The 57,671-nt window shown below is 72.2% G+C and carries 46 protein-coding genes and 1 pseudogene (1 of these 47 running past the window's edge); 28 read left to right on the top strand and 19 right to left on the bottom strand.

Annotation, left to right across the window (positions count from 1 at the left end):
• Window positions 1-359, bottom strand: partial view of a hypothetical protein gene (locus ACWDR3_RS18860; RefSeq protein ID WP_450353620.1) — the 5' portion only. The gene continues 655 nt to the left of window position 1, outside the view; the window shows 359 of its 1,014 coding nt (coding positions 1-359); it begins with the start codon at window positions 357-359; its stop codon lies off the left edge, out of view.
• A gap of 190 nt (window positions 360-549) precedes the next feature.
• Between ACWDR3_RS18860 and ACWDR3_RS18855 the strand changes: the two genes are divergently transcribed.
• Together ACWDR3_RS18855 and ACWDR3_RS18850 are read left to right on the top strand one after the other, a co-directional pair.
• Window positions 550-987, top strand: coding sequence for a DUF4442 domain-containing protein (locus ACWDR3_RS18855; RefSeq protein WP_124001482.1), 438 nt, complete (start codon window positions 550-552; stop codon window positions 985-987).
• 34 nt (window positions 988-1,021) lie between these two features.
• Window positions 1,022-1,597: a hypothetical protein gene (locus ACWDR3_RS18850; RefSeq protein ID WP_450353619.1), complete on the top strand. Its 576-nt coding sequence runs from the start codon at window positions 1,022-1,024 to the stop codon at window positions 1,595-1,597.
• A 57-nt stretch (window positions 1,598-1,654) separates the two neighbouring features.
• Here the strand turns inward: ACWDR3_RS18850 and galU are convergent, their stop codons facing one another.
• The gene (galU, locus tag ACWDR3_RS18845) at window positions 1,655-2,641 is read right to left on the bottom strand and encodes a UTP--glucose-1-phosphate uridylyltransferase GalU (RefSeq protein ID WP_450353618.1); all 987 of its coding nucleotides are present in this window, start codon (window positions 2,639-2,641) and stop codon (window positions 1,655-1,657) included.
• A gap of 363 nt (window positions 2,642-3,004) precedes the next feature.
• On the opposite strand from galU, the gene ACWDR3_RS18840 reads away from it, so the two are divergent.
• From ACWDR3_RS18840 to ACWDR3_RS18825, 4 genes are all read left to right on the top strand, one after another.
• Entirely contained in the window at window positions 3,005-4,903 is a 1,899-nt protein-coding gene (locus ACWDR3_RS18840) for an RICIN domain-containing protein (RefSeq protein WP_450353617.1), read from the top strand.
• Between the two features lie 341 nt (window positions 4,904-5,244).
• Complete coding sequence (locus tag ACWDR3_RS18835) at window positions 5,245-7,710, top strand: beta-glucosidase (RefSeq protein WP_450353616.1); 2,466 nt, start codon at window positions 5,245-5,247, stop codon at window positions 7,708-7,710.
• Between the two features lie 5 nt (window positions 7,711-7,715).
• The gene (locus tag ACWDR3_RS18830; protein WP_450353645.1) at window positions 7,716-9,284 is read left to right on the top strand and encodes a carboxylesterase/lipase family protein; all 1,569 of its coding nucleotides are present in this window, start codon (window positions 7,716-7,718) and stop codon (window positions 9,282-9,284) included.
• Window positions 9,285-9,390: 106 nt separating this feature from the next.
• Entirely contained in the window at window positions 9,391-10,041 is a 651-nt protein-coding gene (locus ACWDR3_RS18825; protein WP_450353615.1) for a DedA family protein, read from the top strand.
• Window positions 10,042-10,084: 43 nt separating this feature from the next.
• Here ACWDR3_RS18825 and ACWDR3_RS18820 read toward each other — a convergent pair whose 3' ends face one another.
• Window positions 10,085-10,618 (bottom strand): gamma carbonic anhydrase family protein, encoded by a 534-nt coding sequence (locus tag ACWDR3_RS18820; RefSeq protein ID WP_450353614.1) that lies wholly within the window; start codon window positions 10,616-10,618, stop codon window positions 10,085-10,087.
• Between the two features lie 75 nt (window positions 10,619-10,693).
• Between ACWDR3_RS18820 and ACWDR3_RS18815 the strand changes: the two genes are divergently transcribed.
• Entirely contained in the window at window positions 10,694-11,491 is a 798-nt protein-coding gene (locus ACWDR3_RS18815) for an acyltransferase (RefSeq protein ID WP_450353613.1), read from the top strand.
• Between the two features lie 84 nt (window positions 11,492-11,575).
• Here ACWDR3_RS18815 and ACWDR3_RS18810 read toward each other — a convergent pair whose 3' ends face one another.
• The gene (locus ACWDR3_RS18810; protein ID WP_450353612.1) at window positions 11,576-12,433 is read right to left on the bottom strand and encodes an EamA family transporter; all 858 of its coding nucleotides are present in this window, start codon (window positions 12,431-12,433) and stop codon (window positions 11,576-11,578) included.
• Between the two features lie 92 nt (window positions 12,434-12,525).
• Between ACWDR3_RS18810 and ACWDR3_RS18805 the strand changes: the two genes are divergently transcribed.
• Together ACWDR3_RS18805 and ACWDR3_RS18800 are read left to right on the top strand one after the other, a co-directional pair.
• On the top strand, window positions 12,526-13,101 hold the full coding sequence (locus ACWDR3_RS18805) for a helix-turn-helix domain-containing protein (RefSeq protein WP_450353611.1): 576 nt from the start codon (window positions 12,526-12,528) through the stop codon (window positions 13,099-13,101).
• 29 nt (window positions 13,102-13,130) lie between these two features.
• The gene (locus ACWDR3_RS18800; protein ID WP_450353610.1) at window positions 13,131-13,691 is read left to right on the top strand and encodes a YbaK/EbsC family protein; all 561 of its coding nucleotides are present in this window, start codon (window positions 13,131-13,133) and stop codon (window positions 13,689-13,691) included.
• 75 nt (window positions 13,692-13,766) lie between these two features.
• On the opposite strand, the gene ACWDR3_RS18795 is transcribed toward ACWDR3_RS18800, so the two are convergent.
• The 3 genes from ACWDR3_RS18795 to ACWDR3_RS18785 all read right to left on the bottom strand — a co-directional run bounded on the left by ACWDR3_RS18795 (window position 13,767) and on the right by ACWDR3_RS18785 (window position 17,205).
• Window positions 13,767-14,957 carry a 4-hydroxybenzoate 3-monooxygenase gene (locus ACWDR3_RS18795; RefSeq protein ID WP_450353609.1) on the bottom strand — a complete coding sequence of 397 codons (1,191 nt, stop codon included), beginning with the start codon at window positions 14,955-14,957 and terminating at the stop codon, window positions 13,767-13,769.
• Between the two features lie 68 nt (window positions 14,958-15,025).
• Window positions 15,026-16,663 carry an APC family permease gene (locus tag ACWDR3_RS18790; RefSeq protein WP_450353608.1) on the bottom strand — a complete coding sequence of 546 codons (1,638 nt, stop codon included), beginning with the start codon at window positions 16,661-16,663 and terminating at the stop codon, window positions 15,026-15,028.
• Window positions 16,664-16,797: 134 nt separating this feature from the next.
• Complete coding sequence (locus ACWDR3_RS18785) at window positions 16,798-17,205, bottom strand: CoA-binding protein (RefSeq protein WP_450353607.1); 408 nt, start codon at window positions 17,203-17,205, stop codon at window positions 16,798-16,800.
• Window positions 17,206-17,360: 155 nt separating this feature from the next.
• Between ACWDR3_RS18785 and ACWDR3_RS18780 the strand changes: the two genes are divergently transcribed.
• From ACWDR3_RS18780 to ACWDR3_RS18740, 9 genes are all read left to right on the top strand, one after another.
• Window positions 17,361-18,089, top strand: coding sequence for a cupin domain-containing protein (locus ACWDR3_RS18780; protein ID WP_450353606.1), 729 nt, complete (start codon window positions 17,361-17,363; stop codon window positions 18,087-18,089).
• Window positions 18,086-19,120 carry a hypothetical protein gene (locus ACWDR3_RS18775; RefSeq protein ID WP_450353605.1) on the top strand — a complete coding sequence of 345 codons (1,035 nt, stop codon included), beginning with the start codon at window positions 18,086-18,088 and terminating at the stop codon, window positions 19,118-19,120. The genes ACWDR3_RS18780 and ACWDR3_RS18775 overlap by 4 nt, the downstream gene beginning before the upstream one ends.
• Complete coding sequence (locus ACWDR3_RS18770; protein ID WP_450353604.1) at window positions 19,117-20,241, top strand: hypothetical protein; 1,125 nt, start codon at window positions 19,117-19,119, stop codon at window positions 20,239-20,241. The genes ACWDR3_RS18775 and ACWDR3_RS18770 overlap by 4 nt, the downstream gene beginning before the upstream one ends.
• A gap of 122 nt (window positions 20,242-20,363) precedes the next feature.
• Entirely contained in the window at window positions 20,364-21,428 is a 1,065-nt protein-coding gene (locus ACWDR3_RS18765) for a hypothetical protein (RefSeq protein ID WP_450353603.1), read from the top strand.
• Between the two features lie 58 nt (window positions 21,429-21,486).
• On the top strand, window positions 21,487-22,020 hold the full coding sequence (locus tag ACWDR3_RS18760; RefSeq protein ID WP_450353602.1) for a hypothetical protein: 534 nt from the start codon (window positions 21,487-21,489) through the stop codon (window positions 22,018-22,020).
• Window positions 22,021-22,116: 96 nt separating this feature from the next.
• Window positions 22,117-23,889: an asparagine synthetase B family protein gene (locus ACWDR3_RS18755; protein ID WP_450353601.1), complete on the top strand. Its 1,773-nt coding sequence runs from the start codon at window positions 22,117-22,119 to the stop codon at window positions 23,887-23,889.
• A gap of 258 nt (window positions 23,890-24,147) precedes the next feature.
• Complete coding sequence (locus ACWDR3_RS18750; RefSeq protein WP_450353600.1) at window positions 24,148-25,500, top strand: aldehyde dehydrogenase family protein; 1,353 nt, start codon at window positions 24,148-24,150, stop codon at window positions 25,498-25,500.
• Window positions 25,501-25,608: 108 nt separating this feature from the next.
• Window positions 25,609-26,412: a hypothetical protein gene (locus tag ACWDR3_RS18745; RefSeq protein ID WP_450353599.1), complete on the top strand. Its 804-nt coding sequence runs from the start codon at window positions 25,609-25,611 to the stop codon at window positions 26,410-26,412.
• Window positions 26,409-26,957, top strand: a complete 549-nt coding sequence (locus tag ACWDR3_RS18740) for a SixA phosphatase family protein (RefSeq protein WP_450353598.1) — start codon at window positions 26,409-26,411, stop codon at window positions 26,955-26,957. Before ACWDR3_RS18745 ends, ACWDR3_RS18740 begins: the two co-directional genes overlap by 4 nt.
• An 80-nt stretch (window positions 26,958-27,037) precedes the next feature.
• On the opposite strand, the gene ACWDR3_RS18735 is transcribed toward ACWDR3_RS18740, so the two are convergent.
• Window positions 27,038-29,047 carry an amino acid transporter gene (locus tag ACWDR3_RS18735; protein ID WP_450353597.1) on the bottom strand — a complete coding sequence of 670 codons (2,010 nt, stop codon included), beginning with the start codon at window positions 29,045-29,047 and terminating at the stop codon, window positions 27,038-27,040.
• 106 nt (window positions 29,048-29,153) lie between these two features.
• Here ACWDR3_RS18735 and ACWDR3_RS18730 point away from each other — a divergent pair, with 106 nt between their 5' ends.
• The gene (locus ACWDR3_RS18730; RefSeq protein ID WP_450353596.1) at window positions 29,154-29,780 is read left to right on the top strand and encodes a YigZ family protein; all 627 of its coding nucleotides are present in this window, start codon (window positions 29,154-29,156) and stop codon (window positions 29,778-29,780) included.
• A 23-nt stretch (window positions 29,781-29,803) separates the two neighbouring features.
• Here the strand turns inward: ACWDR3_RS18730 and ACWDR3_RS18725 are convergent, their stop codons facing one another.
• Both ACWDR3_RS18725 and ACWDR3_RS18720 read right to left on the bottom strand, forming a co-directional pair.
• The gene (locus ACWDR3_RS18725; RefSeq protein WP_450353595.1) at window positions 29,804-32,569 is read right to left on the bottom strand and encodes a molybdopterin-dependent oxidoreductase; all 2,766 of its coding nucleotides are present in this window, start codon (window positions 32,567-32,569) and stop codon (window positions 29,804-29,806) included.
• Window positions 32,566-33,408, bottom strand: coding sequence for an FAD binding domain-containing protein (locus tag ACWDR3_RS18720; RefSeq protein WP_450353594.1), 843 nt, complete (start codon window positions 33,406-33,408; stop codon window positions 32,566-32,568). Before ACWDR3_RS18720 ends, ACWDR3_RS18725 begins: the two co-directional genes overlap by 4 nt.
• A gap of 185 nt (window positions 33,409-33,593) precedes the next feature.
• On the opposite strand from ACWDR3_RS18720, the gene ACWDR3_RS18715 reads away from it, so the two are divergent.
• The 3 genes from ACWDR3_RS18715 (at window position 33,594) to ACWDR3_RS18705 (ending at window position 39,415) form a co-directional block, all read left to right on the top strand.
• Window positions 33,594-35,111 carry a PucR family transcriptional regulator gene (locus ACWDR3_RS18715; RefSeq protein WP_450353593.1) on the top strand — a complete coding sequence of 506 codons (1,518 nt, stop codon included), beginning with the start codon at window positions 33,594-33,596 and terminating at the stop codon, window positions 35,109-35,111.
• Between the two features lie 135 nt (window positions 35,112-35,246).
• Window positions 35,247-36,410 (top strand): exonuclease SbcCD subunit D, encoded by a 1,164-nt coding sequence (locus ACWDR3_RS18710; protein WP_450353592.1) that lies wholly within the window; start codon window positions 35,247-35,249, stop codon window positions 36,408-36,410.
• Window positions 36,407-39,415 carry an AAA family ATPase gene (locus ACWDR3_RS18705; protein ID WP_450353591.1) on the top strand — a complete coding sequence of 1,003 codons (3,009 nt, stop codon included), beginning with the start codon at window positions 36,407-36,409 and terminating at the stop codon, window positions 39,413-39,415. The genes ACWDR3_RS18710 and ACWDR3_RS18705 overlap by 4 nt, the downstream gene beginning before the upstream one ends.
• A 19-nt stretch (window positions 39,416-39,434) precedes the next feature.
• Here ACWDR3_RS18705 and ACWDR3_RS18700 read toward each other — a convergent pair whose 3' ends face one another.
• Complete coding sequence (locus ACWDR3_RS18700; RefSeq protein WP_450353590.1) at window positions 39,435-39,881, bottom strand: Lrp/AsnC family transcriptional regulator; 447 nt, start codon at window positions 39,879-39,881, stop codon at window positions 39,435-39,437.
• 94 nt (window positions 39,882-39,975) lie between these two features.
• Between ACWDR3_RS18700 and ACWDR3_RS18695 the strand changes: the two genes are divergently transcribed.
• The 3 genes from ACWDR3_RS18695 to ACWDR3_RS18685 all read left to right on the top strand — a co-directional run bounded on the left by ACWDR3_RS18695 (window position 39,976) and on the right by ACWDR3_RS18685 (window position 41,977).
• Window positions 39,976-40,458 carry a rhodanese-like domain-containing protein gene (locus ACWDR3_RS18695; RefSeq protein WP_450353589.1) on the top strand — a complete coding sequence of 161 codons (483 nt, stop codon included), beginning with the start codon at window positions 39,976-39,978 and terminating at the stop codon, window positions 40,456-40,458.
• Window positions 40,459-40,544: 86 nt separating this feature from the next.
• On the top strand, window positions 40,545-41,060 hold the full coding sequence (locus ACWDR3_RS18690) for an immunity 21 family protein (RefSeq protein ID WP_450353588.1): 516 nt from the start codon (window positions 40,545-40,547) through the stop codon (window positions 41,058-41,060).
• 71 nt (window positions 41,061-41,131) lie between these two features.
• Window positions 41,132-41,977: an SDR family oxidoreductase gene (locus tag ACWDR3_RS18685; RefSeq protein ID WP_450353587.1), complete on the top strand. Its 846-nt coding sequence runs from the start codon at window positions 41,132-41,134 to the stop codon at window positions 41,975-41,977.
• A gap of 45 nt (window positions 41,978-42,022) precedes the next feature.
• Here ACWDR3_RS18685 and ACWDR3_RS18680 read toward each other — a convergent pair whose 3' ends face one another.
• The 6 genes from ACWDR3_RS18680 to pdxR all read right to left on the bottom strand — a co-directional run bounded on the left by ACWDR3_RS18680 (window position 42,023) and on the right by pdxR (window position 52,821).
• Window positions 42,023-43,714 (bottom strand): DUF885 domain-containing protein, encoded by a 1,692-nt coding sequence (locus tag ACWDR3_RS18680; protein ID WP_450353586.1) that lies wholly within the window; start codon window positions 43,712-43,714, stop codon window positions 42,023-42,025.
• Between the two features lie 85 nt (window positions 43,715-43,799).
• Window positions 43,800-45,185: a GNAT family N-acetyltransferase gene (locus ACWDR3_RS18675; protein ID WP_450353644.1), complete on the bottom strand. Its 1,386-nt coding sequence runs from the start codon at window positions 45,183-45,185 to the stop codon at window positions 43,800-43,802.
• A 201-nt stretch (window positions 45,186-45,386) separates the two neighbouring features.
• Window positions 45,387-48,077: a DUF6493 family protein gene (locus ACWDR3_RS18670; protein ID WP_450353585.1), complete on the bottom strand. Its 2,691-nt coding sequence runs from the start codon at window positions 48,075-48,077 to the stop codon at window positions 45,387-45,389.
• The gene (locus tag ACWDR3_RS18665; RefSeq protein ID WP_450353584.1) at window positions 48,074-49,537 is read right to left on the bottom strand and encodes an SWIM zinc finger family protein; all 1,464 of its coding nucleotides are present in this window, start codon (window positions 49,535-49,537) and stop codon (window positions 48,074-48,076) included. The genes ACWDR3_RS18670 and ACWDR3_RS18665 overlap by 4 nt, the downstream gene beginning before the upstream one ends.
• A gap of 156 nt (window positions 49,538-49,693) precedes the next feature.
• Window positions 49,694-51,277: an alkaline phosphatase D family protein gene (locus tag ACWDR3_RS18660; RefSeq protein WP_450353583.1), complete on the bottom strand. Its 1,584-nt coding sequence runs from the start codon at window positions 51,275-51,277 to the stop codon at window positions 49,694-49,696.
• A 143-nt stretch (window positions 51,278-51,420) separates the two neighbouring features.
• Complete coding sequence (pdxR, locus tag ACWDR3_RS18655; protein ID WP_450353582.1) at window positions 51,421-52,821, bottom strand: MocR-like pyridoxine biosynthesis transcription factor PdxR; 1,401 nt, start codon at window positions 52,819-52,821, stop codon at window positions 51,421-51,423.
• A gap of 197 nt (window positions 52,822-53,018) precedes the next feature.
• Between pdxR and ACWDR3_RS18650 the strand changes: the two are divergent.
• Window positions 53,019-53,864: pseudogene (locus ACWDR3_RS18650) on the top strand (DMT family transporter); the annotation flags it as partial.
• 63 nt (window positions 53,865-53,927) lie between these two features.
• On the opposite strand, the gene ACWDR3_RS18645 reads toward ACWDR3_RS18650, so the two are convergent.
• A complete protein-coding gene (locus ACWDR3_RS18645; RefSeq protein WP_450353581.1) occupies window positions 53,928-54,803 on the bottom strand; it encodes an alpha/beta fold hydrolase in 876 nt (291 codons plus the stop codon).
• Window positions 54,804-54,944: 141 nt separating this feature from the next.
• The gene (locus ACWDR3_RS18640) at window positions 54,945-55,598 is read right to left on the bottom strand and encodes an NADPH-dependent F420 reductase (RefSeq protein WP_450353580.1); all 654 of its coding nucleotides are present in this window, start codon (window positions 55,596-55,598) and stop codon (window positions 54,945-54,947) included.
• A gap of 112 nt (window positions 55,599-55,710) precedes the next feature.
• On the opposite strand from ACWDR3_RS18640, the gene ACWDR3_RS18635 reads away from it, so the two are divergent.
• Together ACWDR3_RS18635 and ACWDR3_RS18630 are read left to right on the top strand one after the other, a co-directional pair.
• Entirely contained in the window at window positions 55,711-56,595 is an 885-nt protein-coding gene (locus tag ACWDR3_RS18635) for an RNA polymerase sigma-70 factor (protein ID WP_450353579.1), read from the top strand.
• Between the two features lie 261 nt (window positions 56,596-56,856).
• Window positions 56,857-57,618, top strand: a complete 762-nt coding sequence (locus tag ACWDR3_RS18630) for a GntR family transcriptional regulator (protein ID WP_450353578.1) — start codon at window positions 56,857-56,859, stop codon at window positions 57,616-57,618.
• The last annotated feature ends 53 nt before the right edge of the window (window positions 57,619-57,671 follow it).

Below are 57,671 nucleotides of genomic sequence, written 5' to 3'. Positions count from 1 at the left end.
GCGCTCGGCTCGGCGGGCGCGCTCGTCGAGGGCTTGGTGTCCTTGTCCTTGGCGTCGTCCGCCGTGTCGTCCTTGTCGCCGCCCAGGACCAGGAACCCGGTGACGCCCGCCGCCACGACGACGGCGGTGGCGGCCAGGATCGCGACCAGTTTCGTACGGTTGCCGCCGCCTCCGTTCGGCTGCTGGGGCGGGCCCGCCGGAGCCGGGGTGCCCCACTGCGGCTGCTGCGCATAGGGGTTGGGCTGCTGGAAGCCCGGCTGCTGGTACGGATTCGGCTGCTGATACCCCGGCTGCTGGTACGGGTTGTTCTGCGCTTGCGGGTTCTGCTCGCCCCCGGGCGGCTGCTGTCCTGGCCACATGGGGAGCCACGATAGTGCCGCCGAGGACACGATTCGGTCACTGCGGCTTGTCAGGGCCGTAGCAAAACGAGGGCGCTCGGGCGGGGCGGCGGGCGAGGCGTCGCGCAACTCATCGAGACAGGAGTCACCGCACAGATCTGGCCACCCATCGCTACTCGTGGGTAACATGCCCGTCATGAGCGCAGATCAGATGTCCATCGGCGAGTTGCTCGCCGCCACGGTGCCGATGGTTCGCACGCTGAACCTGGAGTACCTGGAGACCACTCCGGAGCGTGCCGTCCTGGCGCTGCCGGACCAGAGCGAGTACCGCAACCACGTGGGCGGGCCGCACGCCGGGGCCATGTTCACGCTGGGCGAGTCGGCCAGCGGCGCGATCGTGCTGGCCGCGTTCGGCGACCAGCTCTCGCGCGCCGTGCCGCTGCCGGTCAACGCCGAGATCGCGTTCAAGAAGATCGCCCTCGGCCCGGTCAGGGCCACCGCCACCCTCGGCCGCCCCATCGCCGACGTCATCGCCGAACTGGACGAGGGCAAGCGCCCGGAGTTCCCCGTGACGGTCGCCATCCAGCGCGAGGACGGAGCGGTCACCGGCGAGATGACGGTGCTCTGGACGCTGCGCCCCAACGGCTGAGCTCGTCCTTGGCCCCTGCTGTTGAATGAGTGGAATGAACGAGGCTGCCGTTTCCCGACTTCGTCACGCCGTCGGGCGTATCCAGCAGGCGACCCGTGAACGTGCTGCCACGGGGCGTGGCCCGGAGGAGGCCGATGACGTCGCCGGCACGTTCGCCACGGACGGCGCGCTCGGCTTCGACCCGTTTCCTCTCCTCCGGGCGCTGCACGCGGCAGGTTCGCACGCGGTGGTCATAGGTCAGGTCGCCGGCATCATGCACGGCTCGACGGAGCTGACCGGCGACCTCGACCTGCTGTGGGACGGTACGCCCGAACAGGCGCGCGCCCTGCGTGACGCCCTGACCACCGCGGGCTGCACCGAACTGCCCGACCTCGGTCGTCCTCAGGAGGCGTACCAGGTGACCTGCGTCAGCGGCGACCTGTGCACCCCCGCCCTCCCCTGGGGCGACATGGACGTCGCGCCCTGTCTGGACCGGGCGTTGAGCGCCCACGATCCGTCTGGCTTCACCATCCGTTACACCGCGGTGGACGACCTGATCCGGATGCGGCGCTCGCTCGGCCGCCCCAAGGACCACCGTCGCGCGGACGAACTCGTTCGTCTGCGCCGCTGAGTCCGTCGCCAGCCACCTGTCGGCGGGTGGCCGCACTGTCCGTGGCGGAACCCGTGATCACGCCACCAACCGCCGCCCCGCCCCACCCCTCCCGTCCCCACTCTCCAGTCCCGCCACGAACTCCTTGAGCCAAGCGGTGAATTCAGGGCCCAGGTCGTCCCGGTCGCACGCGAGTCTGACCACCGTGCGCAGATAGTCCGCCTTGTCGCCGGTGTCGTAGCGCAGGCCCTCGAAGACGACCCCGTGGACCGTGCCCTCGGCGGCCAACTGCTGGAGGGCGTCGGTGAGTTGGATCTCGCCGCCGCGGCCCGGCGGGGTGTGTTCCAGCGTGGCGAAGACGGACGGGTCGAGGACGTAGCGGCCGATGACCGCGTACCTGCTGGGGGCGTTCTCGGGGGACGGCTTCTCCACCAGGCCGGTGACGCGGACCACCCCGTCCTCGTCGGTGGGCTCGACGGCCGCGCAGCCGTAGAGGTGGACCTGCTCCGGCGGTACCTCCATCAGCGCGACCACGCTTCCGGCGTGCCGGTCGCGGATGTCCAGCATCCGGCTGAGCAGGGTCTCGCGAGGGTCGATCAGGTCGTCGCCGAGCAGGACGGCGAAGGGCTCGTCGCCGACATGCCGGCGGGCGCAGAGCACGGCGTGGCCGAGGCCGAGCGGCTCGCCCTGGCGGATGTGGTGGATGTTGGCCAGCCGGGCCGGGTCGCGTACGGCGTCCAGGCGTACGGCGTCGCCCTTGGCCGCGAGGGCCTGCTCCAACTCGAAGGCGTTGTCGAAGTGGTCCTCGATGGCCCGCTTGTGGCGACCGGTCACCATCAGCACATCGTCGAGCCCGGCCGCGGCGGCCTCCTCGACGACGTACTGGATGGCCGGCTTGTCGACCACCGGCAGCATCTCCTTGGGCGTGGCCTTGGTCGCGGGCAGGAAGCGGGTGCCCAGGCCGGCCGCCGGGACGACGGCCTTGCGGACCGAGCGGGTCGTGCCGGTAGTGCGGGGCGCAGCGGGGGTTGGTGTCGGGGCGTTCGAAGCGTGGGGGGCGATCATGCGGCCCATGCTTGCGCGGGTGGATGAGAGCGGGCCGAGAGGGACCTCGGAGGTCGCTGTGGAGCCGTCCGGGAACTTGGAGATTTGGTGTGCCAACCGTCTTTGAGTGCACACATACGGAGGGCCGACCGGCGGGTAACTCGAATACGGGTGCGGATACCGTCGGTAACTTATCTGAAGTTTCAGCGTTTTGAACTTTGGTCACTCGAACTTCTTGTTTCCTGTGAACCAATTGTGCGAAGGTGAGCGGCCTTATAGCACACCGCGTCAGGCGTGTCGTAGGTATGCACCAATCAGGCAACCTGCTTTCCGGTGGACAGGCATTCGCCTTGCCGGTCCTGCGGCTTGGAAGGAATTGGTTCAGTGCAATCCCCTTACCCCCCACTCCCTCCGTACGCGCCCCGCCCCGGGTCGGACCCCGGCGAGTCCGACCGCGAGCTCCTCGCGCAGTCGGCTCAGGGCGCGGCCAGTGCCGTCGGCGCCCGCGCGAGCGCGTTGCTGCTGGCCCGACACTGGAGGGCGACTTACGAGTACGCCGTCATATGCCTGGCCACGGTCGAGCACCCGTCGTCCATGGCCGCCACCGCCGCCTTCCACCGCGTGCTCGGCAAGACCGCGGGCGGCGCCCTGCGCCCCCAACTCCTGGTGGCCGTGCGGGACACGGTCAAGGAGTGGGTCGCGGACGACCGTATTTCCGCCGCCCTGCCGGAACTCCGCAAGCCCACCGGCGGTCGCGGGCTGCGGGCCGCGCGGTCCGAGACGTCCGAAAGGAGGCGCCTCGCCGAGCGCGCTTTCCGCAAACTTCCGGGCGCTTCCCAATGCCTCCTGTGGCATGTGGAGGTCGAGGCCGAACCCATAACCGTACCGGCCGGTCTGTTGGGCGTGGACCCCGGTACCGCCTTGACCGCGCTGGACCAGGCGCGCGAGCAATTCCGCATCGGCTGTGTCCGTGCCCACCACGATCTCGCGCCCTCCAAGGAATGCCGTTTCTACAACCGCCTCCTCGACGTCCCGTTGCGCCGGGGCGGGGCTCTGCTGCCGGACGTCCGTCAGCATCTGGTGCACTGCCGTTACTGCCGATTCGCCGCCGAGCAACTCAGCTATTTCGAGAGCGGGTTGGGGGCGTTGCTCGCGGAGACCGTGCTCGGCTGGGGAGCCCTGCGCTATCTCGAATCGCGTCCGGGCCGGAGCGTCGAGCGGGTGGCGCCAGGGCGGCCGGCCCCGACCGCGGTCATCGGCCGGCACCGTCCCGTCGTACCGCGCAGGCACACCAAGGCCGCCGCGGTGGGCATCGGTCTGACCTCCCTCGCATTGCTCGCGACGGTCCTCGTCGCCAAGGGCTGGTCCGATGACAACGGTGTCCCGGACCCGACCGCCACCTGGGGCGCCCCCAGCGGCAATACGGCCCTCCCGCCGCGCTCGGCGGAAGGGGCCTCGGCCGACGGGTCGTCACCCTCGGCCGCCTCGGTGGGCCAGCCCGTTGAGGTCGGCCGCGGCCGACTCCGCAACCCCGCCGACGGGCTCTGCCTGGACATCAAGGGCGGCCGGGCGCTGCCGGGCGTCGCCGCCGTGCTGGCGGACTGCTCCACCGCCGCCTCCCAGCAGTGGTCCTACCAGGACGACGGGCTGCTGCGCAGCGGCGCCGACCCGACGCTGTGCCTCGACGCCGACACGGGTTCCGGCGGCGGCTCGGTCGTCGTGGCCGGGTGCCTCGTGCACGCGGGCGAGGTGCGCTACGACCTCACCGTCCGCGGCGAGTTGCTGCTGCGCGGCGGCAAGGGACTCCTCGTCGCGGCCGGCCGGGGGAAGAAGGCGGAGGACGTCGTCGTCGCCGAACGGAACGGGTCGGCCCGGCAGCGATGGGTGCTGGAGGCGGGCGTCGGCGGCGACGGAGGTGCCCCCGACGGGAACTCTGGGGGCGCGAAGACCGAGAACGGGGCGCCGGGGGAGAACGGCCGGCCCGAGGGGGATTCCGGCGCGGGCGGTGCCGAGGGGTCGCCCGGACTCCAGCCGCAGCCCTCCCAGAGTGGGTTGCCCGGCGACGGACAGTCCGAGGGCGGGTCGTACGAGACGCGGATCGCCCAGGTCGGCGACGAGTCCGGGTCCGGGGGAGCGGTCGATCCGGCCCCCGCTCCGGCGCCCGCGGTCCTGTCCGACACCGCGGACGGACTCCGCAACCTCCCGGGCGAACTGCTGGACACCGTCGCCGCGATCACGACCCCGCTGACGACAGGACTCGGCTCGGCCCTCCACCTTCACTGAGCCCGTCACCTTCGCTCAGCCCTTCACCGAGCCGAGCCGAGCCACGGCAGGGCACGGCCACCCCGGGACGCTCTCCGCAGCGCCTCCCGGGGTGGCCTCTTTTCCGGTCTCCTCTCCTGTTCACCTTCGGTTGTTGTCGGCATCCCGCCCTTTCTCGTTCAGGTCATTGACACGAGTCACCACCGGTCATAGTTTTCCCGCCGCGCCAGTGGTGTCTAACGGGGTGTCAAGTCGGTCCTGACGCATAGTGCGTTCAGTTGCCGAACACGGACACGGACCGGGGGCGCCGGGCGCACTGCGGTTCACATCGTCGTGCCCGCACACCGAAGGAGTGACGGCTCATGTCCGACACCGTCTCCCGGCGGTCCGCCCTGCGTCTGCTGGGCGGATCGATCGCCGTCGCCGCGGCGGCCACCGGCGCTCTCACGCCTCCCGCCCGCGCGCTGGACAGACCCGACGCGGGGGCCGGTCCCCGCGTCGAGGGCCTCATCGCCAAGCTCACCCTCGACGAGAAGATCTCCCTGCTGCACGGCGCCACCGACCCGGCCTCGCTCGGCCAGGCGGGCTACGTCCCCGGAGTGAAACGCCTCGGCATCCCCCCGCTCCGCCTCGCCGACGGCCCCGCCGGAGTCCGCGTCACCCGGCACGCCACCGCCCTGCCCGCCCCCGTCCTGCTGGCCGCCGCCTTCGATCCCCAACTGGCCCGCCGCTACGGCCAGGTGATCGGACGCGAGGGCCGCGCGCTCGGCCAGGACGTGCTGCTCTCCCCGATGGTCAACCTCATCCGCACCCCGTACGCGGGCCGCAACTTCGAGACCTTCAGCGAGGACCCGCTGCTCGCCTCAGGACTGGTCGCCGCCGAGATCCAGGGCATCCAGGGCGAGGGGCTCATCGCGACCGTCAAGCACTTCGCCCTCAACAACCAGGAGAAGGACCGCGACTCCATCGACGTGCGGGTCGACGAACAGACCCTGCACGAGATCGAGTTGCGCGGCTTCGAGGCGGCCGTCGACGCCGGCACCGGCGCGGTGATGGGCGCGTACAACAAGGTCAACGGCACCTTCTCCTGCGAGAACAGGACCCTGCTCACCGACATCCTGCGCGACCAATGGGGTTTCGAGGGCTGGGTGATGACCGACTGGTTCGCCGCCCACAGCACGGTCAAGGCGATCACCGCGGGCCTCGACATGGAGATGCCCGACGGAACCCATTTCGGTACGGCGCTCAGGACCGCCGTCCGCAACGGCAGCGTGCCCGAGCGCTACGTCGACCGTGCCGTCCGCCGGATCCTCGCCGTCATGGACCGCTTCGGGCTCCTCGACGGCAGCGCCCCGCCACGCCCCGACCGGAACGCGCAGGCGGGCGCGGCCGTCGCCCTGGAGATCGCCAAGGCGGGCGCGACCTTGCTGCGCAACAAGCGCCGCACGCTCCCGCTCTCCCCGGGCGGCAGCGTCGCCGTCGTCGGCCCCACTGGCACGCTCCCCTTCGTCAGCGGCGGCGGCAGCGCACACGTCGTCCCCGACCACGCCGACAGCCCCCTGGACGTCATCAAGTCCCGCGCGGGGAAGGCGACTTACGCCCTCGGCGAGGACCTGTTCGGCAAGCCGATCCCCGCCTCGGCCCTGAACCCGGCCTTCGACAGCGAGGGTCAACAGGTCGGCGCGGGCGCGAGTTGGACGTACGACGGCACGCTCACCGTCTCCGACGCCGACGAGTGGACCTTCGTCATCCACTACTCCGCCGCCCCCACCCTGCGCCCCAAGGTGCTCCTCGACGGCGCGGACCTCTTCCCGCTCGCCCCCGGCTACGGCGAGTACTTCTCCGGCGGCCTGGTGTCCGCCGCACCGGACGGACTGGCGGTACGCCGCAAGACCCTGGCCCTCACCAAGGGCGCCCACCGGCTCCAGATCACCGCGCAGGGCGGGGACGCCGGGCAGCTCTTCCGGCTGCGCCGCATCACCGGCGCGACCCGCGCGCAGGACGTCGCCGAGGCCGTCGAGGTCGCGCGGGCAGCGCGTGACGTCATCCTCTTCGCCTACGAGGACGCCACCGAGGGCCTCGACCGCACGACCGTCGCGCTCCCCGGCAATCAGGCGAAACTCATCGAGGCGGTCACGGCGGCCAACCCCCGCACGACCGTCGTCCTCAACACCTCGTCCTCCACCTCGATGCCATGGCTGAGCCGCACGGGCGCCGTGCTCCAGATGTACTACCCGGGCCAGGAAGGTGCCGCCGCCACGGCCGCCGTCCTGTACGGCGACTGCGACCCCGGCGGCCGGCTCACCCAGTCCTTCCCGGTCGACGACGAGCACCACTCGGTCGCCGGAAACCCCCGCCGCTATCCCGGAGTTGACGGCACCGAGGAGTACTCGGAGGGCATCCACGTCGGCTACCGCTGGTACGACGCGGAGGGCGTGCGGCCCCTGTTCCCCTTCGGCCACGGACTGTCGTACACCTCCTTCTCCTACGGGGACCTGTCCGCTCGCTGGAACCGGCACGGTCTCGACGTCGACTTCGTCGTGCACAACACCGGTCGTCGGGAAGGGATCGCCGTGCCGCAGGTCTATGTGGGGAAGTCGCCGGAGCTCCGACTCGACCAAGCCGTACGGGTGTTGGGCGGTTTCCGGCGGCTGGCGCTGCGGGCGGGGGAGCGGCGCCGAGTCACCGTGCGCGTAGATGCGCGGACGCTGTCGTCCTGGGATCCGAGGCGGCACGGCTGGGTGCTCGGGACCGGGCGTCGGGCGGTGTGGGTCGGGGCGTCGTCGGGGGATCTGCGGTTGCGGACGAACGTGGAGGTGGCGCGGTGACACGGATGATGCGGCGTTTCGGTATCGCACTCACGGCCCTCGCGGTCACGCTCGTCTCGCCCTTGCCCGCCGCGGAGGCAGGTGAGTCGAGCACCGCGCACGGCGGACCGGTCGTCCACACCGACTCCGGCGCCGTGCGCGGCCAAATCACCGCCGAGGGACGGCAGTTCCTCGGTATCCCGTACGCCGAACCGCCGGTCGGGAAGCTGCGCTGGCGGGACCCGCAGCCCGTCCGGCCCTGGCAAGGAGTGCGCTCCGCGCTGGACTTCGGCAACAAGTGCGTACAGACGTCGAGTTGGGACCCGGGATACGAGCAGCCCTCGTACACCGAGGACTGTCTCGACCTGAACGTGTACGTCCCGAAGGGGTCCGGGCGGCGCGCGGTGATGGTCTGGTTCCACGGTGGCGGGCTCACCGCGGGCGCCGGGCAGGACGTCGTGCCGGACGCCTTCGCGCGGCAGACCGGGACCGTCGTCGTGACCGTCAACTACCGCCTCGGGGCGATGGGGTTCCTCGCGGCGGCGGGCCTCGACGGCGAGGCGCGTGACGGCGTCTCCGGCAACTTCGGCATGCTCGACCAGCAGGCCGCCCTGCGCTGGGTGCGCGCCAACATCGGCCGTTTCGGCGGCGATTCGAGCCGCGTGACCATCGCCGGCGAGTCGGCGGGCGGCCGTTCGGTCTGCACCCAGCTCGCCTCGCCTTCCGCGAAGGGCCTGTTCCGGGCCGGCATCATCGAGAGCGGCGCCTACGACGACTGCAGCGCTCGTACGCATCGGACGGCCGTGTCCGAAGGTGCTGCCTTCGCGCAGAAGCTCGGCTGCACGACCGTGGCGTGTCTGCGCGGCAAGTCGGCCGCCGAGATCCTCGCCGCCCAGGGCGACTTCGACTGGGCGCCGGTGGTCGGCGGGACCTTCTTGCCGCGGCAGCCCGGGGAGGCACTGGCGAAGGGGGCCGCCGCCGGTGTGCCGGTGCTGAACGGGGCGAACCACGACGAGGGGCGGCTGTTCGCGTTCTCGCGGTTCGACCTGAACGGCACCCCACTCACCGCCGAGCAGTACCCGGACGCCGTGCGCGCCGACTTCGGCGAGGAGGCGCTGGCCCGCTACCCGGTCTCGGCCTACCCGTCGCCGACCATCGCGTACGCCACCGCCCAGGGCGACACCCTGTTCGCCTGCCCGGCGCTGCGGCTCGACGGTCTCCTCGCGAAGCGCGGTCCGGTCTACTCGTACGAGTTCGCCGACCTCACCTCGCCGCCCTTCGCCTCGCTGCGCAACCTGCACACCGACTTCGACTTCGGTGCGACGCACGTGAACGAAGTGCAGTACCTGTTCCGGCACTTCGGTCTGGAGTCGCCGCTCAACGCCGAACAGCGGGCGCTGGCGCGGCAGATGGTGGCGTACTGGGGGTCCTTCGTACGGGACGGTGTGCCGCGGGCCGCCGGACAGCCGCCGATGCCCGCCGGACCGGGCGTGGTGCTCTCGCTGCGCACGGCGTCCAAGGGCGGGAACGTCCTCAGCACGTCCGTCCACCGGGACCACCGGTGCGATCTGTGGGACGGTGCCGCCGCGCGGTGACCCGGTAGGCTTCCCGGCGTGCGCCTCGCGCGGCGCACGCCGGGAATGCCCGCGTACGCAGGGTACGAACAGGGCACGAACGGTCACGAATCGGGAGGAACCGGCGTTGCACGTCCAGGAATGGCTCGACACGGTACCCGCGGCAGCCGTCTATGCCGTGGTGGCGCTGGTCATCGGTCTGGAGAGCCTGGGCATCCCGCTGCCGGGCGAGATCGTCCTGGTCTCGGCGGCGCTGCTGTCCTCGCAGCACTCGGGCATCAACCCGGTCGTCCTCGGCGCCTGCGCGACCCTCGGTGCCGTGATCGGCGACTCCATCGGCTACGCGATCGGCCGCAAGGGCGGGCGGCCGCTGCTGGCCTGGCTCGGCAAGAAGTTCCCACGGCACTTCGGTGAGGGGCATATCGCCACCGCCGAGCGGTCCTTCGAGAAGTGGGGCATGTGGGCCGTCTTCTTCGGCCGCTTCGTCGCCCTGCTGCGGATCTTCGCCGGGCCGCTCGCGGGCGTCCTGCACATGCCGTACTGGAAGTTCCTGATCGCCAACGTCCTCGGCGGGATCTGCTGGGCGGGTGGCACGACCGCGGTCATCTACTACGTCGGTGTGGTCGCCGAGGACTGGCTGAAGCGGTTCTCCTACCTGGGCCTCGCGGCGGCCGTCCTCTTCGGGCTCGCGTCGATGCTGGTGATCAGGCGCAAGGCGAAGAAGGCGGCGGCACAGCGGGAGGCGGCCGAGACGGAGCCGGTCCCGGCGGTCGACTGAGCCCGGGACTGGAACTGGGGCCCGAACCAGGGGCCGCCGGGGGCTACGGCTTCTCGTACAACTCGTCGTGCGACTTGGCGAGCTCCGCGTACAGCGTTCCGTTGAGGGTGACGCCCTCGCGCTCCTCGGCGGTCAGTTCCCGCCGTACCTTCGCCGGGACGCCCGCGACCAGCGAGCCCGGCGGCACCTGCATCCCCTGCGGTACGAGGGCCTGGGCGGCGACGAGTGAACCGGCGCCGATCACCGCGCCGTTGAGGACCGTCGCGCCCATGCCGATCAGGCAGTCGTCCTCGACGGTCGCCCCGTGCACCACGGCGTTGTGCCCCACGGACACCCGCTCACCGATGCTGACCGGGAACCCCGGGTCGGCGTGGAGCGTGCAGTTGTCCTGGATGTTGGCCTGCGCGCCGACGGAGATCCGCTCGACGTCACCGCGCAGGACGGCGCCGTACCAGACGCTCGCCCCTGCCTCCAGCGTCACGTCCCCGATCACCGAGGCCGTGGGTGCCACGAACGCCTCCTCGCTGATCCTCGGCTCCCTGCCGCCGATCCCCGTGATCAGTGCCTTGTGCGTCATCGACCTCTCCTCGTCGTCGGTACTCAGCGCACCGTACGCCACCCGGTAGGGCGAAGATCACAGCCCCTCGACCTCATGGGCGCACCTCGCCGTCAGTACGGTGAGCGGGTGCCGAAGCGCAAGAACACGTTCTCATCCTGGCGTCACCGTCTCGTCCAGCGCGCCGTGCACGCGGGCTGGGCCTGGGTGCAGCGCACGGGCTCCGTGACCGCGGACTCCCCGGGACGGTTCCGCTTCGGCGCGATGGGAACCGGTACCAGACTCGCCTTCCCGCTCGGCACGGTCTTCGGCGAACCCTGGATCCATCTGGGCGCCCACTGCATCGTCGGCGAACAGGTCACCCTCACCGCGGGCCTGATGCCCGACCTCGACCTCGGCCCCGACCCGATCCTGCGCCTCGGCGACGGCGTGGTCCTCGGCCGCGGCAGCCACGTCATCGCCGACACGACGGTCACCATCGGCAGCGACTGCTACTTCGGCCCCTACGTCTACGTCACGTCCACGAACCACTCCTACGACGATCCCCACGAGCCCATCGGCAAGCAGTGGCCCCGGATGGAGCCGGTGGAGATCGGCCCGGGCTGCTGGATCGGCACCGGCGCGGTGATCCTGCCGGGCGCGCGGATCGGCCGAAACGTGGTGGTGGCCGCCGGCGCGGTCGTCCGCGGCGAGGTCCCCGACCACGCGGTGGTGGCGGGCGCACCGGCCCGGGTCGTACGCCGCTGGACCGCGACGGAGGGCTGGCAGCCGCCCCTCAGAACCCCCGCACCCGTCCCGATCCCCGACGGCGTCACCCCCGAACAGCTGCTGGCACTCTCGGAGTTGGACGAGGAGACGGTGGAACGGCTGGCGCAACTGGACGCGGAGTCCTGACGCACGCGCCGCTGGTTCGGCGGCGTGGCCGGCGCCTCGCCCAGGCCGGCGTGGATGTCGATCGCGCCCCTTGGAGATCCCCGTTCACCCTGCGGCCAGCAGCAACGTGCCGAGCAGAGCAAGGCCCGCGCCGGCTGTCTGCACCGCGCGGAGGCGTTCGTGGAGGAAGCCGCGGGCGGCCAGGGACGTCACCACCGGGTAGAGCGAGGCCAGGACCGCGGCCACGGTGATCGGGCCGTGCTGGGCGGCGATCGAGTACGTGCCGTTCGCCGCCACGTCCGCGAGGCCGACGAAGGCGAGGGTCGGCAGGGAGGCCCAGGGGAAGCCGGTCGGCGGGAGGGCCTCGGCGCCGCGTCGGACGGAGACGTACAGGGCGATGCCGCCCGCGGCCACGTTCGTCAGGCGCTGCACGAAGAGGGCCAGGAAGAGGCCGGTGACGGTCGTCGAGGCCTCCGCGATCAGGGCGAAGACCGCGCCGAAGCCGAGGGCCGCGACGAGGGTGAGCACGATGGCCTGACGCTGGACCGGCGCGCCGCGCAGTTGGGGGCCGCCCGCGAGGACGACCCCGGTGACGGCCACCGCGATGCCCGCGACCTGCGTCAGGCCGGGACGCTCGCCGAGGAAGAGGCCCACGCCGACCGGGACGGCCACGCTCAGGGTCGCGAGCGGGGAGACGACTCCCATCGGGCCCAGCGCGAGCGCCTTGTAGAAGGAGATCATCGCGACCGGCCCCGCCAGTCCGGCCGCGACCGCGAACCACAGGCGCGGTCCCGCCTCGGTCCAGCCGCCCGTCGCCACCACGACCGCGCCGAGCACGGCCGCCGCGATCACCTGCGAGACCACGACCACCGTCAGCGCCGACAGGCGCCGGGTGAGCAGGCCACCGCCGAAGTCGGCCATACCCCACAGGAGGCTGGTGGCCAGGGCGAAGAATGCTGTCACGGTCGCCTCGCAGTACAGTTCGGTGAACGATCCGGTGCATCACACCGTAGTTCACTGCATTGAACTCTGTCATTCAGAATATTGGACGTAAAGTGGCGGACCTCGACCTGCTGAACCAGTCCCTGGCGCGCAACGTCAAGCGCTGGCGCAACGAACGCGGCTTCACCCTCGACGCGCTCGCCGCCCGGGCCGGAGTCAGCCGCGGCATGCTCATCCAGATCGAGCAGGCCCGCACCAACCCCAGCATCGGCACGGTCGTGAAGATCGGGGACGCGCTGGGCATCAGCATCACCACGCTGCTCGACTACGAGCAGGGCCCCCGGGTCCGGATCGTCCCCGCCGACCAGGCGGTACGGCTCTGGCACACCGACGCCGGCAGCTACAACCGACTCCTCGCCGGCACCGAGGCCCCCGGCCCGCTGGAGATGTGGGACTGGCGCCTCATGCCCGGCGACCACAGCCCCTCCGACCCGCACCCCACCGGCACGGTCGAGCTGGTGCACGTCACGGCGGGCGAGCTGACCCTCACCGTCGACGGCGAGAAGTACCCCGTCCCGGCCGGTTCGAGCGTCTCCTTCGAGGCCAACAGCCCCCACACGTACGGCAACGAGGGCCGCGCGCCGGTCGAGATGATCATGTGCGTCTCGGTACCCGGCGTGCGCCCATGAGGCCCCGAGGGGTTTGTTAGCGTGCCGCCATGGACGCACCCATCGGACACTTCGACCACGCCATCCCCGCCCCCGAGGCCCTCGACGACCTGATCGGCCCGGTCGCCGAGGCCGTACGCCGGTGGCGCGGCAGCGTCCCCGCCGAGCAGATCGTGTACGTCGAGACGGACCCCCAGTGGGCCGACACCGCGGTCTTCGTGGAGCACTACGGCCGGGAACTGCTGGAGAAGTCGGCGAACTGCGTGGTCGTCGCCGGCAAGCGGGGTGGCGAGACCACCCTCGCTGCCTGTGTCGCCCTGTCCACCACCCGGGTCGACGTGAACGGCACGGTCCGCCGCCAACTCGGCGCCCGCAAGGCCTCGTTCGCGTCGATGGACACCGCGACGGGCGAGACCGGCATGGAGTACGGCGGCATCACCCCGATCGGACTGCCGGACGGCTGGCCCCTGTTGGTGGACTCGGCGGTCGTCGACCTGCCCTACGTCCTGGTCGGCAGCGGCCGGCGGCGCGGCAAACTCCTCGTGCCGGGCAAGGCGTTCGCCGAACTGCCGGGTGCCGTGGTCCTGGAGGGGCTGGGAGTGGCGGTCTGACGGGGTGTCCCGGCAGTACGTCTGAACGGGGTGCCCCTCAGCACAGCCGACCGGGGTGTTCCTCAGCGCGCCCGGTCAGCTGGCCGAGTCCTCGCCGAGGTACTGCTCCGCGAACGCGCCGGCCGCCGCGGGTGAGGTGAACAGGCGGCGCAGCCGGGCCAGTGTGGTGCCGGCGCGGAACGGGTCGCCCGAGGACGTGCCGTGGTAGACGTCCGACAGCCACTGCGAGAACTCCTGGTAGTCCCAGACCCGTTGCAGGCACGCGTCCGAGTAGCCGTGCAGGCCGCCCGCCTCGCCCTTCGTGAGGTAGGAGACCAGTCCGTCGCCGAGCAGGAAGGCGTCGTGCAGGGCGAGGTTCATGCCCTTGGCCGCGATGGGGGCCGTGAGGTGGGCCGCGTCCCCGGCGAGGAAGAGCCGGCCGAACACCATCGGCTCGACCACGTAGTTGTGCATGTCGAGGACGCGCTTCTCGATCAACCGCCCCTCCGTCAGCGGCGGTCGGTCGGACGCGCCGAGCCGCTCCTGCAACTCGCTCCAGACGCGGTCGTGCGACCAGTTCTCCGGGTCGTCGCCGGGCGGGCACTCCAGGTAGTAGCGGGTGACCTCGGGGCTGCGCGGCATGTGTCCGGCGAACCCGCGCGGATGGATGCCGAACAGCACGCAGTCCGACGAGGGCGGTGCCTCGGCGAGCAGCGCCAGCCAGCCGATGCCGTAGTCGTGCCGCGCTATTCGGGCCCGCTCCGGCAGCGCGGTCCGTGTCACCCCGCGCGCCCCGTCGCAGCCCGCGACGAAGTCGCAGTGCACGAGCTGCCGTTGACCGGTCTCCGGGTCGGTGTACGACACCGAGGGACGGTCCGAATCCATGTCGTGCAGCTGGACGTCCCGGACGCCGAACCGAATCGCCCCACCGCGCACGTCCGCGTACTCGCGCACGAGGTCCGTCACGAGCAACGGCTGCGGGTAGACGAAGTGGTGATGCCCCGTCAGCTCGTGGTACGAGAACCGGTGGCGCCGCGTCCCGAACCGGAACTCGCACTCGGTGTGCAGCTCGGCCCGCGCCAACAGGTTGTCCGCGAGGCCTCGTTGTTCAAGGCCCCGCACCGCCCACTCCTCGATCACCCCGGCCCGGGGCCGGCGTTCTATGAACTCGCGGGACTCCACCTCCAGGACCAGACAGTCGACGGAGGCGGCGCGCAGGATGTTGCCGATGGTGAGGCCGGCGGGTCCGGCGCCCACGATCACCACGGGGAAGGAAGCGGAAGTCACCCGAGCATTATGACGGTGGCCCGTCAGACGCGGCAGGGCTCCCCGCGGCCGACGGGCACCGCCGTCCGTCAGTGCGCGGGCGCGTCCGTCACCACGACCTCCTCGATGCTCCGCTCGATCTCATCGGCGGGGGAAGCGGTCGCCCGGGCCCAGTAGTAGATGCCGACCGAGAAGGCGGCGATGAGCAGCATGTCCCACCACAGGGCGATACGGCCGGTGCCGCCGAAGCCGCCCTGCCAGGAGATCACGCCCATGCCCAGCAGATAGACCGGCAGCCACTGGGCGGCCTTGAAGTCCAGCCGGGGCGCGTCCGGTTGACGGGTCGAGGTCGCGTACCAGGCGTAGCCGCCGAGCAGGACGTAACCGAGGACGATCGCGATGCCCAGCCGCCACAGGGTGTCCCAACCGGCCCAGTAGATGATGAGGTTGGCCACCACGAACGACAGCGGCGAGAGCACCTTGCCGGCCGGCAGCCGGTACGGGCGGTCGTGCTCCGGCAGCCGGTCGGCGAAGACGCCGTACGCCAGGGGCGCGCCCGCGTACATCAGCACGCTCGCCGAGGTGATGAAACTGACCAGCTCCTGCCAGCTCGGGAACGGCAGGAAGCAGACCACACCGGTCACGAAGGAGATGATCAGGCCGAACCACGGCACGCCCCGGGCGTCGGTGCGGGCGAAGAGCTTGGGCGCGTAGCCGTTCTTGGCCAGGCCGAAGGAGACCCGGGAGGTGGCGGTGGTGTAGATCAGTCCGGTGCCGCCGGGGGAGATGACGGCGTCGAGGTAGAGCACCACGCTCAGCCAGCCGAGGCCGACCAGGGTCGCGAGACCGGCCCAAGGGCCGCTGATCCCTTCGTACTTGAGGTGCGCCCAGCCGTGCGCGAAGGTGCTGTGCGGCAGCGCGGCGATGAACACGACCTGGAGCAGCAGGTAGATGACCGCGCCGATGGCGACCGAGCCCAGCGTCGCCCGGGGCAGGTCCCGCTTCGGATTGCGGCTCTCGCCCGCCAGTTGGATGGCCTGCTCGAAGCCGAGCAGCGCGAAGATGATGCCGCTGCCGCTGATGGCGCTGAGCACGCCCTTGGCGCCGAACGGGGCGAAGCTCTCCGAAGTGAAGTTGCCCGGATGGAAGTTGCCGGCCGCGATGATGAAGATGGCGCCCAGCGGGACGGCGATCTTCCACCAGGTGGCGGCGCTGTTGGTGTGCGCCAGGGCGCGCACGCCGAAGAAGTTGACGGCGACGAACACGGCCATCAGGACGACGGCCGTCGCCAGGCCGCTCGGGGTCAGTGTGCCGTCGGTGTGCTGGAGGCCCTGTGCCCAGTGCCAGTGACCGGCGTAGCCGATCATCGCCTCGACCTCGATCGGGGCGACGGTCGCGGCCTGCAGCCAGGAGAACCAGCCGAAGGACATGCCGGCCAGGCCGCCGAAGGCGTAGTGCGGATAGCGTGCGGTGCCGCCCGCGACCGGGAACATGCCGCCGAGTTCGGCGTGCACCAGGGCCAGCAGGACGATCGCGATCGCGCCGATCACCCACGAGATGATCGCCGCGGGTCCGGCTGCCACGACCGCCTTCTCGGCGCCGTACAGCCAGCCCGAACCGATGATGGAACCGACGGAAGCCCACATCAGACCGATGAGTCCGACGTCCCTCCGCAGACCGCTGGGGCCTCTTGTCTCCGCCGCGGGGGCGTGTTCGACGCTTACCATTTTCTCAGCGCCCTCTCATGAAATGTATATAAACTTTCATTGCCTGAGAGGTTGCATGTTAGAAATCAGAAATGGGCGCGCAGAAGACCCCTGGTCCAATCTTGACCAGGGTGAGGGTGGATCCTGGACCGCGCCTAACGCAGTCGGGGGATTTCGATCGCGGGGCACCGGTCCATGACCATCTCCAGGCCGGCCGCGCGGGTGCGGTCGTAGGCGCTCTCGTCGATCACGCCGAGCTGGAACCAGACGCCCTTCGCGCCGATGGCGAGCGCTTCGTCGGCGACGGCTCCGGCGAGGTCGCTGTTGACGAACACGTCGACGACGTCGACCTCGAACGGGATCTCCGCCAGCGAGGCGTACCCCTTCTCCCCGTGCACCGTCTCCGCCTTCGGGTGCACGGGCACGATCCGCTTCCCGAAGCGCTGCAGGACGGCTGCGACACCGTAGGCCGCGCGCTGCTTGTTCGACGACAGGCCCACGACCGCCCAGGTGTCGCCGAGCTCGGTGAGGATCTTGCGGACTGTCGCTGAGTCGCCGTACACGCTCGGTCTCCTCGGGATGCGGGGGTCTTGTCCAAGACCTGTTACCCAGACACAACAGGGGGCGGGGCGTGATGATTCCTCGTATCCATGTGCTGTTCTTGACCATCGGCATACCATGCGAACGCGTATGTGAACGGCTCTTGGGGGAGGCGCGTTTGTTCGGCAGTGCAGGTGAAGAGGGGTCCGGACTGCCGCGGGGGGTACGGCTGTACCGGCTGAGCGCCGACGGCTCCGTCGTCCTCGCGGATCGTGACGGCGCCCGGGAGCTGGGGCCCGAGCGGGACCTGCTGCGGTTCATCGACGACGGACAGTTCGCCCACTATCTGGTCGGGGACGCGGCCACGTCGCCCGAGCGGCCCTCCAACGCCACCGTCAAACTCGGCATCGTCGGCCCGCGCAGCGCCTTCACCCCGCACGCGCACGGCGGCGAGCACTTCGTCCTCAGCCTCGGCTACGCGGCCTGCGGACTGTACGACACCGAGCGCGGCCGCGTCACCGAAGTCCCGCTCACCCCGGGCGAGTTGATCCGCATCCCCGAGATGATGCCGCACTCCTTCGCCAACCGGGGCCCGGCCCCGCTGACCATCCTCGCCGCCAACACCGGCTACGGCATCGACCACGAGGACTACGCGATCACCGCGCCCGAGGCGGAACGCAGGGCCGGCGGCCCTGCGTACGACGACCTGGGTTCGGCGTACGACGACATCGGCTCGGCGGGCGCGCGCACCAGCACCCTCGCCGCCACCGACTACCTTCAACTCGCCGCCGCCCTGCGTGACATCGAGCGGGTCCAGCAGGTGCGCGGGCCGGGTGTCACCACCGCGCGGGAGCGGCTGGCCGCCCGGTTGCGCCGGCTCGCGCAAGGACTGGAGGGCCGTCGATGATCTGCCCGCACTGCGAGCAGTCCCTGCTGCGCAAGGAACGTCCCGGCAACGTCTGCGGCAAGTGCGGGCGCAGGTACGCCCTGGACCCGAAGACCAACCCGCTGAAACTCAACGACCTGCGGGTCCGCCGGATCGTCCTCAAGCTCGGGCAGGAGGGCCAAGTCCCCTGCACACCGGGGCAGTTGTGGTACGCCCTGTCCCGAAAGTCGCTGCGGAGCGCCCGGGTCGAGGTGGGCTGCGCCCTCGGGCTGACCCTGATCGGTTTCTTCGTCGGGGTGTTCGGGCTGGGCACGCACGTCGTCGCCGTCACTGTCGTCGCCGGTCTGCTGCTGCTCGCGGCGATCGGCGTCGTGATCGCGTGGTCGGCAGGCGTGGGCCGGGGGCGACCGCTGCTCGGCCGGGAGGCCTTCCGCACCGGTCCGATGGAGGAGTGGCGGAGCGTCTACGGGGCGCTGCCGGACGGAGTGGTCGACGACCGCACCTATCCGGCGACCGCACCGCCGGTCGGTGCCGCTGCTGGTCCCTCCGACGGGATCGTCCTCGTCTGCCCCGACCGCTCGGTCGCCGCCTTCCTCGACGCGGCGGGCCTGACCGCACGGTACGGCCTCACGCTCGTCGCCGAGCCGTACTCGCTGCCCGCCGCGCCCGATCGGACCCTGCTGGTGCTCCACGACGCCGATGCCCAGGGCCTGTTGCTCACCCACCAGATCCGTGCCGCGCTGCCGACCGGCCGCGTCGTCGACATCGGTCTGCCACCGGTAGCCGTGCAAGGGCCCACTCGCGCGGTGCCCCTGCGGGGCGAGGCGCCGGAGGCGTGGGTCATGGAACAGCTCGCGGCGAAGGGGGAGTTGAGCCCCGCGCAGCTGAAGTGGCTGGGCAAGGGGTGGGGGTTCCCGCTCGTCGGGGTGCCGCCGGCCAAGCTGCTGGCCGTCGTCTCCCGGGCCGTCGAGCGGGCCCGCGCGACGGACGACCCGGTACGCAGGCGGGCCGCCTCCGTCGGCTTCCTGACCTGGCCGGAGGAGCGGAGATGATCTGCCCCAACTGTCAGGCCTCCCTGCTGCGCAAGGAACGTACGGGCAATGTGTGTTCGCGCTGCGGGCGCCAGTTCGCCCTGGACCCCAGGACGAAGGGCCGGGGCATGCACGACACGCGCATCCGGCGCATAGCCGAGAAGGCCACCGGCAGCGGCCGCCGCCAGGTCACCGTCACCCAGCTCTGGTATCTGGCCCGGATCGACAACCCCACCTGGGCGGCGGTCCCGAAGAGTGGACGCCCCGTATGGATCGGGCGCACGGTGGGGGCGATCCTCGTCGTCGGGCTGGTGGCACTCGGCATCCGCATGCAGGACATGCGCTTCGCCGGGCTGCTGTGGTGGGCGTGCGTGGGGGTGGCCGTCTACGTGTTCGCCCTGGCGAAGGGGGAGCCGCCCCGGCCCGCGCGCGGCGCGGGCGCCCAAGTGGTGCCCACGCTCGCGGAGTTCCGGACGATGATCTGCACGTGGTGGGTGCACGCGTACGGAAGCCTGCCGCCGGGGATCGTGAACGACCAGGAGTACCGGGACACCCACGAGGTCACCGGCCCGCGCAAGGGCGATGACCCCGGGCCAGAGCAGCCGCAGCCGGTCGAACTCCTCTGTCCGGACCGGGTCGTGCGCGTCTTCCTGTCGGTCAATCGGATCCCGGGGCGGCTGAACCTGACACTCGCCGCCGGGCTCTCCGAACTGACCGGCCCCGGACCCGTGGTGGTCCTCCACGATGCGAGCGCACGCGGCTTCCAACTGGTCGCCGACGCCCGCGCGCTCACCCCCCGACGGGTCGTGGTGGACGCGGGGCTGCCGGTGCGGGCGGTCCTCGACAACCGGAAAGCCGTACGGCTCCACGAGGACCCGCCGGCCGCCGTGCTCGGTGAGCCGCAGGAACAGCCCGACTGGCTGCGGAAGTTGGTGCGAAGGGCGCCGAGGGAGGCCGCCTGGCTGACCCGCGGCTGGTTCAGCCCCGTCGCCGCGGTTCCGCCCGCGCTGCTGGAGTCGGCGGTCGAGCGAGCCGTGCGGGAGGCCCGCGGCGCGTTGGCGAGGGAACGACGGGAGGCCGCCGGGGTGGGATTCATGAGCTGGCCGGGGTCTTCGGACTCGCCGGTGAGGGACGGGAGTTGACATGCCGAGGTTGACGGACCGGGTCTGTCGGGTGCTGTGGGAGGGGGCGCTCGCCGGCGCCGGGGTCGGAATCATGAGTGGGTCGGGATCCTCGGATTCTCCGGTGAGGGACGGGGATTGACATGCCGACGACCTTGAACCCGGTCGGCCGGGCGCTGTTGAAGCGGGCGATCACCGTCGCCGCGCAGCGGGCCGCCGCGCCCGGAAACCTCCGCTTCACCGAACGCCAGCTGTACTACGAGACCTGCCGCGTCCTGCGCCCGACCCCCGCGCCGGTGCGCCGCATCCCGCACAGCCCGGCCCCGCCGTTGCGGCTCTCCCGGTTCACCGAGGTGCTGCGCGGCGCGGAGTGGGCGGCGGGGTTGCCGGGGTTGCTTCCTGCTCCCGCCGACGCGAACGCCACCGCCGGCCCGACGATCGGTGGTCCGGCCCGTGAGCCCGACCTCTACGACTACGCGCTGCCCCGGCTGCTGATCTGCCAGGACCGCGCCATCGCTCAGATGCTGCTGGCCAACCATGTGCACCTGGAGGCGGCCTGTCCCGTCCTGAGCGCCGAGGACGATCTGCCGCTCGATCCCCGTCTGTTGGCCGCCTTGGAACGAGCCGAGGGCGCGACCGTGCACGTCCTGCACGACGCGAGCCCTGCCGGGATCGGGCTGCCGGGTCGGGTGCGCGAGGGGTTGGGGCGGGTGGCCGTCCGGGGGCGAGAGAGGAGCGGGCCGGGACTTGCTCTGGTGGGCGACGGGCCGGGTGCGGAGTCCGCCCCGGTGCTGGAGGAACTCGGTGCAGAGTCCGCTCCGGTGCTGGAGGAAAGCGGTGCGGAGTCCGCCCGAGTCGCCGAGGGGCCCGGTGGGGTGCCTGCCCAGGTGGCCGAGGGACTTGCGGGGCTGCCCGTCCGCGTCGCCTCGCTCGGACTCGTGCCCCGGCATGCCCAGACGCTTCGCCTGGTGGCCGGGCGCCGGCCCCGCCCGGTGCCGCCGTTCGGACCGTTGCCGCCCGGGCTTCGGCCCGCGGAGGTCGACTGGCTGGCCGCGGGTCGGTTCGCCGAGGTCGCCGCGGTGCCGCCGGCCAAGCTGCTGCGTGCCGTACTCCGGCTCACCCGTGGCCCCCGCCCGACCCGTCACTCCGTCTGGGGCGAGCTGCGCGGTCTGCGCAGCGCCGGGTTCATGACCTGGCCCGACGCATGATCCGCCGCCGCCCCGAGGACCGTATGCCCGTCCGCCGCAGACCCGAGGACCTACGACGATGATCCGCCCACGCGAAATCGGCTACACGGACGAACTGCTCGCCGACGGCAGTGTCCACCGCACCTACGAGGACGGTCGGCAGGAATGGCGTTGGCGCGGCCAGGCCGGCCAGGTGTTCTGGCGTGACGACCGGGAGAACACCGGCACGGACGAACTGCTGGGCGACAAGATCGTCAAGCGCACCCTCGCCGACGGCACGGTGACCTACGGGCGCGACATCGGCTACGGCCGCACGCTCTGGGGGCGCGGCGAGACTCTCATGATCAACCGGACGTCGTTCGGCGGCCGGATGGGCGCGCTCCTCGTCGGTCTCGGCGTGGCCGGACTTGCCATCACCGCCTCCCAGTTGCCGCCGCTCGCCCTCACCCCGGAGGAGGAAGAGGAACTGCGCCAGCAGGCACAGAGCGCGTCCTCCGGAGGCGACGGCGGTGGGGGAGGGGGAGGGGACGGCGGCAGTGGCAGTGACGGTGACTGGGACGGCGGGGACTGGGGTGACGACGGTGGTGGCTGGAGCGACGACGACTTCGGCTGACCGGGCGTGGCAGCTGGCGGCCAACGCGGCCAACGCTGCCAACAAGGCGCGCGTGCAAGGCTGTTCGTGTACGCGGCAACAGGAAAGGACTCCCCGATGACGCGCTTTTGCGTCAGTCTCGCGTCGGACACCGCGCCCACCGACGGCCGGCCCGGCGCCGCCGACGCGCACCTCGCGGCCATGGGTGCTTCTACGGTCGCGCCCGGTCTCGCGCTCGTACGGGACGAACCCGGCCATGCCCAGGGGCCGTTCGAGGCGTACGGGCTGCGGGCCGTGGGAGAGGTCACCCTGCACAACCGCGCCGACCTGCTGGCCGCGCTCGTCGCCGACGGCGCCCCCGCCCCTCAAGACACCGGTGACGGCGAGCTGTTGCTGCGCTGCTGGGCGAGGCTCGGCGCGGAGGGTGTCGCGCTCGCCGAAGGCATGTTCGCTCTTGCCGTCCTCGACGGTCACGACCTCGTGCTGATCCGCGACCACGTCGGCGCCCGCACCCTCTTCTACGCCCGGGCCGCCGATGCCTGGGCGGCCTCAACCTCCCTGCGAGCACTGCGCCGTTGGCCCGCCCTGGGCACCCGTATGAACCTGTCCGCCGTCCGTTCCTTCCTCACGTTCGCCTATCTGCCGGGCGACGAGACGCTGTTGGAGGGCGTGCGCGAGGTGCTGCCCGGCCGGGTGCTGCGGTTGGCGGCCGACGGGACGGTGACGGAGACGGTGTACTGGGAGCCTCAAGAGCGCCTGGGGGAGGGGGAGTTCGGGGGATCCGACGACCACGTCCTCGCCCTGCGCGCGCTCCTCGAAGAGGCCACCGCGCGGCGGCTGCCCGAGGCCGAGGCGGTGGGTGTGCTGCTGTCCGGCGGGATCGACAGTTCGCTCGTCACCGCGCTCGCCGCGAAGCTGCACGGCCACCCCGTGCACACGTACTCCATCAGCTTCGGCGACGAACTCCCCAACGAACTGGGCTACTCGGGCCTCGTCGCCACCCACTGCCACACCCGGCACCGGGTGTTGACGGTCTCCGGTACGGCGGTCGCCGCGCGCCTCGCCGACACGGCCGCCCTGCTCGACAGCCCGGTCGGCGACCCGCTGACCGTGCCGAACCTGCTGCTCGCCGAGGCGGTTGCGGGCGACGGACTGCGGACCGTGCTCAACGGGGAGGGCGGCGACCCGGTGTTCGGCGGGCCCAAGAACCTCCCGATGCTGGTCCAGGAGATGCACGCGGGGGCGCCGGGAGCGCAGGGTTCGCCCTGGTACGAGGACCGGGCCACCGCGTATCTGCGCTCGTACCGTAAGTGCTGGACCGACCTCCCGGATCTGTTGACGGCTGATGCGCTGTCCGCCCTGGAGTCCGCGCCGGCCCCGCAACGCTTCGTCGAGCCCTACCTCACCGGCCCGGACCGGATGAGCCACCTGCTCAACCAACTCCTCCACTGCAACCTGCGCACCAAGGGCGCCCACCACATCCTCACCAAGGTCGAACGACTCACCGCCTCCCAAGGGCTCCAGGGCCGTGCCCCGCTCTTCGACCGCCGGGTGATCGACCACGCCTTCGCGACCCCGCCCACGCTCAAGCTCCGGGGCACGAGCGAGAAGTGGGTCCTGAAGGAAGCCGTACGGGATCTGCTGCCCCCGACCGTCGTGGACCGGCCCAAGAGCGGGATGCGGGTTCCGGTGCAGCAGTGGTTGAGCGGGCCGCTGCGGGAGTTGGGCGGCGATCTGCTGCTCGGCCGGGCCGCACGGCAGCGGGGGTTGTTCCGGCCCGAGACGGTACGGACCTGGCTGCGCGGCGAGGGCACGTTGCTGCCCCGACAGGGCGGGAAGCTGTGGCTGGTGCTCACGCTGGAACTGTGGCTGCGGGCGTATGACCTGTGAACCGGGTCAACACGCACGCTGTGAACCGGGTCAACACGAAGGCCGCGGGGCGGGTCGACACGCAGGCTGTGAACCGAGTCAACGCGAAGGCTCTGGCCGTGAACCGGGTCGACGCGAAAGCCGTGCCGTGAAACGGGTCGACGCGAAGACCGTGGCTGTGAACCGAGTCAACACGACCAGGCCCTGTGAAGGCCAATGGCAGCGAACCGGCTGGATCCGCCGGTGTCTTGTGAACAGCACGATGGAGGCAACCGCACTGTGAACACCACCCTCATCGACCCCCGCACCGGCCGTGACCGAGGCACCGCCCCCGTCGCCCGCGAGAGCGACGTGCGGTCCGCCGTCGAGGCCGCCCGCGCCGCACTCCCCGGCTGGCGCGGCCTCACCCCCAAGGAGCGGTCCCGTCGGCTGGAGCGGCTGGCCGTGCTGGTGGAGGAGCACGCCGACGAGTACGTGGCTCGTGAGGCCGCCGGCACCGGTAAGCCCGCGAGCGAGACGACGGGCGAGGTGGCGCAGGTCGCCGACCTCTTCCGGTTCTACGCCTCCGCCGTCCGCGCACAGTCCGTACCGGCCGCCGGACGCCTGGTCGACGGCCACGAGAGCTGGGTGCGCTGGGAGCCCCTCGGGGTCGTGGCGGTCGTCGTCCCCTGGAACTACCCGCTGATGATAGCCACTTGGCGATGCGCCCCCGCCCTGGCCGCCGGGAACACCGTGGTCGCCAAGCCCGCCGAGACGACCCCCGACACCCTGGCCCTCCTCGCCGAGCACGCCGCCGAAGCGCTCGGCCCCGGAGTCCTCACCGCCCTCCCCGGCGACCGGCAGACCGGTCGGCTGCTGGTCGAGGCCCACGTCGACATGGTCGCGTTCACCGGCAGTGCGACGGCCGGCGCCGATGTGGCCGCGCGGGCCGGCGGGCGCCGGGTCAGTCTCGAACTCGGCGGCAACGCCCCCGCGCTCGTCCTGCCCGATGCCCCCGACGACACCTGGACCCAGCTCGCCCGCGCCTGCACCTACAACGCCGGTCAGAGCTGCGCCGCCCCCGCCCGGGTCATCACCCTGCGCGAGAACTACGAGGAGACGGTCGAGCGGTTGGCCGCCGCGGCCCGGGACTGCCTCGCGGGCCGGGACTTCGGTCCGCTCAACAACCCGGACCAGTTGGCCCGTTACGACGGCATCGTCAAGTCCTCCGCCGCCAGGCGGAACTTCGCGGCCGACATCGCCTCCGGGCCCGGCGAGGAGAACGGCTTCTGGCGCCCGACCCGGATCCTGGCCGACCTCCCCGACGACGACCCGGCGGTGGTCGAAGAGGTCTTCGGCCCGCTGCTCACCGTGCAGTCGGCGGAGAACCTGGACGGGGCCATCGCCCTTGCCAACGGAGTGCTCCAGGCGCTGGCGGCGAGCGTGTGGACCCGCGACCTGACGACCGGCCTCGATCTCGCCGGCCGGCTGAACGCGGGGGAGGCCTGGCTCAACTGCCACCTCGTCCAGACCGCCGAACTCCCGCACGGCGGCCGAGGCGCCTCCGGCCACGGCACGGACCTGAGCACCCTCGCCCTGCCCGAGTACCAACGCCCGAAGACCATCACCGCCCGGCTGGTACGGGGGAACTGACGGCGTCGGCCCGCGCACCTGGGGGAATCCGGGACCTCGGTCCGGAACCTCGATCCGGGACCTCACTCAGGACCCCCATCCGTGATCTCTGTCCGGAAAACGCGCGGGATGCCTGCGCGCGGCCCGCCGCCCGCCTACGCTCGCTGCGTGCTGCGCATCACCGACGCCCGAACCGGTCGACCCGTCGACGCCGCCCCTGTCCGCCGACGGCTGACCAGGGTCGAGGCCCATGTGCGGGGCCACGACACCGGCGCCCTGCGCGTGCTGCTGGTCGCCGATCTCCTCGTCCGCACACTGGAACTCGGCGGTACCCCGGTCTGGCCCCTGCTGACCGGCGACCGGGACCAGGCGGAACTGCGCGCCGACAGTGCCGCGCTGGGCATCCGGCCCTTCGAGGACACCCGGGACGTCGGTTCCGGACTGGGGGAATCGCAGGTCGTGCACGTGCTGGAGGCGGACGGCACGGCCCCCGCGGACGGGGTCCTGGTCGCCGTAGCACCCGTGGACGTGGCGGCGGATGATCTCGGCCATCCGGAGGCGCTGCGGCCCGGGGACCTGAGTGCGAACCGGGTCGACCCGGCCGTGCTGCGTCTCGCCCTCCTCACCCCGCCCCGCGCCACCCCCGCGCGGCTCGACAAGGCCGCCCTGACCGAGGCCGGTGACACGCTCCGGCGCTGGCGTCGGGCGGTCGCGGAGTGGGCGCGGCACCCCTCGCGGCCGGTCCCCGACCAGGTGCGCGCCCGGCTGCGCGCGGCCTGGGAGGACGACCTGGACGTGCCCGAGGTACTGCGCGTGCTGGCCGACGTGGAGGCGTCGACGGAACTGCCCGAGGGGGCGCGCTTCGAGACGTACGTCTACGCGGACCGGCTGCTCGGCCTCGAACTCTCCCGCGACCTGGGATCGTCGGCGTGAGCGCCCGCGCGGGCTTCGGTCCGCTGCGTCGGCTGGTCGTACTGCGGCACGCCAAGTCCGCCTGGCCGGCGGGCGTTCCCGACCACGAACGACCGCTCGCCCCGCGCGGCATCCGGGACGCGCCCGCCGCGGGCCGCGCGCTGGCCGAGCACGACCTGCTGCCGGACCTCGCCCTGTGCTCCACCGCCGTACGGGCCCGCGAGACCTGGGAGTTGGCGTCCGCCCAGTGGGGCACCCCGCCGCAGGTCCAGCGTGACCCGCGGCTGTACGGCGCCGACGTGCCCGAACTGCTCGATGTCGTGCACGAGGTGTCCGCCGAGGTGGAGACGCTGCTCGTGGTCGGGCACAACCCCGGCCTGGAGGAACTCGTCCTGGAACTCGCCGAGGACGGCCTCGACGACGCGCTGGACGAGGTGCGGCTGAAGTTCCCGACCTCCGCGATCGCCGTACTGGCCTGGCACGGCACCAGTTGGGAAGCCCTCGCTCCCGGCACGGCGCTGCTGACGAACATGCTCGTGCCGCGCGGCAAGAAGAGCGGGCAGTAGGGCAGGAAGCAGACCGGAAAGGGGCGCCGCCCGCGGGCTCGCCCCAACTGCCCTACCCCAACTGCCCTACCCCAACTGCCCTACCCCACATGCACCCACGGCCGCCGCTCCGGATCCGGCTCCGCCCGCCGCAGCACCTCACGGGTGACCGGCGCGACCTCGCCGTGGCCGAAGACCAGGAACTGGAAGAGGTGGCTGACCGGGTTGCCCTCGGTCCAGCTGAAGTAGGCGTGCGGGACCTGGCCCGTGCGGTCGCGGATCGACAGCAGGACCGCGGCGATGGTGTTGGGCACGGTCGGGCCCGACACCCGCAGCCGCCGTACCCCGTGTTTCTCGTCGCCGTGCACGGTGACGTCCGACAGGAAGTCGGAGGAGTCCCGCACAAACACCTCCAGGAACAGTGGCGGTTCGCCCTCGGGGATGTGCGTGTGTGCCCGCTGCTCGTACTCCTTGGCGCGGTACTGCCCGGTGGTGTGGTCGTCCGGTTCGTTGGCGATCAGCTGGACCGGTCCGCGGCCCGCCGCCTCGTCCACGAGTCGGGCCGCCGTCTCGTCGAACGTGACCTCCGTGGCGCGCAGTTCGAAGGCCCGGTGCACCCGTGAGACGAACGAGGTCACCAGGATGGCGAGGATGAAGATCAGTGCGATCTTGAGGCCGTCGGGCCGCTCGACGACATTCGTGACCAGGGTGTACGCGAACACCGCAGTGATCACCCCGAAGCCGATCGCGGCCCGCCGGTGTCCCCGCTTGTGCACGGCCACCGTCGACGCGAACGCCGCGGACAGCATCAGCACCAGCACACCGGTCGCGTACGCCCCGCTCTGCTTGTCGACGTTCGCGTCGAACCACAGCGTGATCAGGACGGCGGCCAGCATGAACACCAGCACCAGCGGCCGCACCGCCCGCGTCCATTCGGGAGCCATGCCGTAGCGCGGCAGATAGCGCGGTACGAGGTTCAGCAGACCGGCCAGTGCCGAGGCGCCCGCGAACCACAGGATGGCGATCGTCGAGACGTCGTACACCGTGCCGAAGACCTGGCCCAGATGCTCGTGCGCGAGATAGGCGAGGGCGCGTCCGTTGGCCGGGCCGCCGGTCTTGAAGTCGTCCTGCGGGATCAGGATCGTCGTGGCGAGGCTCGACAGGAGCAGGAAGCAGCTCATGATCACGGCGGCCGTGGTGAGCAGCTTGCGGGTCTCCCGGATCCGGCCGGTGGGCTTGGCGTACGTGTCCGTCGGGTCGCCCTTGACCTGGGGCATCACCGCGACTCCGGTCTCGAAGCCGGACATGCCGAGCGCCAGCTTCGGGAACACCAGCAGCGCCACCCCGACCATGGCGAGCGGCGAGGAGTGCTCGGCGGTCATGGCGTCCGTCCAGTCCCCGATCCGCACCGGATGGCTCAGCACCTCCCAGGCGGAGACGGCGAGCACGACCACGTTGAGGGTCAGATACGTCCCGACCAGCACCACCGCGATCCCGATGGCCTCCCGGAAGCCCTTCAGGAACACCCCGCCGAGGAGACCGACCAGCACCAGCGTGATCCAGAGGTTCTCGCCCTCCAGCCAGTGCGGGGCGAAGGGGTTCTCGACGACGTGCGCGGCGGCGTCGGCGGCCGACAGGGTGATCGTGATCATGAAGTCGGTGGCCGCGAACCCGAGCAGCACCAGCACGAAGATCTTCCCCGACCACCACGACAGCAGCCGCTCCAGCATGGCGATCGACCCCTCGCCGTGCGGGCTCTCGTGCGCCACCCGGCGGTACACGGGCAGCGCCCCGAGCAGGGTCAGCCCGATCAGCACCAGCGTCGCCAGCGGGGAGAGCAGTCCGGCGGCGAGGGCGGCGATGCCGGGCTGGTAGCCGAGGGTGGAGAAGTAGTCGACGCCGGTCAGGCACATGACCCGCCACCAGGTGTGGCCCTTCTCCTCGGGCTGCGGGGCGGCATGTGGCCCTTGGTGACGGGCCGACTGCTGACTGAGCCCGTCCAGCAGCCACGAGCGCAGCCGCGCCTTGACGCCGGGGGAAGGGGAGGCCGCGGAGGTCGAAGAGATCGGGGAGTTCACGCTGCCACTCTTGTCCACCTCTGCGCCGCTCATGCCGTGCCCCCTGTACGCGTCGCGGCCGGGCCGCCCCCGATGGGTCCCTGACATCCTCGCCCGCACCGCCGAAGGGGGCGACAGCACCAGGTCATAGGGTGGACGGATGCAGGACGAGTACCGCACAGTCGCCCGCGCGGGGGTGCACGAGACCGAGGTCAACCGCTCCCGCTTCCTGTGCGCCCTCGCCCCGGCGGCCACCGAGCAGGAGGCTCAGGCCTTCGTCGCCGCGATCCGCAAGGAGCACGCCGACGCCTCCCACAACTGCTGGGCCTACGTCATCGGCGCCGACGCCTCCGTCCAGAAGGCCAGCGACGACGGCGAACCGGGCGGCACCGCGGGCGTCCCCATGCTCCAGATGCTGCTGCGCCGCGAGATGCGGTACGTCGTCGCGGTCGTCACCCGCTATTACGGCGGGGTCAAGCTCGGCGCGGGCGGACTGATCAGGGCGTACGGCGGCGCGGTCGGCGAGGCCCTGGACGAACTCGGCACCCGCACCCGCCGCCGCTACCGCCTCGCCACGGTCACCGTCGACCACCAACGCGCCGGCAAGCTGCAGAACGACCTGCGCGCGACCGGCCGCGAGGTCCGTGACGTGCGGTACGGGGAGGCGGTCACGATCGACATCGCCCTTCCGGACGCCGACGTGGACGCCCTGCGGTCCTGGCTCGCGGACGCGACCGCGGGGACTGCGGAGTTGGAGCTGGGCGGGGAGGCGTACGGGGACGCGTGAGCGGACTCCCCCGGCCGATCGGGTCAGGGGGCGTCGGCGCGGAGGGGGGCTTGTACGTCGGCCAGGACGCCGGCGTCCCGCAATCCCAGCCACACCCGGTCCCGCGTCAACGGAAGTTCCGTGAAGCGGACGCCGGTCGCGTCGCGCAGGGCGTTGGCGAAGGCGGGGGCGACCGGGTTGAAGGGGCTCTCGCTCATCGACTTGGCGCCGAGCGGGCCGATCGTGTCGGCCGTCTCCATGAAGTGGACCTCGGTACGCGGCACGTCGGCGTACTGCGGCAGCCGGTAACGGCGGAACGCGGCCGTCTCCACCGCGCCCCTGTCGTCGATCCGGACGTGCTCGAAGAGGGTCGCGCCGAGCGCCTGGGCGACCCCGCCCTCGACCTGGCCCCGGCACTGCATCGGGTTCATCACCTTGCCCGCGTCGGCCGCGTGCACGCTGCGCAGGATGCGGATCTCACCGGTGCCGGGATCGACGGCCACCTTGAACCACTGCGCGTTGAAGGCGACCGAGCGCGGGGTGCCGCCGAAGTGCCCGTCGGCGGTGCACTCGACGCCCACCGCCCGCGCGGCGGCGTGCAGTTCCTTGAGTGCGAGCCGGCCGCCCGGGTGCAGCACGGCTTCCTCACCGAGTCGGCACTCCGCGCGAGGGACCCGCAGATGCGCGGCCGCGAAGTCGAGCAACTGGTCGGCCAGGGCGCGGGAGGCGCGCAGGGTGGCCTTGCCCGCGACGACGGTTCCGGTGGAGGCGAAGGCGCCCGTGTCATGGCGTACGACGTCGGTGTCGGACTGGCGGATCGTGATCCGGTCGACGGTGGTGGCGAGTTCGCCCGCCGCGATCTGGCGGTGCACGGTGGTGGTTCCGTTGCCGAACTCGGCGGTGCCGACGGCGAGATCGAAGGTTCCGTCGGCGAGGAGGGTGGCCTTCGCATCGGCGATGTGACCGCCGGGCGGCCCTGTGGCGATCATCGCGAGGGCCGCGCCCTCACCGGTCAGCCAGCCCTCGGGGACGTCCTCCGCCCCGCTCGCGGTCTCCTCCGCCTGGGCGCGGCGGACGACGGCGAGGCACTGGTCGAGGCCGTAGCTGGCGATGTGCAGGTCCTCCTCCTCGCCGCCCGGGGTGATCATCGCCTCGCCGGGACCGATGATGTTGCGTGCCTTGAACTCCAGCGGATCCAGGCCGAGTTGCCGGGCCAGTTCGTCGAGCGCGGACTCGACGGCGAACATCACCTGACCGAGCCCGTAGCCCCGGAAGGCGCCTGCCGGGACGGTGTGCGTGTACACCGAGTAGGCGTCGACCTTCTTGTGCGGGGCGCGGTAGACGGCCATGGACTCGCCCACGCTGTGGAACATCACGGCCGGCCCGTGATTGCCGTACGCCCCGGTGTTGGACACAACTCGCAGGCGCAGCGCGGTCAGTGTGCCGTCGCGACGGGCGCCGATCTTCACGGCGATCGTGAACGGGTGCCGGGTGGTGGCCCCGTAGAACTGCTCGGCGCGGGTGTACTCCAGCTTCACCGGGCGGCGCAGGCGCAGCACGGCGAGGGCCACGATGTCCTCGACGAGCATCTCCTGCTTGCCGCCGAAGCCGCCGCCGACCCGCCCGGCGACGACCCGCACTTGCTCCTCGGGGAGGTCGTACAGCGCGCACAGGGCGCGCCGGGTCAGGAACGGGGTCTGTGAACTGGTGCGCACGGTAAGCCTGTTGTCCTCGTCGAACCAGGCCACCGCCCCGTGCGTCTCCAGGCTGGCGTGCTGCACGCGCTGGGTGCGGTACGTCTCCTCGTACACGGCGTCCGCCTCGGCGAAACAGGCCTCGACGTCACCGATCTCGCCGTGCGCCTCGCCGACGACATTGTCCCGGGGACGTGAAATCCGGGCCGTGGCCGCGTCCTTGTCGTGCACGACCGGCGCGCCGGGCCGCATCGCCTCCTCCGGGTCGAGGACCGCGGGCAGCACCTCGTACGTCACCTCGACGCGCCGGCAGCCCTCCTCGGCGGCGGCCTCGCTGTCGGCGACGACCGCGGCCACCCGCTGGCCGACGTACCGCACGGTGTCGTCGAGGACGCGGGTGTCGTCCGGGTCCTCCGTGGGGTGCTCGTGGCGGGCGGTGGAGAAGTGCCGTTCGGGGGCGTCGTGGTGGGTGAACACGGCGTGGACGCCCGGGACTTGGAGCGCGGCCGTGGTGTCGATCGCGGTGATGCGGGCGTGTGCGTGCGGGGAGCGCAGCAGCTTCATGTGCAGCAGCCCGGGCACGTCGATGTCGAAGGTGTAGCGGGCGGTGCCGGTGACGACCTGAGGACCGGCCGGGGCGGGGAGGTTGCGGCCGACGGACTCGCCGGCGTCGGGTGCCTCGACGTGACACACCCCGCGTACCGCGTCCTCGATCGCGCGATAGCCGGTGCAGCGGCACAGGTTGCCCTTGAACGCCCGTGGCAGATCGGTGAGTTGGTCTTCGTCCAGGGCGGCCGTGGTCATCAGGAACCCGGCGGTGCAGAAGCCGCACTGGAAGCCCTGCGCGTCGAGGAACTTCCGCTGCACGGGGTGGAGTTCGCCGTCGGGCGCGGCCAACCCCTCGACGGTGGTGACGGATCGGCCGTCGGCGCGGAAGGCGGGGTAGAGACAGCTGTGCACGGGCTCGCCGTCCACATGGACCGTGCACGCCCCGCAGTCGCCCGCGTCGCAGCCCTTCTTCACCCCGAACCAGCCACGCTCGCGCAGATAGGTGCGCAGACATTGCCCGGGGCGCGGTTCGTCGGCGAAGGAGCGCCCGTTGACCTCGACGTTCATGGCGTGACCTCTGTCTTCGTCGTGCCCGCGCCTTCGAACTCGCGGCGGATCTCCTCCGCGAACCGCAAGGTCATGTGCCGGCGCCACGCGGGCAGCCCGTGGATGTCGTCGAACCACTCGCCGTCGGCGACCGCCGAATCGATCGCGGTACGCAGTTCCCGTGCCGTCGGCGGCAGCGGGAACCACAGCCGCACCGGCCGCACGGTGGCGGCGGTCACCGTGACGGCGAGGGAGTGGTCGAGCGGGTCCAGCGCGCCGATGACCAGGGCGCCGGAGCGGCCGAGCCCGTACAGCGAGGCCTGTCGGAACGCGGTACGGCAGGCCAGCGCCCGCGCGGGCAGCGTGATCGAGCGCAGCAACTCGCCCTCGGCCAGGGCCTTGCGGCCCGCGCCGGTCACGAAGTCGGCCACGCGCACCCGGCGTCGTACCCCGTCCTGGGCGAGGAGCAGGCACTCGCCGTCCAGTGCGGCCGTGAGGGAGATCATCGGGCCGGCCGGGAGGGCGTTGCACAGGTTGCCGCCCACCGTGGCCATGTTCCAGATCTTGAACGAGGCGAGGAAGGCCCGGCAGCACTGCTCGAAGAGTGGGGCCGCCTCGGCCGTCAACGTCCGCGCGAACCTGGACAGTTGGGCGATCGTGCAGGTCGCGGCGATCTCCACGGAGCCGTCCGGGTGCAGTCGCACGGGCGGCCAGCCGGTGCGGCTCAGGTCGACCAGGCGGCGCAGGTGCGGCTGGGGCTCGGAGAACAGATAGGTGCCGCCGCCCAGCCAGGCGTCGCCCGGCCGCCAGGGCGCCGGGTGCCGGGCGTCCCGGATCTCGACCACGGTGTTCAGGTCCATGACCGCCAGTGAAACAACGCGGACCCGGCCCGGACGACTGGTGCGGAGCACGGAATATCCGAGTCCCGCGGGGCCGGTCCTGGAGGATTCACCAAGAGGCGTTCCCTGCCGTCAGGCTTGCATTTACGATGCTGAGACTCGGATTCACCTCGTGAATGCGAGGAAGGAACGAGGAGTCTGAGCACATGCACGTCGAACACCTCCTGAGGGACGAGTCCCTCGGCCTGCGCCTGCTGTGGGCCGAGGACGCGTTGCTGCGACGGGAGATCAGCGGGGTCACCGTCACGGATCTGGAGGACCCGGCGCGCTTCGTGCGGCCCGGCGAGGCCGTGCTGAGCGGCCTGGTGTGGTGGAGCCCGGCTGGCGGGCGGGCCAAGGCGGAACGGTTCGTCGCCGGGCTGAAGGGCGCGGGCGCGGCCGTACTCCTGGCAGGCGAGGAAACCCACGGCTCGGTCCCCGACGACCTGGTCGAGGCCTGCGTACGGCAGGGCGTCCCCGTGGCCGGAGTGCCCGCGCACATCATGTTCCGGGCGATCACCGACACCGTCTATCTGCGCCAGTGGGGCGAGCTGAGTCGGCACCAGGCGCTGCCCGAAGGCGCGCGGGGGCGGCTGAACCGGCTGGTCGCGCAGGAGGCAGGACCCGAGCAGGTGCTCGCCGCCGCCTTCGCGCACCTCGACCGCACCACCGCCTACCTCGTCACGGCCACCGGCCGCACGGTCGCCGCCACCCCCGGCGCCGATCCGCTCCCGCCGCACGAGGCCGCCGCGCTGCCCACCGCCGACGCCGGGGTGACGGTCGCGGTGGAGGCCGACGCGGCCACCCCGTACGAACGCTGGTGGCTGCACCTGCCCGACGCCGCCGCGGCCCCGCCCCGCCTGTTGCACGAGATCACCGCGGTCCTCGGCCGCTGTCAGGAGTCATGGGCTCGGCGCCGGGCCGCCGAACACCAGACGGCCGACGAACTGGGCGCGGTGCTGGCCGTGCCGGGTGCTGTACCCGACAGTGCGCTGGCTGGGTGCGGGCTCCCGCCGGAAGGCCCGTACCGCGTGCTGGTCGCCGACACGGGCACGGGCACTCGGCACGAGGGGCTCACCGAGGGCGCGCTGACGGAGGCCGTCGCGCACGCGGCCCCCGTGCACTCGGCAGTGGGCCGGCTGCCCGACGGCTCGGCCTTCGCGGTCGTGTCCGCGGACGCGGCCGAGGGGCTGGCGGAGTGCTGGCCGCTCGTCGCCGGGTGCCGGCCGGACGTGCCCCTGCACGGCGGGATCGCCGCCCCGGCCCCCGACGCCTCCGCACTGCCCGGCGCCTTGGCCGAGGCCCGCTACGCCCTCAACTCGGCCCGGACCACCGCGCCGGACGCCTCCGCCCTGACCGACGCCACCACGTTGACCGCGCTCGACATGCTGCTCACCGGCATACCGGTCGAGGTCCGTACCGCCTACAGCCGCACGGTTCTGGGCCCGCTGCTGAACCCCGAGAGCGCCTCCGCCGTCGCCCTCCTGCACACCCTGGAGACCTTCCTCGCCCACGACGGATCCTGGGCCCGCGCGGCCGAGGCCCTGCACCTGCACGTCAACACCGTCCACTACCGCGTCCAGCGCATCGAGCACTTCACCGGCCGCGACCTCTCCCGCCTCCAGGACCGCCTCGACCTGTGGGCCGCCCTGCTGTGCCGGGCGGACGACGGGCGCGGCCGGTAAGCGTCGCTTGCCAGAGAAGTCGGGGTCTGTGGGGGATCAGGTGCCCAAAGGCGTTAGCGTGGTGCCTGCTGACCACGGGTCGGCACAGGTGTCCGGGCATCAGGCAGGGGGAATCGTGCGGGTCGGAGCGGGTTCTTGAGGTTGTTGCACACTTCCGACTGGCACCTCGGGCGGTCCTTCCACCGGGTCAACATGCTCGACGCCCAGGCCGAGTTCATCCGCCACCTCGTCACCACCGTGCGCGAGCACGACGTGGACGCGGTGGTCGTCTCGGGAGACGTGTACGACCGCGCGGTCCCGCCACTCGCCGCGGTCGAGCTCTACGACGACGCCCTGCACCGCCTCGCCGACCTCGGCGTGCCCACGGTGATGATCTCCGGCAACCACGACTCGGCCCGCCGCCTCGGCGTCGGCGCCGGACTCATCGACCGCGCCGGCATCCACCTGCGCACCGAGCCCTCGGCCTGCGGGACGCCCGTGGTGCTGTCCGACGCGCACGGAGACGTGGCCTTTTACGGGCTCCCATATCTCGAACCGGCCCTGGTGAAGGGCGAGTTCGGGGTCGAGAAGGCCGGTCACGAGACGGTCCTCGCGGCGGCCATGGACCGCGTCCGCGCCGACCTCTCGGTACGCGCCCTCGGCACCCGGTCCGTCGTCCTCGCGCACGCCTTCGTCACCGGCGGCGAAGCCAGCGACAGCGAACGGGACATCACCGTCGGCGGGGTCGCCGCCGTGCCCGCCGGTGTCTTCGACGGCGTCGACTACACGGCGCTCGGCCACCTGCACGGCTGCCAGACCATCAGCGAGCGCGTCCGCTACTCCGGCTCCCCGCTCCCGTACTCCTTCTCCGAGGCCGACCACCGCAAGACCGTGTGGCTCGTCGACCTGGACGCGACCGGCGGGGTCACCGCGGAACGCCTGGACTGTCCGGTGCCGCGCTCCTTGGCCCGCCTCCGCGGCACCTTGGAGTACCTGCTGACCGATCCGGCACTCGCCCGGCACGAGGAGGCGTGGGTCGAGGCCACGCTCACGGATGCGGTCCGTCCGGCCGATCCCATGGCCCGGCTCGCCGAGCGCTTCCCGCACACCCTCAGCCTCGTCTTCGACCCCGAGCGCTCCCCGGACGACCCGGACGCGACCTACGCCGGACGGCTCGCGGGCCGCAGCGACCAGGAGATCGCCGAGGACTTCGTCGCCCATGTGCGCGGCGCCGGACCCGACGAACACGAACAGGGCGTGCTGCGCGACGCGTTCGACGCCGTGCGCGCCGACGAGACCGTCCGGGAGGTGGCACGGTGAGACTGCACCGGCTCGACATCACGGCCTTCGGACCCTTCGGCGCCGCCCAGTCCGTCGACTTCGACGAACTGTCGGCCGCTGGACTGTTCCTGCTGCATGGGCCGACCGGCGCGGGCAAGACCTCGGTCCTCGACGCCGTCTGCTACGCCCTGTACGGCACCGTGCCGGGCGCCCGGCAGAGCGGCCAGGGCCTGGCCCTGCGCAGCGACCACGCCGCACCCGGCGCCCGCACCGAGGTCACCCTCGAACTGACCGTCGCCGGACGCCGGTTGGAGGTCACCCGACAGCCGCCGTGGGAGCGCCCCAAGAAGCGCGGTTCGGGTACGACGCTGGAGAAGGCGCAGAGCTGGCTGCGCGAGTACGACGCCACCGCCGGCGCCCCGAAGGACCCCGGCGCCTGGAAGGACTTGAGCCGCTCGCACCAGGAGATCGGCGAGGAGATCACCCAGCTGCTCGGCATGAGCCGCGAGCAGTTCTGCCAGGTCGTGCTGTTGCCCCAGGGAGACTTCGCGCGCTTCCTGCGCGCCGACGCCGAGGCGCGCGGCAAGCTGCTGGGTCGGCTCTTCGACACCCACCGGTTCGCCGAGGTCGAGCAGCGCCTCGCCGTGCTCCGGCGGACCGCCGAGGCTCAAGTCCGTGACGGCGACGCCGAGTTGCTGGCCGACGCCCATCGCATGCAGCAGGCCGCCGGTGGCGCGATGGAACTGCCTGAGCTTCAGCCGGGCGAGCCCGGGCTGGCCGAGGCCGTCCTCACCGCCGCCGCGATCGCCCGCAGCACCGCCCGCGAACAGCTCACGGTCGCCCGGTGCCGGCTCACTGCCATGGAGTCCGCGCAGGCGGGTGCCGAGCGTGCGCTGGGTGACGTACGCGAACTGGCCCGGTTGCAGGGGCGGTTCGCGCAGGCGCGGGAGCGGGCGGCGCAGATGGAGGCGCGGGCCGACGGGTACCGGGACGCACAGGCGCGGATGGAACGGGCGCGCAAGGCGGAGGCGGTGGCGCCCGCGTTGGAGCTGCGGGAGTCGGCCGAGAGCGAGCACCGGAGGGCGGCGGCTCGTGAGGCGGATGCGCGTGCCGTGCTTCCGGATTCCTTCGCCGGTGCCGGCGCTGGCGGGCTCGCGGCTGCCGCGCGCCGGGCCGCCGAGGAGCTGGGCGGGCTGGAGTCGGCGCGTCGGGGCGAGCGGCGACTGAGTGAACTCGTGGACGAGCGGGACCAGTTGGACCGCCAGGAACGCGCCGACGAAGGTGTGCTCCAGGAGGCCGAGGCCTGGCTGGCCAGTTGGGAGGAGCTGCGGGCCGAACTCCAGGACGAGGTCGAGTCCGCCCAGCAGGCGGCCACTCGGGCCGAACAGTTGGGCGTGCAGCGGGAGCCCGCCCGCCGGAAACTGGACGCCGCGCGTCAGCGTGACCAGTTCGCGCGGGACACGGAGGACGCCGGACGACAGGTGGTCGTCGCGACGGACCGTGCCCAGAAGGCCCGCGCCGAGTGGCTCGACGTCAAGGAACAGCGGCTGAACGGCATCGCCGCCGAACTGGCCGCCCAGCTCACCGACGGCGACCCCTGCGCGGTGTGCGGGGCGACCGAACACCCGGCGCCCGCCCGCAAGGACGCCGGACACGTGGACCGGGAGACCGAAGAGCGCGCGCAGACGGCTTTCCAGTACGCCGACGAACAGCGCGCCGAGGCCGAACGGCGACTCGGTGTCGTACAAAGGGCGTTGGCCGCCGCGCAGGGCGAGGCCGGTGACGCGTCGACCGATCAACTCGTCGAGCAGAGCGAGGAGTTGGAGCGGCTCTACGCGGAGGCCCGGCAGGGTGCTAGCGCCCTGCATCCCGCGCAGGAACGGCTGCGGCAGGCGGAGCGGGAGCGGGAGCGGCGCAGCTCCTCTCAGCAGGAGGCCGCGGTGCGCGCCGCCTCTCGGGTGGCGCGTCGGGACCACCTCGACCGTGAACGGAGCATGCTGGAAGCCGAGTTGGCCCAGGCGCGCGGTGCCGCCGTGAGCGTGGCCGCGCGAGCCGGGCAGTTGGAGCGACAGGCCGCTCTGCTCACCGAGGCGGCTGATGCCGCGCGGGCCGCCGAGGACACCGCCCAGCGGCTCAAGGACGCCGACGCCCGGCTCGCCGACGCGGCCTTCCGGGCCGGTTTCGACACCCCGCAGGCCGCGGCCGCCGCCCACATCGACGACGACGCCCACCGCGAGCTGCAACGCCGCCTGGACGCCTGGCAGGCGGAGGAGGCCGCGGTCCGTGCCGTCCTGGCCGAGCCCGACACCGCGAACGCCGCTCAACAGCCGCCCGCCGAGCTTGAGTTGGCCGAACGGGCCGCCACCGACGCGTCGTCACGTCTCCGCGATGCCGCCTCCGCGCGCGACGCGGCAGCCGGCCGCTGCACCGAGCTCGACCGGCTCTCCAACCGGTCCGCCACCGCCGTACGCAGACTCGCCCCGCTCCGCGACGAGTACGACCGGGTGGCCCGGCTGGCGACCCTGACGGCGGGCACCTCGGCGGAGAACGAGCGCAAAATGCGCCTGGAGTCGTATGTGCTGGCGGCGCGGCTGGAACAAGTGGCCGCCGCCGCGACCGTGCGTCTGCAGCGCATGTCCTCGGGCCGTTACACCCTCGTGCACTCCGCGGACCGGTCCGGGCGGGGGCGCAGCGGGCTCGGGCTGCACGTCGTCGACGCGTGGACCGGACGTGAGCGCGACACGGCGACGCTGTCCGGCGGCGAGACCTTCTTCGCCTCGCTCGCGCTCGCCCTCGGCCTCGCGGACGTCGTCACGGACGAGGCGGGCGGGGTGCGGCTGGACACGCTCTTCATCGACGAGGGCTTCGGGAGCCTCGACGATCAGACGCTCGACGAGGTTCTCGACGTACTCGACTCGCTGCGGGAGCGGGACCGCAGTGTCGGGATCGTCAGTCATGTGCCTGATCTGCGGCGCAGGATCCATGCGCAGTTGGAGGTCGTGAAGGAGCGGACGGGGTCGACGGTGCGGCAGCGAGGTCAGTGACGGACCCGCGGCGGCATGGTCACTGGCCCAGCGGGCGGCGGGGGAGCGGTGAGGAGTAGACGACGCTGGTCGTGACCGAGCCGAGGGCGCCGATCTTGCCCGAGACCGCTTCGAGGTGGCGCATCGAGCGGGCGGTCACCTTGATGACGAAGCAGTCGTCGCCGGTCACATGGTGTGCCTCCAGGATCTCCGGGGTCACCGCGACCAGGTCGTGGAAGGGCTTGTAGTTCCCGTTCGGGTAGCGCAGCCGCACGAACGCCATGATCGACAGGCCCAGCCGCTCGGGGTCCACGACCGCCGCGTACCCCTGGATGACCCCAGCCTCCTCCAGCCGCCGCACCCGCTCGGTGACCGCGCTGGGCGACATGGAGACGGCCCGCGCCAACTCGGCGAAACTGGCCCGTCCTTCGCGCTGGAGGACGTCGAGGATGCGCCAGTCGGTGGCGTCCGGGGAAAACGTGGTCATGCAGCAGAGATAGCAGGGGAATCACCGGCAGATCAAGGGATGGGCCGGGGATCTCTCCTTCAGGCGGCCGATCGGCAACCGTAGATTTTCTGCCATGACCAGAACTGACCAAGCTGAAAACCCCGTCCTGCGCGTCGCCCCCGCGTTCCCCGCCGAGGCCGCCGCCCACTTCCGCGCGAGCCTCGCCTTCCACGCGGACGTCTCCGACGTCGCCGGTGCGCTCGCGGGCGACGGCGACCCCGGGTTCGTCGTCCTGGACTCCCGTTCCACCGAGTCCTGGGACCAGGGGCACGTCCCCGGCGCGATCCACCTGCCGACCGCACTCATCGCCGAGCAGGCCGCCCAACTCCTCGACAGGGCCGTGCCGGTGGTCACCTACTGCTGGGGCCCCGGCTGCAACGGCGCCCCCCGCGCGGCCCTCGCCCTCGCCGAACTCGGTTACCAGGTCAAGGAGATGCTCGGCGGCTTCGAGTACTGGGTGCGGGAGGGCTTCGCGTACGAGACCTGGGAGGGGCGCGAGCAGCTGGCCGCGGATCCGCTGACGGCGCCCAAGTCCTCGGCGGACTGCGGATGTTGAGGAGGGCCGCGGTCCGCGGAGGGACTGCCTCCGGAAAGGGGAGGGGGACGCGGAGGTGAGGCACGGCCGCGTGTACGGTCGGCGCCATGGTGCGATACGCGGATCCCGGTGCGGTGGAGTGGGTCGAGTCGGGCGGAGGGCCCCTGATAGCGGTGCCGGAGACGGTCCTGCCGTTCTGGGCCGGGGCCGACGGCGAGGAGACCGCGTCCGACTACGACCGGGCCTGCGAGGTCGACGGCTACTGCGGGCTGCTGCCCGTCGGGGACTCCGCCGCGCTGGTCCTGGGTGACGAACCCGCCTCGACCGCCTTCCTGCCGGAACACGGCATGTTCGTACGGTGGACGGCCGCGAACTCCGAGGACGAACTGCTCGCCGAGGTCCCGGCCGCCCTCGCCACGGCGGACTGGGCCGACGAGGTCGACTGGGAGGTGCCGGGGCCGGTCGTCCTCTTCGACTCGGCCTGGCCCGGCACCGAGACCGGCCGGACGGAGAGCCTGCGGGTGGCGCTGGAACCGGGGCGGTACGCGGTGCGCGCGGCCAACGTGCAGCCGGGGCCGGAGACTTGGGTGGGTCTTGTGCAGTTGCGGCGGGTGGCGGGCTGATCGGCAGGGGCGTGCCCGACGGGCGGAAAACCATGTGCGCGGGTCGGCCCCGGTCACCATGATGATCGTCCATGTCACGACTTCCCGAGCCCACCCCCGAAGACCTCCGCCGCGACCCCCTGCCCCTGCGCGGCCGTACCGCCCTGGTCACCGGTGCCAGCAGGCGCGCCGGTATCGGGCATGCCGTGGCCCGGCGGTTGGCCGCGTACGGGGCGAGCGTCTATCTGCATCACCATGTGCCGCACGACGTCGCGATGCCGTGGGGTGCGGACCGGATCGAGGACGTGACCGTCTCCGTGCGGGCCGCCCTCGGCGACCCGGAAGCGCGAGTCGTCGAGGGGCCCGGTGACCTCTCCGATCCTGCCGTCCCCGCCGAATTGATCTCAACTGCCGCCTCCGCGCTGGGCGGTCGGCTCGACATCCTCGTCGCCAACCACGCCCTCAGCGGCAGCGACGGCGACCTCGACACGATCGACGCCGGGATGCTCGACGCGCACTGGGCCGTCGACACGCGCTCGGTGCTGCTCCTCGTCCAGGCCTACGTCCGCCACCGTGCCGCGCTGCCGCCGCGTACCCCGGGCGGGCGCGTGGTGACGATGACGTCCGGACAGGACCAAGGGGGCGGTATGCCGGGGGAGTTGGCGTACGCCCTCCAGAAGGGCGCGCTCGCCTCGGTGACGCGTTCACTGGCGACGACGCTCGCCGAGCACGCGATCACTGTGAACACGGTCAACCCGGGCCCGGTGGACACGGGTTACGCGACCGGGGAGACGTACGACGCGGTCGCCGCCCTTTTCCCCGGCGGCAGTTGGGGGATTCCGGACGACCCGGCCCGCCTCATCGCGTGGCTCGCCACGGACGAGGCGGGTTGGATCACGGGCCAGGTCATCGACTCGGAGGGTGGCTTCCGGCACTGACCCGGCAACTCGTCGACCTGGCAGCCGTACCCCCGTCGTCGGTGTCTAGAGCTGGGTCAGCTCGTCCACCAGGTCGTCCAGGCCCAACGAGCCCTGCGAGAGCGCGGCCATGTGCCAGGCCTTGAGGTCGAACGCCTCGCCCTTCCGCTCGCGCGCCTTCTCCCGGCCGAGCAACCAGGCCCGCTCGCCCAGCTTGTAGCCGATGGCCTGGCCCGGCATGGACAGGTAGCGGGTCAGCTCGCTCTCCACGAAGTCCGCGGGACGGCTGCTGTGCAAGCCGAAGAACTCCTGCGCCAGCGCGGGCGTCCAGCGCTCCCCGGGGTGGAAGGGGGAGTCGTCCGGGATCGTCAGCTCCAGGTGCATGCCGATGTCGACGATCACCCGGGCCGCGCGCATCATCTGCGCGTCCAGATAGCCGAGCCGGCGCTCCGGGTCCGTGAGGAAGCCCAGTTCGTCCATCAGCCGCTCCGCGTACAGGGCCCAGCCCTCCGCGTTGGCGCTGACCATGCCCACGCCCGCCTGGTAGCGGGAGAGGTTCTCCGCCACGTGCTTCCACTGCGCGATCTGGAGGTGATGGCCCGGCACGCCCTCGTGGTACCAGGTCGACACCAGGTCGTAGACGGGGAACCGGGTCTGGCCCATGGTCGGCAGCCAGGTGCAGCCCGGGCGCGAGAAGTCGTCCGACGGGGGCGTGTAGTACGGCGCCGCCGCGCTGCCGGGAGGGGCGATCCGGGACTCGACGCGCCGCACCCGCTCGGCCAGGTCGAAGTGCGTGCCGTCGAGCTCGTCGATGGCCTCGTCCATCAGGGACTGCAGCCAGTCGCGGACCTCGTCGACGCCTTCGATGTGCGTGCCCTGCTCGTCCAGGTGCGCCAGCGCGACCCACGGCGTGGCCGCGCCCGGCAGGACCTTCTCGGCCTCGGCCTTCATCTCGCCGAGCAGCCGGTGGTACTCCGACCAGCCGTACGCGTACGCCTCGTCCAGGTCGAGGTCCGTGCCGTTGAAGTAGCGGACCCAGCGGGCGTACCGCTCGCGGCCCACCACGTCCGGTGAGCCCTCGATCGCCGGCGCGTACACGTTCCGCAGCCAGTCGCGCAGCGCGATCACGGCCTCGGTGGCCGAGCGGGCCGCCGAGTCCAGCTCGGACCTGAGCGTCTCCGGACCGGCCGACGCGTACTGCTCGAACCAGCCGTGCCCCTCGCCGTCCGCGTCGGCCCACTCACCGAGCTGCCCGACGAAGGTGGCGGTGGCGCGCGGCCCGCCGTACAACTTCCGCTCCAGGCCGAGCGCCAGGGACTCCCGATATCCCTCCAGCGCCGTCGGAACCGCGCGCAGCCGCTCCGCGATCGCCGCCCAGTCCTCCTCCGACTGCGCCGGGGTCACGGTGAACACCTGGCGCACCGAGTGGACGGGCGAGCTCAGGTTGCTGACGGCGCGCAGCCCCTCCTCGGCCTCCTGCACGGCCAGCGAGGCGTTCAGCCGCTCGCGCAGCAGGCGCGCGCACCGGCGCTCGATGTCACTGTCCGCCCCCGGCTGCCGCTCGGCCTCGTCGAGCCTCGCCAGCGTCCGGCGCGTCAGTTCCGCGAGGGCCTCGTCGCCCGCGGGTGAGGTGTCGGGCAACCTGCTCGAACTCTCCTTGACGCCGAGGAACGTGCCGATGATCGGATCGAGGGCGACGAGTTCGTCGACGTAGGCGTCGGCGACCTGACGGGGCAGCTGGCTCTTGGTCTCTGACATGCGGTCCATCCTCGTACGAGGGGCCGCCGCGCGTCACCCCGATTGAGCCGGGGGTGCCGCGGGCGGCGGCTGCGGTCCGCACTCCCTACGGTGTTTCGGCGCTCGTGCTCCGCACAGCCCCCTCGCCGACCGGAGCGTCCGCGACCAACCGGGCCGTGACGACCAAGGTCCCTTCCTCGATCTGGTAGTCGAGCGGCAGCTCAAGGCCCCGCATGGCCGCGACCATGCCCGTGTTGGACGCCTGCGTCACCGCGTACACGCTCTCGCAGCCCGCCTCGACCGCCATCGCCACCAGCCGCGCCAGCAACTCGCCCCCGATACCGCGCCGCTGCCACTTGTCCTCGACGAGCAGCGCGACCTCCGTCTCGTCCCCGTCCCACAGCAGATGACCGAGCCCGACGATCCGCCCTGACGCGGTCTGCACCGCGAGGGTGCGGCCGTAGCGCGGGCTGAGGAGGTGGTTGAGATAGCGGTCCGCGTCGCCGACCGGACCGTGGTACCGCATGGCGAGCGTGCGCGGCGAGCACCGCTCGTGCATCTCCTTCGCGGCCTCCACATCACCCGCGTCGGCCCTTCGTACGGTGATCTCGTTGCCCTCGGGCAGCGTCAGTACGTCCTGGCTGCGCGGCACCCGCGGCCCGAGCCGGGCGTCCAGCTCCACCAGCGCCCGCGCCCGCGCGAACTCGGTCGGCGTGAACGGCAGATACGGCCGCTCCACGGTGATCACGCCACCCTCGGGCGCCCGCAGCCGCAGCACGGTGTCCTCCAGCGCGCCCTCGACCGGCGCGCCCTCCGAGGCCCGGGCACCGGCGGCGACCGGTACGGCGGGCGACTGGCGGATGGTGCACCGGCCCAGCAACTGCCGCAGCGCCAGCGGCAGTTCCGCCGCGTCCAGGGCGGTACGGGTGGCCAGACCGAGGACCCGGGTCGGCGCGTCGACCAGGTCGTGGGCGTCCGCCCGCTCGATCCAGGTGTCGCTGCCGCCGGACGACGCGATCACCCGGGTCAGCTCCGAGGCGGCGAGCCCGGCCGGGGCCCGCAGCAGGAACTCGTCCACCGTGCCCGCGCCCAGCGGATGCGTCTGCAGGCTCAGAATGTCGACCCGGTGCCCGGCCAGCGCCGTGCACAGCACCGCCAGTGATCCCGGTTCGTCCTTCACCGTCGTCCGCAACCGCCACAGCGTGCTCTCCGCGGGCACGGTCTCCTGCGGCGCCGACGAGGGGTCGGACGGCCCGGCCTGCTGAACCTCGGTCAGCGGCCGGGCACCGGTATCGCTCGTCGGTGGCGCATGACCGTGGCGGCGTGACCACCATGTGTGGAACACCGCCGTGGCGGCCAGCAGGACCGCCGAGATCACCAGCAGCGCCGGTCCGTCGGGTCCGTGCCCGACCAGGTTCGCCACCCCGTCCGCCACGGCGACCGCCGTGAACAGGGCGGCGAGCTCGACGACGTCCCGCCGCCAGTGGTGCACCGGACGACCGTCCTTCGCACGCGTCACATCAGACATGTCTCGACTCATGCAGCCACTGTGAAGGAAGGGTGTTGCGTGATCACGAACGCTCTGTGACTGATCGGTAAAGCGTGGTTATGCCCTTTTTGTAGATTTCTCAACAGTCGCAGGGGTGGACGACGTGCGCGCTGGTGGGGTACCGGGTGCGCGGTTGCGCCTACGTCATGCGGCTACCTCCACGGCCAGCGCACTGCGCAGTCGGCGCGCCTGCGTCACCAGACGGGAGGAGCCCCGCCGGTCCGCCGTCTGCGTCAGGTGCGGCAGCTCTCCCTGCGCCCCGGTGCGCTCGGCACACTCCGCGGCCACGCCCAGCAGCTCCCCCACTCCGCGCGCGGACGACCCCGCCGAGTCGCCCGCGAGCGCGGCGAGCAGCACCGGCAACGTGTGCCGCAGCACGTCCCAGATCGTCGCGTTCGCCCCCGTGGCCGCCGCCGTACGCACCGACTCCGCGAGCCGCAGCGGCTTCACCGCCCCGCTCCCTATCAACTGGCCGAGGTCGGCGCCCAGTTGGGCCGCGTCCAGCTGACCCCGCGCCGCCAGGGTCAGCAGTGCGTCCACCGCGGCGAGCCGGTCCTCGGGATGCCGCGCGCCGAGCCCGTACGCCACGCACAGATGCACGGCCTCGCCCGCCTCGCCGCCGGACTCGGCGAGGTGCGGCAGGACGGCGGCTGCGCCTCGGGCGTCGTCCACGGCGGCGGAGGCGACGTCCGTCACCAGTCGCGCCGCCACGAGTTCGCGCCGCTCGGGGAGTAGGGCGAGCCAGTGTGGGCGTATGTCGTGGTTCCAGTGGTGGCAGTGCCAACGGCCCTTGACGAAGGTGGGCGTCGGCCGGCCCAGTGAGCGGTAGTCGGCGAGGAAGTCCTCCTGCAACTCGGGGAGTTCACCCAGCTCGATCAGGACACGCGTGCCGGAGGTGCGGCGCTGTGACGTCGGCAGGTCCGCGCCCTCGGCGGTGAGCCACGCGGCGAGTCTCTCGCCCTCCCTGGTGCCCAGCGCCGCCGCCCTTTTCGCGGCCGTCACGGCGGCGGCACGGTCTGCACGCCGCACCCGCAGGAGCGCCTGCGCGAAGTCGCTCGCCACGACCCGCGCGCCCAGGCGCCGGTACTCGGCGAGACGGTCCACGAGTTCGGCCGGCTCCAGCAGGCCCGTGCTCCAGGTCGGGGTCGACAGCAGGAAGGGCGGCGGATCGGACCGCAGCCGGTACGCGATCTCCCACAGCCGACTCTGGAAAGCCCCCGCCAGGCCGCTGTGCCGGCACTCCTGGCCGGTGGTCGGCTGAGTGACGAGTGAGTGGAGCAACCGCGTGACCTTCCGGTCGGGCGTCGGCGGGTCCGTCCTGCCGCTCAGGGCGGCGAGGATCAGATCCAGGCCGGTGGACCCGTCTCCCACGTGGAAGTTGTCCCTGCTGAAGCGGGCCCATGCCGTCGCCACGTCCTCGGGGTCGTCACCGTGCCACCAGCGACGCACGAGTACCGGCTCCAGCGCCTCCAGCACGGCGCCCCGATCCTGGTGGGCATGGCGCACCAGCCCGTCCAACGCCCGCTCGAACGCGGCAACCCCGGGCTCGCCGGCCATGGCCGCGCCCACCTCCTCGGCCACCTCGACCGCCGAGGCCGGCGCGGGCGCGAGACGCGTCGGCTCCGGCACCGGCGGCAGGACCTCCTCGTACGGGACCGGCCGCACCGGCTCGATCGCGCTGCCCAGTACCTTTGCCGCGCGAGCCCGCAGTCCCGGGATCAACTGCTCGGCGGCGACGGCCAGTTCGGCGTGCGCCTCGGTGTTCTCGATCTTCCCGGCATGGCGCTCCACCAGCTTCAGCGCCCGCTCCTGCACGTCCGAGTCCTCGTGCCCGAAGGCCTGCGCGACAGCTGGCAGCAGCACCTCGGCCGTCTTCGCGCCCCGGTTCAACGCCTTGCCGAGCAGCACCAACTGCGCCCGTACGAGCTTCTTCTCGGTGCGGAACAGCACCGCGTCCGACATCTCCGCCAGCCGCTCCGGCGGCAGCTCGCCGTCCAGGGCCAGCGAGGCCAGCACCGACTGCGCGTGCGACGCCACCGGGGAGACGGCGTCGGCGGTCAGCGCCAACCAGTCGGCGGTGCGCTCCAGTTGCTCCTCGCGAGTGAGCGCCAGGGACGTCAACAGGCGCAGGAACACCCGGTTGTCGGCGGTCGAGCCGCCCCGCAGCAGCCGGGCGACACAGGCGTCGACCGTCGTCCGTCGGTCCAGGGCCCCGTCGACCGTGAGCCGAGCGAGGGCGTCGGTCCAGCTGTTCGGCCCTTCGCGCGGGGTCCACTCCAGACGGCTGCCGATCTCGGCGGTCTCGAACAGCGCGGTCACCAGGTCGGTGAGATACGCGTCCTTGCGCAGCCGGTCCAGCACGCTGTCCCCGTGCTGCCAGAGGCTGTTGATGTGCTGCGCCCAGCCCATGACGTACGCCTCGGTGGTCGGCACCGGGCAGCCGGACAGCCGCACCAGACCGGCCATCAGCTCGTACGGCACGTCGGACGCGACAGGCCGCTCGGCGAGCCGCCCCGTCAGATCGGCGAGCCACTCCGGCGGGCGGTCGCCCAGGAGGCGCAGCAACAGGGCGGGGGACGTCCGGGACCAGCGCATGTCTGCCGCGGCGATCCAGGTCGCGACGGCCGCGGCGCCTGTCTGGCACGCCACCCCGGCCGCGTACAGAGGCGGGTAGGCGCGGCGGGATCCCGCCGCCCAGGGGTCCGCTCTGAGTTCTTTGCGCAACGCCTTCAACTCCGGGAACAGCGCCCGCCGTTCGGCATCGGTCAGCTCGTCCAGCAGACCCACCACCTCGGCCGTCCGCCCGGCCCGTACCGCTTCCATCAGCTCACTCATCGCGCACCCCCGTCGACCCGAACCTCGACCTGTTCCTCTGAGACCTGCTTCACGGAGACCTGGTCCAGCCCGACCTGCTCCAGGCCAACCCGCTCCACCGCGCCGGCGCCCCGCCGCACCATCCGCACCGCCAGCGCGTGCTTGCACGGCCCCCGTCCACCCCGGTACTTCGCCCACCACAGACAGCTGCAGCTGAGCACCCCCGCCTCGTCCCGCACCCGGTGCGCGTGGCCGTCCTCCGCCGTCACCGTCGCCAGGACGCCGTCGAGCCGGACCGCACCAGCGGCCACCAGTCCCCGGGCCGCGCGCAGTCTCGGGTTGTGCTTCTCCACCCGCTCGGCGTCGTACGGCAGTTCACGATGGAAGTAGGCCGCCTCCGCGGTGTCGTACCCGACCCGGCCGGAGGTGCCCAGCCGGACCAGCGCCGCCCGGACCCGCTCGGCCGTGAGGCCTGAAGCGGTGGCGAGGTCGGCGATGTCGACGCGGGGCTCCCAGGCCAGGAGCACCGAGATCAACTCCGCGTCCTCGGCGGCCTCGTCGGTGGCCAGCGCGTCCAGTACACCGCCTTCGCCGGAGAACCCGCGCGAGGCGTCCGGCGACAATGTCAGCGTGAGCCGCATGCCCGGCAGCACGGCTTCCCAGGCGCTGGCCGTGGCATCGGCGCCCGAGACCGCGGGGCCGTAGACGCGCAGTGCCGTCGCGTGCCGCAGGATGCGCTGGAGTGCGATCAGCCGCTCCGGTCCCGGCAGGCACACCGCTCCGGACACCGCGCGCGTGGTCGGCCGCAGGGCACCGCCGGCGGGCACCACCCAGCGCGGTCCGGCCGAGCCGCGTCCGCCGCCGCGGGGCAGTGCGCGCAGGAACCGTACGGCGTCGGCGGCGGGCAGTTCGGCCCGTAGATCGAAGCCCGCCGCGATCACCTGGGCCTCCGCGAACCCGCGCAGCCACCGGTCCGGCAGCGGCACCTTCTTCTCCACGACCGCGCCGCCCAGCGTCGTCACGGCCAACTCCTCGGGGCCGACCCGCAGATGGAGCGGATCGTCCGAGCCGATCCGGGAAAGGGCCTCGCGCAGCGGGTTGTTGACGTCGACGTTCGTCGTGCCGTGCCCCACCTCGCCGCCGTCCAGGCCCGGCGCCAGGACGTCCAGGCGGGCGTACACCCCGCCGCAGCCCGAGAAGGACTCGAAGCGCAGCCGGTCGCCGTTGCCCGTCACCACCGGGTCGAGCGAGGCGCGCAGCAGGCGCTGGTAGTACCGTGCGGCGGCCACGTCCGCCACCGCGAGCAGCCCGGCGGCGGCCACCTGAGGGGATGTCAGAAAGCCCGTGAAGAAACGGGGGTGGTCCTCGACACCGGTCGGCGTCGCACCCCGTGAGGTCTCCAGTCCCAGGCGCCGCTCACCCGCCGCGGACTCCAGCGCGGAGGGTCGGCGGTAGGCCACGGCCTGCAAAGATCGCGTCATGGAAAAACCGTAGAGGCGACCACTGACAATCGGCCCTGACCTGCGAAAACGGCCTGGCGTAGAGGGACTTCACACACGTGGGCGCAGACCGCGCACCGGGGGATGACGCCGGTGCGCGGTACAGGGACAAGGGTACGGGAGCCGGAGGCGGGGAAGTTACTGCCCGACCCGGCCCGGCTGGAGCGCCTGCGTGAACAACACCGTTCCGTCGTACTCCCGCAGACGCACCGTCAGCTCGCCGCTGTCGCCGTCGATGTCGACCTCGCCGAAGAACTGGTAGCCCTCGGCCGGCGAGACGTTCGCGGTGGTCGGCGCCTTCACGAACACCCGGTCGGGACCGAACGTGCCGTCCAGCGCGCTGGCCGGGAAGGCGCCGGCGTTGAGCGGACCGGAGACGAACTCCCAGAACGGCTCGAAGTCCTTGAACGCGGCCCGCGACGGGTCGTAGTGCTGCGCCGAGGTGTGGTGCACGTCGGCCGTCAGCCACACCGTGCCGGTGATCCGGCGGTGCTTGATGAACCGCAGCAGCTCGGCGAACTGCAGCTCGCGGCCCAGGGGCACGCCCGGGTCGCCCTGAGCGACGGCCTCGATGTTCGCCTTGCCCTCGGTCGCGTCGGGCACGACCAGGCCGAGCGGCATGTCGTTGGCGATCACCTTCCACACCGCACGCGACTTCGCCAGCTCGCGCTTGAGCCACTCCAACTGCTCACGGCCGAGGATGCCCACCGGGTCCGTGGTCTGGTCGTCGGCGGAGTTGGCGTTGCGGTAGGTGCGCATGTCGAGCACGAACACGTCGAGCAGCGGACCGTGGTTGACGACCCGGTAGATCCGGCCGTCCGGACGGCCGCTGATCGTGGAGATCGGGAAGTACTCGGAGAAGGCCCGCCGCGCGCGTACCGCCAGGTCGTCCAGCTTGGTGCCGGCCGGGTAGGGAGTGCCGGTGCCGATGACCTCGCCCGGGTACCAGTTGTTGCGGACCTCGTGGTCGTCCCACTGGATGATGCTCGGCACCTGTGCGTTGAACTGGCGCAGTGCCTTGTCCAGCAGGTTGTAGCGGAAGTTGCCCCGGTAGTCGGCCAGTGTGGTGGCGACGTGTGCCTTCTCCTCGGTGGTGACGTTCCGGTAGACGCTGCCGTCGGGCAGCGTGGCACTCGCGGCGATCGGCCCGTCGGCGTAGATGTTGTCGCCGCTGCACAGGAAGAAGTCCGGGTCCACCTTCGCCATGGCGTCGAAGATCCGGTAGCCGCCGATGGACTCGTTGATGCCCCAGCCCTGTCCCGCCAGGTCGCCGGACCACACGAATTTGACGCCCTTGCGGCGTTTCTCGGACGCCGTGCGGAAGGTGCCGGTCACCGGTTCGCCGGTGCGGCGCGGGTCGTGCGGGTCGGCGAGCAGCACCCGGTAGTGGATCTGCTCGCCCGAAGGCAGTCCGCGCAGCCGGGTGGTGCCGGTGAAGTCAGAGCCCGAGCCCAGCAGCGGGCCGTGGTACCGGCGCGCGTTGCGGAACGACTCCGTGGCGGACGTCTCGACGATCATCCGCGCCGGACGGTCGGAACGCACCCACACCAGACCGGAGTCATGGGTCACGTCTCCCGTCTGCACACCCCAGTCCGCCCGGGGGCGCCCGGACAGGGCGAAGGCCGGCGCGGCGCCGAGGGCGGTGGGCAGGGTCAGGGCCGCGGACGCGGCCAGTGAGCCGCGCAGCACGCTGCGGCGGCCGGGGAACGGACGGTGTGACATGCAGACGCCTCCAGGGACGGGATCCGGCCAGTGGTTCGATCCGGTGGTTCGATGCCGTGTTGCGATGCCACAACTACTGGGACCCCGCAGCGCACACGGAAACCACGAGTGAACAACTGCCCGCGCGGACAGGGTGGGAGGTGTCACACGGAGACGGCCCGGGCCATCAGCCGCACGCCGTCACGGATCCGGGCGGGTGGCAGATGGGCGTATCCCAGGACCAGACGTACGCTCCCGTCCCCCTCCCCGTTCCCGTCGGCATGATCGGCACGCGCGTGCGTGTAGTCGGTCAACAGGCGCACCTCCACACCGGCAGCCGTCACGCGCCCGTGGAAGTCCTCGCGAGGGCCGTACCGCTTCGGCAGATTGACGATGACGTGGAGGCCGGCCGCGATACCGGCCACCGTCGAGCCCGGGAAGTGCTCCTCAAGGGCGGCGACGAGCGCGTCGCGCCGCTCGCGGTACGCGCGCTGGCAGCGGCGCAGCTGACGGTCGTAGTCGCCGCGCTCCACGAACCGGGCGAACAGCGCCTGGTCGAGGGTGGGATGGCCGAGATCCATGGTCCGCTTGCGCTCCACGACCTCGTCGGCCAGCGCCTCCGGGACGAGCAGCCAGCCGAGCCGCAGCCCGGGCGCCAGCGACTTGCTGACCGAGCCCGCATAGGCCACCCGCTCCGGGTCGAGCCCCTGGAGGGCGCCCACCGGCGCACGGTCGTAGCGGAAGTCGCCGTCGTAGTCGTCCTCCATCACGAACCCGTCCACCGACCGCGCCCAGTCGAGCAGTTCGGCACGGCGCCGCGCCGAGTACGCGATCCCGGTGGGGAACTGGTGCGACGGCGTGGTGACCACGGCCCGTACGCCCGTCTCGCGCAGTGCGTCCATGCGGAGACCTTCGTCGTCCAGGCGTACGGGAACGGCGGCGACGCCGGCCGAGGCGTAGAGGGAGTCGTGCTGAGGGCTGCCGGGATCCTCGACGCCGACCGTGCGCAACCCGCGCGCGTGGAGGGCGAATCCGAGCAGCGTCGTCGCCTGGGCCACGCCGGAGACGACCAGGATCCGTTCCGGGTCCGCGACCACGCCCCGGCGCCGTGCCAGCAGTTCCGCCAGCGCCGTACGCAGCCGGGGCAGCCCGCGCGGGTCCGGATAGCCGAGGTCCTGGTGGGGCAACTCGGCCAGCACTCCGCGCTGCGCCGCGGCCCAGGCGGCGCGCGGGAACAGCGACAGGTCCGGCGTCCCGGGCACGAAGTCCGCTCGCGCGCCGGGAGAGCGTGGGGCGAGGTCACGCGCGCGTGGGGGAGCGGACCGCACGGCACCGCCCACCCACGTCCCGGCCCCCCGGCCGCTGCGCAGATAGCCCTCAGCCGTCAACTGCTCGTACGCCTCGGTGATCAGCCCTCGTGAGACCCCGAGGTCGGCGGCGAGATCCCGGCTCGACGGCAACCGGGTGCCCACAGCGAGCCTCCCCGAGCGCACCGCCTCACGCAGCGCCGCCTGCAACGAACGCCCACGCGCGCGTGCCGGCGCCGAGGCGGCGGGGAGCAGCAACTCCCAGGCGGGGGAGGCGGGGAGGGCGGTTGAGTCGGGGGGTGTGGGTGAGGCGGGCGACGGGGTGAGCCGGTTCGCGGACGGTGCCGGGACCGGCCCCGCACCCGTACCTGCACTCCGACCTTCGCCCGGACCTCCGTCCGAACCCCCACCCGAACGCCCACCTGAACCCTCACTCGCCCCCGAATTGGTCTCCGATGACGTCATGGAAGTGGACCTTAAACCGGACCGCCCCGCTCCCTAGCGTCGCTGCCATGAACGCCACCACCGCGCGCGGGTCCCTGCTCGCCGCGCTCGCCTGTGTCCTCGTCGGAGGGTCCTTCACCGCCAACAGCCTCCTCGGTGAATACCCGTACGCGGGCGGCCAGTTCCTGCGCTACGGCCTGGCCTGCGTGCTGCTCGTCCCGCTGGCCGGCGCGGGCGCCACGGCCCGGCTGCGGGCGCTCACACTCCGCCAGTGGGCCCGCCTCGCGCTGCTGGCCGCCGTGGGCATGGTCGGCTTCAACCTCGCGGTCATCGCCGCCGAACGCACCGCGGAACCGGCGGTGCCCGGCGTTTTCGTCGGCTGCGCCCCCGTGGTCGTGGCGGTCGTCGTCCCGCTCCTGGAGGGCCGCCGGCCCCGACGCGTCGTGCTGTACGGGGCGCTGCTCGTCGCGTTCGGGGCGTGCACGGTCCAGGGTTGGGGGCGCACCGACGGGACCGGACTGGCCTTTTCCGCCTGCGCGTTGGCCGGCGAGGTGGGCTTCGCCGTCCTCGCCGTGCCTGTCCTGCGGCCGCTGGGGCCACGGTTGCTGTCCGCCACGGTGTGCGGTGTCGCAGCCGTCGAGTCCGCGGTGGCCGGCCTGCTGCTGGACGGGTCGGGGTGGTTGCGGCGCCCCGACGCCACCGAGGCCGTCGCGCTGCTGTGGCAGGCGGCGATCGTCACGGTGATCGGCTTCGTGTGCTGGTACATGGGCATGCAGCGGCTCGGCGCGGAGCGCGCCACGCTCTTCTCCGGCCTCATCCCGGTAGCCGCGGCCTGCACCGCCCCGCTCGTCGGAACGGGCTCCTACGGGGCCGCCCAGGCCGCAGGCAGCGCCCTTGTCGGTGCCGGAGTCGCCCTCGGATCAGGCGCGTTGGGGCTCGGCATCCGCGGACCGGGCCGGCGTCGGCACGCGGCTGCCGTCGAGGATGACGCGGGAGACCAGCGCCGGGTCGTCGTTCATCGGGCAGTGCCCGCAACCGGGCAGCCGTACCAGGCGGGCCTTCGGAATGATGTGCTTGGCGCGCACGCCCTGGCGGCGCACGAGCAGCATGTCCCTGGTGCCCCAGGCCACGGTGACCGGAATACCGGGGATGTCGTCGGTGAACTGGACGGAGCCGCCCGCCCGGAGGGTCGCGTCGAACCCGGTGGCCTGCGCCAGGGCCAGCGTCTCGGCGACCACGGCCTCGGGTGAACGGCGGCCGGGACGGGCGTAGATGGTGCTGGTCAGCATCGTGCGGCCGGCCGCCGAGCGGGACAGTCGCTCGACCAGGGGCAGCGGCAGCTGCCGGGAGATCCGGCGCATCGCGATCAGGACGCCGAAGGCGTAACGCCGTTCGGCCTCCGACCAGAATCCGGCCGGGGACAGGGCGGTCACCGAGCGCGCGAGCTTCTCCCGGCCGAGCTCCAGGGCGAGCAGTCCGCCGAGCGAGTTGCCCGCCACATGCGGCCGGTCGAGCTCCAGCGCCTCGCAGAACGCGCCGAAGACGGCCGTCGTCGTCGGCAGGTCGTAGGCGAGGCCGTCCGGCAGCGCCGGGGACGCGCCGAACCCGGGCAGGTCCACCGCGATCACGTCCCGCTCGGTCGCCAGGATGTCCACGATCGGGTCCCAGACCTGCCGGTGGTGGCCGATGCCGTGGAGCAGGAGCAGCGGTTCGCCGCGGCCCACGCGCGCGTAGGACACGGTGACGGGCCGGGGGCCGTTCGGAGAGGGGACCTCGAAGGAGACGGTGGTGGACATGGGGGTGCTCCTCGACCGGGACGCGAAGACGGACGCTGGGTAGACAGCTTGTCAGCAATTGCTACCGACGGGTAGCCCCCGGCGCCGTTCACGTCAGGGCCGTACGGATCGACGCCCTCTCTGCGCCCTCCGCCCCTCCCCTCAGTGCCCCCTGCGCACCTCCAGGTTGAACTCCGCGTGCCCCAGGTGCCGGAAGAGGTCGAGCCAGAGCGGGAGCAGCATCTCCACGCTGCGTGCCGAGCGGATGCCGCCCAGGTCGAGCACCCGGTGCGGGGGCCAGCCGAACTCCCCGAGCATGCGCGTCACCTGCGCCTTGGCGTCCGCGTCGTCCCCGCTCACGAAGACCTGGTGCTCGCCGGGGACCAGCGAGGGTTCCACCATCACCTGGGAGTTGACGGTGTTGAGCGTCTTCACCACGCGCGCGTGGGGGAACGCCCGCTGGATCTGCTCGCCCAGGCTGTCCGACTCGACCGGCGACAGCCGCAACTCGCCGTCCTCGAACGCCATGGGGTTCGCGACGTCGACCAAGACCTTCCCGTCGAGGTGCGCCGCCCCGGCCGCCTCCAGCACGGCGAGCGCCACCTGGCCGCCGACGGCGTTCACCACCACCTCGGCGGACGAGGCGGCCTCCGCGAACGTACCCGCGCGAGCGCCCGCACCGGCGCTTCGAGCCCACTCCAAGGCCGCGGGATTGTCCTTCGTGCGGGAGCCCAGCGTCACCTCGTGGCCCAGCTCCGCCAGCTTGCCGCCGAGCGTGCGGCCCACCTCGCCCGTGCCCAGGATCGCGTACCGCATGGCCACCTCCGTGCGTCGCTGCCGCCGACCACCGGCGGCCCGCCGGTCATTCTGCTCCTGGAACCGCGGGTTCCTCCTGGACAGGGGCGTACGGGTCGCGTGGGATGGTGCCGTGACGACCGACACCGAGACCGACGTCTTCGAAGCGCACCGCCCCGTCCTTCTGGGGGTCGCCTACCGCATGCTCGGGCGGGTGGCCGACGCCGAGGACGTCGTCCAGGAGGCCTGGCTGCGCTGGTCCGGCGCCGACCACGCACAGGTGCGCGAGCCGCGCGCCTACCTCGTGCGCGTCACCACCCGCCTCGCCATCGACCGACTGCGCCAGGTCAAGGCCCGCAACGAGGCGTACGTCGGCCCCTGGCTGCCCGAGCCGTACGTCACCGAGTTCGGCGACACCGTCCCCGACACCGCCGAGCGGGCCGTGCTCGCCGACTCCGTCTCGCTGGCCGTCCTCGTCGTCCTGGAGTCGCTCTCGCCCCTGGAACGCGCGGTATTCGTCCTGCGGGAGGCCTTCGGATACCCGTTCGCGGACATCGCCGCCATGCTCGACCGGGGCGAGCCGGCGGTACGTCAGCTCGCCGCGCGGGCCCGCAAGCACGTGGACGAGCGGCGACCGCGCTACGAGGTCGATCCCGGCCGGCGCCGCGACCTCACCGAGCGGTTCCTCGCCGCGGCGGCCGAGGGCGACCTGGAGGGGCTCCTGGAGCTGCTCGCGCCGGATGTGCGCCTGGTGGCCGACAGCGGCGGCAAGTCCCGGGCGCCGCTGCGGGTCCTGGACAGCGCCGACAAGGTCGGCCGCTTCCTCCTCGGGGCGGCACGCAAGGGCGTACCGGACCCGTCCTTCCGCTTCATGGAGCTCAACGGCGGCCCCGCGATCGTGGCCCTGTCGGCCGGCAAGCCCGACAGCGTCTTCCAGCTGGACATCTACGAGGGTCGTATCCAGGCCGTCTACATCATGCGCAACCCCGACAAGCTGGCGTCCCTGGACGTGGAGTAGCCGAGGGCGCCGGAGAGCGCCTCGCCGGACGAGACAAAGCCCCCGCTTCACTACGGGGGCTTTGCCGTGATGTCACAAATGCGGTCCGGCGCGAACGCCCCATGAACGCTGCGCTGCACAGCTGCTGTGGGTTGCGTACGGGATCGAGGATTGGTCTTGACCAAGGGTTTGGGCCGCCCTATGGTCGCAGATAAGTGCAACAACCTTTAATAAACAAGGGCGCTAAAACGCCGCCGGACCACGGCGATCGCGGAGGACAGGGTGGGGACCACGCAGCTGGAATCGGTACCGGAACCGAAGTACTGGCATCTCAGGACGGTGTTGAGCGAGGCACTGGACTCCGAATTCACCGTGGGCGAGATCCTGCCCAACGAACGCGACCTCGCCGCGCGCTTCGGCGTCGCCCGCGCCACGCTCCGTCAGGCGCTGGAGCAGCTCGAACTGGAAGGCAGGCTGCACCGCCGTCGCGGTGTCGGCACGACCGTCGCGCCCCCGCGTGTGGGCGTGGCCGTCGGCACCGAGCAGCACGCCTGGCCGGGCGCCGCGGGGGACGTCTGGCAGCCCGTCGACTGCACGGTCACGGCGCCGCCCGCGGCCGTCACCGCCGCCCTGGAGGCCGGCCAGGACGAGCCGGTGCACATCGTGCGCCGCTCCCGCGTCTCCAAGGGGCAGCCCGTCGCCGCGGAGCTGCTCTACATCCCGGAGTCGTCGGTCCCCGACCTCTCCGCCATAGACGCCCCGTCAGGACCCGCACGCGCGCGTGCCGTTCTGCGCGAGCTGCAGCGGCTGGAGCTGGAGGGCCAGGACAGCTCCGTGGAGCTCGGCTCGGCGCGCGCGGACGACGCCAAGGAACTGGACCGGCTCCCGGGCGCGCCCGTCCTCGTCGTCACCACCCGCTTCCTCGCCGCAGGGCGCACGGCCGCGCTGTCCGTCGCCACCTACCGGGCGGACACCTGCCGGCTGACTTTCGGTGACTCCGGGGGCGTGGAGATCCACGAGGGGCCCGAACGCCAGGCGTCCTGACCCCCGCCGGCCACAAACGCCCCGCGCCCCGGAACTCCTCCGGGGCGCGGGGC

It is taken from the genome of Streptomyces sp. NPDC001002 (genome assembly GCF_053599215.1).
Note: the sequence above shows the minus strand (reverse complement) of the source record. Positions and strands in the feature narration are given on the sequence as shown.

Bases quoted from the DNA above. Each gene is read 5' to 3' on its own strand.
- ACWDR3_RS18770 (WP_450353604.1), top strand. From the start codon at position 19,117: ATGATCTGCCCCAACTGTCAGGCCTCCCTGCTGCGCAAGGAACGTACG.
- ACWDR3_RS18660 (WP_450353583.1), bottom strand. From the start codon at position 51,277: ATGTCACACCGTCCGTTCCCCGGCCGCCGCAGCGTGCTGCGCGGCTCA.
- ACWDR3_RS18670 (WP_450353585.1), bottom strand. From the start codon at position 48,077: ATGAGTGAGCTGATGGAAGCGGTACGGGCCGGGCGGACGGCCGAGGTG.
- ACWDR3_RS18665 (WP_450353584.1), bottom strand. From the start codon at position 49,537: ATGACGCGATCTTTGCAGGCCGTGGCCTACCGCCGACCCTCCGCGCTG.
- ACWDR3_RS18695 (WP_450353589.1), top strand. From the start codon at position 39,976: ATGACCAGAACTGACCAAGCTGAAAACCCCGTCCTGCGCGTCGCCCCC.
- ACWDR3_RS18765 (WP_450353603.1), top strand. From the start codon at position 20,364: ATGCCGACGACCTTGAACCCGGTCGGCCGGGCGCTGTTGAAGCGGGCG.
- ACWDR3_RS18680 (WP_450353586.1), bottom strand. From the start codon at position 43,714: ATGTCAGAGACCAAGAGCCAGCTGCCCCGTCAGGTCGCCGACGCCTAC.
- ACWDR3_RS18835 (WP_450353616.1), top strand. From the start codon at position 5,245: ATGTCCGACACCGTCTCCCGGCGGTCCGCCCTGCGTCTGCTGGGCGGA.
- ACWDR3_RS18755 (WP_450353601.1), top strand. From the start codon at position 22,117: ATGACGCGCTTTTGCGTCAGTCTCGCGTCGGACACCGCGCCCACCGAC.
- ACWDR3_RS18645 (WP_450353581.1), bottom strand. From the start codon at position 54,803: ATGTCCACCACCGTCTCCTTCGAGGTCCCCTCTCCGAACGGCCCCCGG.
- ACWDR3_RS18775 (WP_450353605.1), top strand. From the start codon at position 18,086: ATGATCTGCCCGCACTGCGAGCAGTCCCTGCTGCGCAAGGAACGTCCC.
- ACWDR3_RS18790 (WP_450353608.1), bottom strand. From the start codon at position 16,663: ATGGTAAGCGTCGAACACGCCCCCGCGGCGGAGACAAGAGGCCCCAGC.
- ACWDR3_RS18720 (WP_450353594.1), bottom strand. From the start codon at position 33,408: ATGGACCTGAACACCGTGGTCGAGATCCGGGACGCCCGGCACCCGGCG.
- ACWDR3_RS18640 (WP_450353580.1), bottom strand. From the start codon at position 55,598: ATGCGGTACGCGATCCTGGGCACGGGCGAGGTGGGCCGCACGCTCGGC.
- ACWDR3_RS18850 (WP_450353619.1), top strand. From the start codon at position 1,022: ATGAACGAGGCTGCCGTTTCCCGACTTCGTCACGCCGTCGGGCGTATC.
- ACWDR3_RS18690 (WP_450353588.1), top strand. From the start codon at position 40,545: ATGGTGCGATACGCGGATCCCGGTGCGGTGGAGTGGGTCGAGTCGGGC.
- galU (WP_450353618.1), bottom strand. From the start codon at position 2,641: ATGATCGCCCCCCACGCTTCGAACGCCCCGACACCAACCCCCGCTGCG.
- ACWDR3_RS18735 (WP_450353597.1), bottom strand. From the start codon at position 29,047: ATGAGCGGCGCAGAGGTGGACAAGAGTGGCAGCGTGAACTCCCCGATC.
- ACWDR3_RS18685 (WP_450353587.1), top strand. From the start codon at position 41,132: ATGTCACGACTTCCCGAGCCCACCCCCGAAGACCTCCGCCGCGACCCC.
- ACWDR3_RS18830 (WP_450353645.1), top strand. From the start codon at position 7,716: ATGATGCGGCGTTTCGGTATCGCACTCACGGCCCTCGCGGTCACGCTC.
- ACWDR3_RS18800 (WP_450353610.1), top strand. From the start codon at position 13,131: ATGGACGCACCCATCGGACACTTCGACCACGCCATCCCCGCCCCCGAG.
- ACWDR3_RS18730 (WP_450353596.1), top strand. From the start codon at position 29,154: ATGCAGGACGAGTACCGCACAGTCGCCCGCGCGGGGGTGCACGAGACC.
- ACWDR3_RS18725 (WP_450353595.1), bottom strand. From the start codon at position 32,569: ATGAACGTCGAGGTCAACGGGCGCTCCTTCGCCGACGAACCGCGCCCC.
- ACWDR3_RS18760 (WP_450353602.1), top strand. From the start codon at position 21,487: ATGATCCGCCCACGCGAAATCGGCTACACGGACGAACTGCTCGCCGAC.
- ACWDR3_RS18855 (WP_124001482.1), top strand. From the start codon at position 550: ATGTCCATCGGCGAGTTGCTCGCCGCCACGGTGCCGATGGTTCGCACG.
- ACWDR3_RS18715 (WP_450353593.1), top strand. From the start codon at position 33,594: ATGCACGTCGAACACCTCCTGAGGGACGAGTCCCTCGGCCTGCGCCTG.
- ACWDR3_RS18815 (WP_450353613.1), top strand. From the start codon at position 10,694: ATGGGCGCACCTCGCCGTCAGTACGGTGAGCGGGTGCCGAAGCGCAAG.
- ACWDR3_RS18745 (WP_450353599.1), top strand. From the start codon at position 25,609: ATGCCTGCGCGCGGCCCGCCGCCCGCCTACGCTCGCTGCGTGCTGCGC.
- ACWDR3_RS18700 (WP_450353590.1), bottom strand. From the start codon at position 39,881: ATGACCACGTTTTCCCCGGACGCCACCGACTGGCGCATCCTCGACGTC.
- ACWDR3_RS18820 (WP_450353614.1), bottom strand. From the start codon at position 10,618: ATGACGCACAAGGCACTGATCACGGGGATCGGCGGCAGGGAGCCGAGG.